The organism is Enterocloster clostridioformis (assembly GCF_020297485.1).
Taxonomy (GTDB): Bacteria; Bacillota; Clostridia; order Lachnospirales; family Lachnospiraceae; genus Enterocloster; species Enterocloster clostridioformis.
This window is the reverse complement of sequence record NZ_JAIWZC010000002.1, coordinates 1-57671: the sequence shown is the minus strand read 5'-3', so window position 1 is coordinate 57671 and position 57671 is coordinate 1. Positions and strand designations below refer to the sequence as shown.

At 48.4% G+C, this 57671-nt stretch carries 57 protein-coding genes and 4 pseudogenes (1 of these 61 running past the window's edge); 45 read left to right on the top strand and 16 right to left on the bottom strand.

All coding sequences use genetic code 11. The annotated features are described in order from the left end of the window. From LA360_RS27375 to LA360_RS27330, 10 genes are all read left to right on the top strand, one after another. Positions 1-408 carry the final stretch of a glycosyltransferase family 4 protein gene (locus tag LA360_RS27375; protein WP_089776263.1) on the top strand. 795 nt of this gene lie to the left of the window's left edge, so the window shows 408 of its 1203 coding nt (coding positions 796-1203); the start codon falls outside the window, past its left edge; it ends in the stop codon at positions 406-408. Then, positions 396-1370, top strand: coding sequence for an NAD-dependent epimerase/dehydratase family protein (locus LA360_RS27370; RefSeq protein ID WP_022202218.1), 975 nt, complete (start codon positions 396-398; stop codon positions 1368-1370). The genes LA360_RS27375 and LA360_RS27370 overlap by 13 nt, the downstream gene beginning before the upstream one ends. 12 nt (positions 1371-1382) lie before the next feature. Continuing rightward, positions 1383-2162: a methyltransferase domain-containing protein gene (locus LA360_RS27365; protein ID WP_022202217.1), complete on the top strand. Its 780-nt coding sequence runs from the start codon at positions 1383-1385 to the stop codon at positions 2160-2162. Next, complete coding sequence (locus tag LA360_RS27360; RefSeq protein ID WP_022202216.1) at positions 2163-3311, top strand: radical SAM/SPASM domain-containing protein; 1149 nt, start codon at positions 2163-2165, stop codon at positions 3309-3311. Beyond that, entirely contained in the window at positions 3308-4273 is a 966-nt protein-coding gene (locus tag LA360_RS27355) for a hypothetical protein (protein WP_225537816.1), read from the top strand. The genes LA360_RS27360 and LA360_RS27355 overlap by 4 nt, the downstream gene beginning before the upstream one ends. A gap of 137 nt (positions 4274-4410) precedes the next feature. Then, positions 4411-6144: a hypothetical protein gene (locus LA360_RS27350; protein WP_225537815.1), complete on the top strand. Its 1734-nt coding sequence runs from the start codon at positions 4411-4413 to the stop codon at positions 6142-6144. Positions 6145-6241: 97 nt separating this feature from the next. Then, a complete protein-coding gene (locus LA360_RS27345) occupies positions 6242-7450 on the top strand; it encodes a nucleotide sugar dehydrogenase (protein ID WP_022202213.1) in 1209 nt (402 codons plus the stop codon). A 301-nt stretch (positions 7451-7751) separates the two neighbouring features. Next, the gene (locus LA360_RS27340; RefSeq protein ID WP_089776264.1) at positions 7752-9746 is read left to right on the top strand and encodes a nuclease-related domain-containing protein; all 1995 of its coding nucleotides are present in this window, start codon (positions 7752-7754) and stop codon (positions 9744-9746) included. Positions 9747-9798: 52 nt separating this feature from the next. Next, entirely contained in the window at positions 9799-10170 is a 372-nt protein-coding gene (tnpA, locus tag LA360_RS27335) for an IS66 family insertion sequence element accessory protein TnpA (protein WP_112481594.1), read from the top strand. Positions 10171-10423: 253 nt separating this feature from the next. Then, complete coding sequence (locus LA360_RS27330) at positions 10424-10699, top strand: hypothetical protein (protein ID WP_002583244.1); 276 nt, start codon at positions 10424-10426, stop codon at positions 10697-10699. Here LA360_RS27330 and LA360_RS27325 read toward each other — a convergent pair. Together LA360_RS27325 and LA360_RS27320 are read right to left on the bottom strand one after the other, a co-directional pair. Continuing rightward, positions 10696-10908, bottom strand: a complete 213-nt coding sequence (locus tag LA360_RS27325; protein ID WP_002583243.1) for a hypothetical protein — start codon at positions 10906-10908, stop codon at positions 10696-10698. The genes LA360_RS27330 and LA360_RS27325 overlap by 4 nt on opposite strands. Before the next feature lie 45 nt (positions 10909-10953). Then, the gene (locus LA360_RS27320; RefSeq protein WP_173876956.1) at positions 10954-12159 is read right to left on the bottom strand and encodes an IS256 family transposase; all 1206 of its coding nucleotides are present in this window, start codon (positions 12157-12159) and stop codon (positions 10954-10956) included. 126 nt (positions 12160-12285) lie between these two features. Here LA360_RS27320 and tnpB point away from each other — a divergent pair. Together tnpB and tnpC are read left to right on the top strand one after the other, a co-directional pair. Then, positions 12286-12564, top strand: a pseudogene (tnpB, locus tag LA360_RS27315) (IS66 family insertion sequence element accessory protein TnpB); the annotation flags it as partial. A 147-nt stretch (positions 12565-12711) separates the two neighbouring features. Next, the gene (tnpC, locus tag LA360_RS27310; RefSeq protein ID WP_112481596.1) at positions 12712-14361 is read left to right on the top strand and encodes an IS66 family transposase; all 1650 of its coding nucleotides are present in this window, start codon (positions 12712-12714) and stop codon (positions 14359-14361) included. A gap of 64 nt (positions 14362-14425) precedes the next feature. Here the strand turns inward: tnpC and LA360_RS27305 are convergent, their stop codons facing one another. From LA360_RS27305 to LA360_RS27290, 4 genes are all read right to left on the bottom strand, one after another. Continuing rightward, positions 14426-14707, bottom strand: coding sequence for a hypothetical protein (locus LA360_RS27305; protein ID WP_089775945.1), 282 nt, complete (start codon positions 14705-14707; stop codon positions 14426-14428). Next, positions 14707-15519, bottom strand: coding sequence for an ExeA family protein (locus tag LA360_RS27300; protein WP_057573143.1), 813 nt, complete (start codon positions 15517-15519; stop codon positions 14707-14709). Before LA360_RS27300 ends, LA360_RS27305 begins: the two co-directional genes overlap by 1 nt. Then, positions 15512-16927, bottom strand: coding sequence for a DDE-type integrase/transposase/recombinase (locus tag LA360_RS27295; protein WP_112481597.1), 1416 nt, complete (start codon positions 16925-16927; stop codon positions 15512-15514). The genes LA360_RS27300 and LA360_RS27295 overlap by 8 nt, the downstream gene beginning before the upstream one ends. 78 nt (positions 16928-17005) lie before the next feature. Beyond that, complete coding sequence (locus LA360_RS27290) at positions 17006-17536, bottom strand: DUF6431 domain-containing protein (RefSeq protein WP_146774921.1); 531 nt, start codon at positions 17534-17536, stop codon at positions 17006-17008. Positions 17537-18090: 554 nt separating this feature from the next. Here LA360_RS27290 and LA360_RS27285 point away from each other — a divergent pair. The 3 genes from LA360_RS27285 (at position 18091) to LA360_RS27275 (ending at position 21242) form a co-directional block, all read left to right on the top strand. Beyond that, the gene (locus LA360_RS27285) at positions 18091-19725 is read left to right on the top strand and encodes a DUF6262 family protein (RefSeq protein ID WP_225537814.1); all 1635 of its coding nucleotides are present in this window, start codon (positions 18091-18093) and stop codon (positions 19723-19725) included. 159 nt (positions 19726-19884) lie between these two features. Further along, positions 19885-20112: a flavodoxin gene (locus tag LA360_RS27280; protein WP_089776635.1), complete on the top strand. Its 228-nt coding sequence runs from the start codon at positions 19885-19887 to the stop codon at positions 20110-20112. Positions 20113-20126: 14 nt separating this feature from the next. Beyond that, positions 20127-21242: an aldo/keto reductase gene (locus tag LA360_RS27275; RefSeq protein ID WP_112481598.1), complete on the top strand. Its 1116-nt coding sequence runs from the start codon at positions 20127-20129 to the stop codon at positions 21240-21242. A gap of 62 nt (positions 21243-21304) precedes the next feature. Here the strand turns inward: LA360_RS27275 and LA360_RS27270 are convergent, their stop codons facing one another. Beyond that, positions 21305-22147 carry a DegV family protein gene (locus LA360_RS27270; RefSeq protein ID WP_057572036.1) on the bottom strand — a complete coding sequence of 281 codons (843 nt, stop codon included), beginning with the start codon at positions 22145-22147 and terminating at the stop codon, positions 21305-21307. A gap of 271 nt (positions 22148-22418) precedes the next feature. On the opposite strand from LA360_RS27270, the gene LA360_RS27265 reads away from it, so the two are divergent. The 4 genes from LA360_RS27265 to LA360_RS27250 are packed head-to-tail and all read left to right on the top strand — an operon-like array spanning position 22419 to position 26970. Beyond that, positions 22419-23564 (top strand): ABC transporter substrate-binding protein, encoded by a 1146-nt coding sequence (locus tag LA360_RS27265; RefSeq protein ID WP_112481616.1) that lies wholly within the window; start codon positions 22419-22421, stop codon positions 23562-23564. A gap of 12 nt (positions 23565-23576) precedes the next feature. Next, complete coding sequence (locus LA360_RS27260) at positions 23577-24590, top strand: FecCD family ABC transporter permease (RefSeq protein WP_112481599.1); 1014 nt, start codon at positions 23577-23579, stop codon at positions 24588-24590. Then, positions 24565-25347: an ABC transporter ATP-binding protein gene (locus LA360_RS27255; RefSeq protein WP_112481600.1), complete on the top strand. Its 783-nt coding sequence runs from the start codon at positions 24565-24567 to the stop codon at positions 25345-25347. Before LA360_RS27260 ends, LA360_RS27255 begins: the two co-directional genes overlap by 26 nt. 12 nt (positions 25348-25359) lie before the next feature. Continuing rightward, positions 25360-26970 (top strand): aldehyde ferredoxin oxidoreductase N-terminal domain-containing protein, encoded by a 1611-nt coding sequence (locus LA360_RS27250; protein ID WP_065547837.1) that lies wholly within the window; start codon positions 25360-25362, stop codon positions 26968-26970. Between the two features lie 28 nt (positions 26971-26998). Here LA360_RS27250 and LA360_RS27245 read toward each other — a convergent pair whose 3' ends face one another. Further along, positions 26999-27457 carry a helix-turn-helix transcriptional regulator gene (locus LA360_RS27245; protein WP_225537813.1) on the bottom strand — a complete coding sequence of 153 codons (459 nt, stop codon included), beginning with the start codon at positions 27455-27457 and terminating at the stop codon, positions 26999-27001. After that, entirely contained in the window at positions 27450-27698 is a 249-nt protein-coding gene (locus LA360_RS27240; protein ID WP_022200644.1) for a hypothetical protein, read from the bottom strand. The genes LA360_RS27245 and LA360_RS27240 overlap by 8 nt, the downstream gene beginning before the upstream one ends. 167 nt (positions 27699-27865) lie before the next feature. Here LA360_RS27240 and LA360_RS31675 point away from each other — a divergent pair. The 19 genes and pseudogenes from LA360_RS31675 to LA360_RS27150 form a co-directional block, all read left to right on the top strand. Then, positions 27866-28864, top strand: a pseudogene (locus tag LA360_RS31675) (TIM barrel protein); the annotation flags it as partial. Next, positions 28847-29404, top strand: a pseudogene (locus LA360_RS31670) (PfkB family carbohydrate kinase); the annotation flags it as partial. The pseudogenes LA360_RS31675 and LA360_RS31670, both read left to right, overlap by 18 nt. Next, positions 29398-29886, top strand: a pseudogene (locus tag LA360_RS27230) (sugar phosphate isomerase/epimerase family protein); the annotation flags it as partial. The pseudogenes LA360_RS31670 and LA360_RS27230, both read left to right, overlap by 7 nt. Positions 29887-29904: 18 nt before the next feature. After that, the gene (locus LA360_RS27225; RefSeq protein WP_022200641.1) at positions 29905-30744 is read left to right on the top strand and encodes a class II fructose-bisphosphate aldolase; all 840 of its coding nucleotides are present in this window, start codon (positions 29905-29907) and stop codon (positions 30742-30744) included. Between the two features lie 179 nt (positions 30745-30923). After that, entirely contained in the window at positions 30924-31136 is a 213-nt protein-coding gene (locus LA360_RS27220) for a hypothetical protein (RefSeq protein WP_022200640.1), read from the top strand. Between the two features lie 188 nt (positions 31137-31324). After that, entirely contained in the window at positions 31325-32710 is a 1386-nt protein-coding gene (locus LA360_RS27215) for an FAD-dependent oxidoreductase (protein ID WP_022200639.1), read from the top strand. Between the two features lie 200 nt (positions 32711-32910). Then, complete coding sequence (locus LA360_RS27210) at positions 32911-34065, top strand: sulfurtransferase (protein WP_022200638.1); 1155 nt, start codon at positions 32911-32913, stop codon at positions 34063-34065. Positions 34066-34135: 70 nt separating this feature from the next. Beyond that, positions 34136-34573, top strand: a complete 438-nt coding sequence (locus LA360_RS27205; RefSeq protein ID WP_022200637.1) for a hypothetical protein — start codon at positions 34136-34138, stop codon at positions 34571-34573. Between the two features lie 22 nt (positions 34574-34595). After that, positions 34596-35345, top strand: a complete 750-nt coding sequence (locus LA360_RS27200) for a TVP38/TMEM64 family protein (RefSeq protein WP_112481617.1) — start codon at positions 34596-34598, stop codon at positions 35343-35345. Further along, positions 35311-36294, top strand: coding sequence for a heterodisulfide reductase-related iron-sulfur binding cluster (locus tag LA360_RS27195; RefSeq protein WP_022200635.1), 984 nt, complete (start codon positions 35311-35313; stop codon positions 36292-36294). The genes LA360_RS27200 and LA360_RS27195 overlap by 35 nt, the downstream gene beginning before the upstream one ends. Before the next feature lie 37 nt (positions 36295-36331). Then, complete coding sequence (locus LA360_RS27190) at positions 36332-37663, top strand: TIGR04283 family arsenosugar biosynthesis glycosyltransferase (protein ID WP_057572034.1); 1332 nt, start codon at positions 36332-36334, stop codon at positions 37661-37663. A 6-nt stretch (positions 37664-37669) separates the two neighbouring features. Next, entirely contained in the window at positions 37670-38671 is a 1002-nt protein-coding gene (locus LA360_RS27185; protein WP_112481601.1) for a phosphotransferase family protein, read from the top strand. Positions 38672-38684: 13 nt separating this feature from the next. Continuing rightward, complete coding sequence (locus tag LA360_RS27180) at positions 38685-39395, top strand: TVP38/TMEM64 family protein (RefSeq protein ID WP_022200632.1); 711 nt, start codon at positions 38685-38687, stop codon at positions 39393-39395. Continuing rightward, positions 39392-40234 carry a rhodanese-like domain-containing protein gene (locus LA360_RS27175; protein WP_022200631.1) on the top strand — a complete coding sequence of 281 codons (843 nt, stop codon included), beginning with the start codon at positions 39392-39394 and terminating at the stop codon, positions 40232-40234. The genes LA360_RS27180 and LA360_RS27175 overlap by 4 nt, the downstream gene beginning before the upstream one ends. Positions 40235-40352: 118 nt before the next feature. Continuing rightward, a complete protein-coding gene (locus tag LA360_RS27170; protein WP_022200630.1) occupies positions 40353-41621 on the top strand; it encodes an ABC transporter substrate-binding protein in 1269 nt (422 codons plus the stop codon). Positions 41622-41645: 24 nt separating this feature from the next. Beyond that, a complete protein-coding gene (locus LA360_RS27165) occupies positions 41646-42512 on the top strand; it encodes an ABC transporter permease (protein WP_112481618.1) in 867 nt (288 codons plus the stop codon). A gap of 3 nt (positions 42513-42515) precedes the next feature. Continuing rightward, entirely contained in the window at positions 42516-43346 is an 831-nt protein-coding gene (locus tag LA360_RS27160) for an ABC transporter permease (protein WP_002595699.1), read from the top strand. Then, positions 43336-44376 carry an ABC transporter ATP-binding protein gene (locus LA360_RS27155; RefSeq protein ID WP_022200628.1) on the top strand — a complete coding sequence of 347 codons (1041 nt, stop codon included), beginning with the start codon at positions 43336-43338 and terminating at the stop codon, positions 44374-44376. Before LA360_RS27160 ends, LA360_RS27155 begins: the two co-directional genes overlap by 11 nt. Positions 44377-44402: 26 nt before the next feature. Continuing rightward, positions 44403-45332, top strand: a complete 930-nt coding sequence (locus LA360_RS27150; RefSeq protein ID WP_022200627.1) for a nucleoside hydrolase — start codon at positions 44403-44405, stop codon at positions 45330-45332. On the opposite strand, the gene LA360_RS27145 is transcribed toward LA360_RS27150, so the two are convergent. Further along, entirely contained in the window at positions 45329-45613 is a 285-nt protein-coding gene (locus LA360_RS27145) for a hypothetical protein (RefSeq protein ID WP_146774925.1), read from the bottom strand. The genes LA360_RS27150 and LA360_RS27145 overlap by 4 nt on opposite strands. 221 nt (positions 45614-45834) lie before the next feature. Here LA360_RS27145 and LA360_RS27140 point away from each other — a divergent pair, with 221 nt between their 5' ends. Continuing rightward, positions 45835-46308, top strand: coding sequence for a reverse transcriptase family protein (locus LA360_RS27140; RefSeq protein WP_225537812.1), 474 nt, complete (start codon positions 45835-45837; stop codon positions 46306-46308). A gap of 7 nt (positions 46309-46315) precedes the next feature. Here LA360_RS27140 and LA360_RS27135 read toward each other — a convergent pair whose 3' ends face one another. Next, entirely contained in the window at positions 46316-47308 is a 993-nt protein-coding gene (locus LA360_RS27135; RefSeq protein ID WP_242997630.1) for a hypothetical protein, read from the bottom strand. Positions 47309-47415: 107 nt separating this feature from the next. Here LA360_RS27135 and LA360_RS27130 point away from each other — a divergent pair, with 107 nt between their 5' ends. Further along, positions 47416-47859, top strand: a complete 444-nt coding sequence (locus tag LA360_RS27130; protein ID WP_465220224.1) for a reverse transcriptase domain-containing protein — start codon at positions 47416-47418, stop codon at positions 47857-47859. A gap of 26 nt (positions 47860-47885) precedes the next feature. Next, positions 47886-48275, top strand: coding sequence for a group II intron maturase-specific domain-containing protein (locus LA360_RS27125; protein WP_225537842.1), 390 nt, complete (start codon positions 47886-47888; stop codon positions 48273-48275). 103 nt (positions 48276-48378) lie between these two features. Here LA360_RS27125 and yedF read toward each other — a convergent pair whose 3' ends face one another. The 5 genes from yedF to LA360_RS27100 all read right to left on the bottom strand — a co-directional run bounded on the left by yedF (position 48379) and on the right by LA360_RS27100 (position 54276). Next, complete coding sequence (gene yedF / locus LA360_RS27120) at positions 48379-49005, bottom strand: sulfurtransferase-like selenium metabolism protein YedF (RefSeq protein WP_022201696.1); 627 nt, start codon at positions 49003-49005, stop codon at positions 48379-48381. A gap of 334 nt (positions 49006-49339) precedes the next feature. After that, positions 49340-50380: a LacI family DNA-binding transcriptional regulator gene (locus LA360_RS27115; RefSeq protein WP_057572820.1), complete on the bottom strand. Its 1041-nt coding sequence runs from the start codon at positions 50378-50380 to the stop codon at positions 49340-49342. Between the two features lie 376 nt (positions 50381-50756). Then, positions 50757-52406, bottom strand: a complete 1650-nt coding sequence (locus LA360_RS27110) for a Na/Pi cotransporter family protein (protein WP_022201694.1) — start codon at positions 52404-52406, stop codon at positions 50757-50759. Between the two features lie 297 nt (positions 52407-52703). After that, on the bottom strand, positions 52704-52862 hold the full coding sequence (locus LA360_RS27105; protein ID WP_225537236.1) for a hypothetical protein: 159 nt from the start codon (positions 52860-52862) through the stop codon (positions 52704-52706). Positions 52863-52998: 136 nt separating this feature from the next. Continuing rightward, positions 52999-54276 carry an MFS transporter gene (locus tag LA360_RS27100; RefSeq protein ID WP_022201693.1) on the bottom strand — a complete coding sequence of 426 codons (1278 nt, stop codon included), beginning with the start codon at positions 54274-54276 and terminating at the stop codon, positions 52999-53001. 248 nt (positions 54277-54524) lie between these two features. Between LA360_RS27100 and LA360_RS27095 the strand changes: the two genes are divergently transcribed. From LA360_RS27095 to LA360_RS32040, 4 genes are all read left to right on the top strand, one after another. After that, complete coding sequence (locus LA360_RS27095; RefSeq protein WP_022201692.1) at positions 54525-55343, top strand: DeoR/GlpR family DNA-binding transcription regulator; 819 nt, start codon at positions 54525-54527, stop codon at positions 55341-55343. Next, the gene (locus tag LA360_RS27090) at positions 55330-56640 is read left to right on the top strand and encodes an alkaline phosphatase family protein (protein ID WP_022201691.1); all 1311 of its coding nucleotides are present in this window, start codon (positions 55330-55332) and stop codon (positions 56638-56640) included. Before LA360_RS27095 ends, LA360_RS27090 begins: the two co-directional genes overlap by 14 nt. Then, complete coding sequence (locus tag LA360_RS27085; RefSeq protein ID WP_263870330.1) at positions 56640-57527, top strand: alanine/glycine:cation symporter family protein; 888 nt, start codon at positions 56640-56642, stop codon at positions 57525-57527. Before LA360_RS27090 ends, LA360_RS27085 begins: the two co-directional genes overlap by 1 nt. Next, positions 57442-57671 (top strand): alanine:cation symporter family protein (locus tag LA360_RS32040; protein ID WP_416824171.1); only part of this gene is annotated, 230 nt, incomplete at its 3' end. The genes LA360_RS27085 and LA360_RS32040, both read left to right, overlap by 86 nt.

Sequence of the window (57671 nt, the reverse complement as noted above, 5' to 3'; positions counted from 1 at the left end):
GATGAAAATTCCATGGCAGATTATATAAGAATATGTGATGGCTACATACCTGACCGGGAGGTCGAACCATATTTTTCAGCCTGCGATTTAGTTATTCTGCCTTATGAAAGCGCCACGCAGAGTGGAATCGTGCAGATTGCCTTTGGATTTGAAAAAACAGTGGTGGTTACCAATGTGGGCGGGCTGCCTGACGTGGTCCAGGATGGAAAAACCGGATACGTGGTGGAGGCTGGGAACCATACAGAATTGGCAGAGGCGATAATCCGCTATTTTAAAGAAGGAAGGGCGGAAGAATTCACGGAAAATGTACGAAAAGATGCGTATCGGTTTTCCTGGGACAGAATGGTTGAGGTGGTGGACAAGCTGGACAAAATGATAGATGGAGGTACGGGAGGATGCGTTTACTAGTTACAGGAGCAACTGGATTCATAGGGAAACATCTTACGGAAGCATTGCTGTTAAATGGAAATGAAGTGGTATGTGTAACCAGAAAGAAAATATCCGATGGAGAGTTTTCAAAACCAGTGGAGAATATCATCTGTGATTTGCGGGAGATTGAAACGATAGATGACCAGATGCAGGGGATAGATGTGGTAATACATGCGGCGGCTCAATTAGGACATTATGGGATACCTTATGAATATTATTACAAGGTGAATTATCTTGCCACATTAAAACTGGCTGAACTGGCCATTAAACATAGAGTAAAGCAGTTCATATTTTGCAGCGCGCCATTTGTGACTGGTTTGGAAGGACGGAATGTATCGGAGGATGCCCCCTATCATCCCACCAACCCTTATAGTGAAACGAAAATGCTTGCGGAACAGGCGGTTATACAACGATGTAAGAATATGATGCCATATACTATTTTAAGGCCTTGCTTTGTTTATGGAGCAGGTGATGTGAGAAGGACTGCCTTATACAGAAGCATTAAAAAGAAGAGGTTTGTTCTGACTACAAATGGAAAGGCTTACCTTCATCCTACGTATGTGTCTGATATTGTTGATGGGTTTTTATTGTCTGTTCTGAATGAAAATGCGTATAATGAAATTTTTAATTTAGGCGCAGAACAAGACTGCACGGTCAAAGAATATTTGGAGTGTATAGCTAAATATACAGGAAGCAGTCTGATTCATATGAATATAGGATATACAATGTCTGTTTGTCTGGCAAATGTGATTGATGGAATATCAAAGGTTATGTTTAAAAAAGCTGGTTTTGTTAATAAAGGTAGAATTGATTTCCTGGCAAAAGATCATTCCTGTGATATAAGTAAGGCACGCAGGGTATTGGGATACGCACCCCAAATAAATCTGGATACCGGAATCAGGCTGTCAGTTGAATGGGCAAAGGAAAATGGGTATTTATAACAGGAGGCGGACGTGGAAAAAGAGGTATTTGGCGTAATATATGAACGGTTTTCCGTGGGGCGGAAACTATCTTCATTTGGAGTGAAACATGATATAAAGACAGTGCTGGAAATGCCGGCTCACGGAGCTAAGGCCATGCCATCTATTTATTCCTTAGGATTTGGAACGTGTGCACAAAAGATTACACTGGTTAACGGCAATCCCAAATATATATCTGAGTGGAAAAAGATTGGTGCGGCGCACAAAATAGAATGGGTTCATGAAGATGACATTTTGCAAAGCTCCTTTCAGGACAAGTCCTATGATTTTGTATGGAATTTCGCATACCTTCCGACTTGTCCGGAGCCAGATAAGCTGATTGAGGAAATGAAACGTATCAGTAAAAAATATGTGGCTGTGTTCTCGGTTAACGCAGGAAATATTGGTTTTCCGGTCCACAGGCTTGTCCATAAAAAAACAGGGATTCCATGGACACATGGAGATATAAGGTACAACAAGCGCGGCTTTATAAGAAAAAGGTTAGAGAAACATGGGCTGACAATCGTGGAAACCGGTTTTGTGGATTGTCCGGTGTGGCCGGATTCTCTGGGATTTCGGGATGTGAGACTGCACAGGATGAATGTGGATTTTAACACAATGGATTGGGAAACTCCCTATACCCAGATGCTGGCTCAAAACAGATTTCCCCTATGGATAAAGCTGGTTTATCTTGTAGAAAAGCTGCCCATGCCAAAGAAGATAAAATCAATCCATTCTCATATTAATTATACCATTGCGAAAGTTGAGAAATAAATGAAAAAACAAGACTTATTTTTTATATTAGGGCCGGAATTGATTTCTTATAGGTTAAACCGTTGGTTTGGATACAAAGATTTCCAGCCCATAACATTGACCTATTCAGTGACAGCAGCATGTCAGTCAAAATGTAAAACATGCCAGATTGGAGCTATGTTCTGTCAGGATCCATCCAGAGCCAAAAAAGATTTGAGACTGGATGAGATTGAAAAGATATTTAAGAATATGAGACCGGTTTATTTTTTCAATATGAGCGGCGGAGAGCCGTTTCTCAGACCAGATTTGCCGGAAATCGTGGAACTGGCATGTAAATATATAAAGCCAAGGGTAGTACATACCCCTACCAACGGAATTATGACAGAAAGAATCGCAGAGCATACGGAAAAAATCATCAGAATCGTCCGTCAGTATGATAAAAACGTGCCTGTGACCGTCAAACCCTCTATTGACGGAGTGGGAAAATTACACGATGAAATCCGTGGTGTAGAGGGGAATTTTAACCAGCTTTTAAAGACAATTGTATCACTTAAAAGACTAGAAGATTGCTATGATAATTTTCATTTGGAATTGGGAACCGTTGTATCCAATTTTAATATTGACTATCTGGATGAAATAGAGGATTTCGTTCATGGACTGGGCGTGGAGAGTTACCGGAATGAAGTGGCGGAATGCCGCACAGAGTTTTTTAACCTGGGAGACAATATAACCCCGCCGGCGGAGGTTTATCAGAAACTGATTAAGGAATTCGCAGGAAAAGTAGAGGACAATATTGGGTCAAAGAAATCATTAGCCAAGACAACAGAAGCACTGCGTGTGGTTTATTATGAAATTGCAGGGAAGATATTAGAAACGGGAAAGCAGGTGATTCCATGTTATGCGGGAGTTTCCAATGTCCATATCAATTATGATGGAGGGGTGTGGCCATGCTGTGTTCTTGGATATGAGAAGGAGATGGGTAACCTGAGAGATTATGAGTATGATTTCCAGAAATTATGGCGTTCTCCCAAGGCTGAAGAGGTGAGAGCCTATATAAAATCTCAAAACTGCGCCTGCCCATTAGCCAATCAGGGATATTCAAATATTCTGATGCATGTACCTTCCCTGGTGAAAGCTGGCAGAAAGATGTTGGAGTTTTCCCGTAAATGAAAGGGGGAGGAATGAGCAAAAGGGTCATAAAAGCAATGGGAACTGGAGTGACTGTCGTTTCTGTATTCTTCCTTATCAGGAAGCTGTGTTCCTTTCATCTGAAGCCGGAGCAGATTCTAGAAACCGGCCGCCTGGGGTATCTAATGCTTTTGAGCTTACTGTTTGCCGTACATATGGTAATAGTGGGAGTTCCCTGGAAATGCATCACGGAATATATATCCGGAATTAAGATACCCTATCCTCTGGTAGCCTTTGTTGTATGTAAGGCAAATCTATATAAATACCTGCCCGGAAATGTGTTTCAATATGTTGGACGGAATGAAATAGCTGTGAGACAGAATATCAGCCATGGAAAGGTGGCCTTGTCAACATTTGGGGATATTCTGATGAATCTGGTATCAGTGGCTCTGTTGTCCATAATGCTCTGCAGAGGAGGAATTAGGGACATATGGTTATATTATAATCTTCAACAGCGCCTTTGGGTATTATGCTTTGGAGGTGGAATCCTAATCCTGCTAGCAGTCATTGCTGGTATCATTGGCATACAAATTCGCAGGAAGAAAGGAGACCGCCGGAAGTTACGGTTCGGAAAGAAAGTAGTGAGAGAGATTGTTCCCAGAGGTATGTTCTGTATGGCCTATTATTTCTTCCTGGGTATTTATACAGGTATTATGTTTTACTTCATCGTATCTGTCGTATTGGGGGAAAATGTATTAGTGTCACAGGTCCCGTTGCTTATGGGAGGATATCTGTTTGGATGGGCAGCGGGGTTTGTGATACCGGGAGCTCCAGGAGGGATAGGTGTAAGGGAAGCTGTCACGGTTGTAATTTTATCAGCCTCGTTTGATCAGAAGATAATACTGGAAGCGATTCTGCTTTATCGGTTTGTGAATGTGTTAGGGGATATAGGCGGATTTTTGATGGCAGATATCATATACACATTTTCAGCAAAAACACAGTAATAGCGAAGGAAGTCCCCATGCATAAGAGAAAAATAAATATAAGAAAATACAAGTATGAGATTTTTTTGTATGCCGCGTTTGTTTTAATAAACAGTATTCCATGCCTTTTTTTGACTGTACCTGTTTTTTGTGATGGATTGAATACAATCGCGGTACCGGCTTATATAAGCGGCTGTGATTGGAATGAATATCTGTATGCAGACGGGTATTATTACAAATATGGAGTAACGATTTTATATTTGCCATTATTTTATCTGTTCCGTTCCCCGATTGTGCTGTATCGGGCCATGCTGCTGTTGAATGTTTTAGCGGCAGGGGTAATTCCTGTCATCGCATATAGAATATCCATGGATTATTTGGATATACAAAAAAAGGAAAATGCATTTCTCATAGCAGGCGTAACCGCCTTTTTGCCGGCGCTAACATTGAATATAAAATACACATGGGCGGAGACCGTTCTTCTGGTCTCGCCTTGGATGATCCTCCTTCTTCTTCTGAGAATCCATGAAGATAAGGATGCCGGGAAACAGGTAAGGGACAGCATCTTAATTGCGTGTTCCTCTGTATTTGCGTATATGGCACATCAAAGAGGCATTGTGGTGGTTCTGGCCACGTTTCTGACCGTTGTATACATACGTTTTGTTCGGAAAAAGGCAAATCTGAGAATCGGAGTTTATCTGATTACAGCTATGGTTTTGCTGATTGCTGACAGGTTGGTGGACGGGCTGGTAAAGCAGTATGTATTCAATGCGGGTGTGAACACGGTAAACAGTACATTTTCCTTTTGGGATGCAAACATGTGGGAGAGATTGCTGTCCTTTACCGGCCTTCAAACCATAATAAAGATTATATACGGCTGGCTATTTAATGTGTTTACCGGCAGTGGCGGTCTTGTTTGTCTGGGGCTGTGTGTCACCTTGGTCTGCTGTTTCAGATACAAATCCAGTGAAGGGGGATACTGCATCCATTTGATTAGTGTATTTTCCCTTTTATGCTTTGTTGGTGCATTTGCCTTGGGAGGTCTTTTTTTCTTCTCCGATATTTATCTGTATTATACCGGAGAAATGGTTAGAAGATGCGACAAGCTTATTTATGGAAGATATCTGGAGTCTTCCATATCGATACCGGTGTTAATGGGCATGTATTTTTTTCTGGAGAAAGGCTCTCTTTTTATAAAACGCAGAAGATATATCTTTTTAATCATGGGCTCGGTATATTTATTTTTTCTTGTTAATATCGCAGGTAAGGTGAATGGGGTGGTTGCATGGCCCCATAATACGATGACTATTAATATATTCTGCAATCTGGCCCAGTGCAGACATGGATACGGTGCTATCCGTAATCTGGCCCAGGGGCTGACCGTCTATGGTGCATTGGCTATCGTAATTCTTATGTCAATATTCGTATTTCATAAAAAGCAGAGAATGGCTTGTATGGGATTGATAGCTGTTTTTATTTCAATCTTTGTTTGGAGTTCCTATAATGTGATTTACCGGATGGACAAATATGAGATAGAGAACATGGAAATGACAAGAAACCTGGTAAAAGGTCTTGAGCAGCTTCCAGAGGATTACAAAGTAATTTTTTTGGACGATGAGATTACCAGAAGCTCCTATCAGTATATGTTCCGTGATTACTATATTGTGACAGGCAGGGATAATAATAGGACACAGATAAAAGATATGATAATCGTCTCTCCCAAAGGAGTGATAAATGAGGAGTTGGACCAGGGAGACTATTTTGAATTAGTGGATATGGAAACAGAAAGTCCGGATTACCATTTGTATATCAAGGGGCGGGGCATGAATCAATGGATGAACCAAAATGGAATCCGGACAAAACAGCTGAAATCAGGGGGAAGGGGACAGTGAATACATACGCAGTGATTATGGCCGGAGGAGGAGGGAGCCGTTTTTTGCCTCTTAGTCTTGGGAATGCAGCCAAAGAGTTATTAAGGAGAATATGCTTATGAATATTGCAGTTGCAGGGTTGGGGTATGTTGGACTAGCCAATGCTGTTCTTTTGGCACAACATCATAAGGTCACAGGCGTGGACATTATGAAGGACAAGGTCGAATTAATAAACAATGGTTGTTCACCGATTGAAGACAGGGAATTAGAGCGGTATCTAAAAAAAGGAAATTTAGATCTTAAGGTCACGACAGATGGAGAATCAGCTTATAAAGAAGCTGAATATGTGATTATCAGCACGCCTACCAATTATGACCCGGTTAAAAACTATTTTGATACTACTACAGTGGAAAGTGCCATAAGCCAGGTCAAGGCTGTAAACCCCAATGCCATAATTGTTATCAAGTCAACCGTTCCTGTGGGCTATACAGAGGAGATTCGTAAAAAGCTGAATTATAGAAATATCATGTTTTCACCCGAGTTTCTGAGAGAAGGAAAAGCCTTATACGACAATTTATATCCTTCCAGAATTATTGTGGGAACAGAGTTAAATGACAGAGTCCTGCTAAATAAAGCGCATCTGTTTGCAAATATGCTGGAGAATGGGGCCCGGAAGAAAGAAATTCCAGTGCTTCTCACCAATAGTACGGAAGCAGAAGCAGTAAAGTTGTTTGCCAATACATATCTGGCGCTGCGGATTTCATTTTTTAATGAACTGGACACTTATGGAGAGGCAAGGAATTTAAATACCAGACAGATTATTGAAGGCGTATGTCTCGACCCAAGAATAGGGAATCATTATAACAATCCCTCCTTTGGATACGGTGGATATTGTCTGCCTAAGGATACAAAGCAGCTTCTGGCGAATTATAAAGATATTCCGGAACAGTTAATAAGGGCGATTGTGGAATCCAACCGTATACGAAAGGACTTTGTAGCCCAGAGGATATTGGAAAGGGTGGGGAACAAAGTGTATGAATCAGAGGGATGCACGGTAGGAATTTTCCGCCTCACCATGAAAGCAGGCTCGGATAACTTCCGTCAATCGTCCATACAAGGTGTTATGCGCCGTCTCAAAAGGCATGGAATAAGGATGATAGTATATGAACCTGCATTAAAAGAAGGTCAGTTCTGTGACTGTCCGGTAGAGAAATCATTGGAGGATTTTAAGGAAAAATCGCATATTATTATAGCCAACCGGTATAGTGACGAATTGGCTGATGTGATGGAAAAGGTTTATACAAGGGATATTTATTATAGGGATTGAAATTAGTTTAAAATCAGAGTGGCAATGGATTATACGAGGAAGCGACAGAAGCAGAGTTTTCTATGGAGTCAGACCATCTCATTGCATATAGCTGTGAAAACTATGATGGATATCGGTGGCGGAATAAGTGGTTTCCACAAAAGGGTAAGGATGGAAACTTATAAAGATGGAAACTTATAAATAGGAAGAAGAGCAGTGTATGTATGAGAGTATATACACTGCTGTATTTTTATTTCGGTATATTGTATAATGGAGTTAGATGATTAGGTGGCTGAAATTGTAATTTAAAAGGTGGTTTAAAATGGACATTAATGAACTATACAACATATATCAAGGAAATCCGGAGAAATTTAAAAAGATTGTATTGTATCGCAACCTTCTTGGCTCGCCAATTTCATATAATTACAAAGATTCAGATTTAGAATCTTTAGTACAGATGATAATGTCAATGGATGAAAAATATGAAACAGACTTTGGATTTATGATGATGGAACTGGGGTTGGCTTATGAGGCTATTTATAGTAACATGAAAAAAAATAATGCTGCCAGAGAAAAGACGGAATTTATGAACTATCCATTGGATTATCAATTGAGGGCATTAATTTCGTTTTTTGAGGATCAGCATAAACTTGGTATTGAGTTGAATGACATAGATGGTAAAAAGCCATTCACAGGGATAAAGCATTTGGTTGCAAATGTAGAATCTGAAATCTATCCTGGTATGAGATATTCAACATCACAGAATAGTGAAAATCTAATAGAACTGATAGATTATTCAATTCCTTATTTATATTATTATGACAGTAATTTTGAAAAACCTTGCGATAATCTAACATATGAGCAATGTTTGCGATGTCCGGATATTATGGAGTTCGTTCATCATTCAAATTTTTGTGAATTAGCAAACGGATTATGGTCCCTTTATATATATAAAGATTACTCTGTTAAACTTGGAAAAACGGATACAGATGATGATATTATAGTTTTCGCGCCCAATTCCAATGAAGCGAGTTTAATTGATTTTGTTGCAGGAATACGCAGAGAGGCCAGAAGATTCCAAAATAGTATTGATTTATTGATATCAAATCAAAATAGAATAATTTATGGAAATAAGTTTATAATACGCCTTGCCAAGAGAATAAAGTTGGATTTGTGGAGAAGCATTTTTGAACTGGAATTGGAGGTCTACCTGCGTTGTAATTTATCTGCTAACTGCACAATGAAAATTATAAAGCAGACGGATATTTTTCCAGCCTATTTAAGGCAAACATTACCATATGGTAAATTGAATGATTTCCTAGAAGTTCATGAATTTTTATTGACAATGAGTGAAATATATTCAAATATCTTAAATCATAATTGGAAAGAAATTGAACGTGATCGATTTAATTATCTATGTCCAGTAGTTGATATTGATTTGTTAATCAAAAGTTTTTCACGATTATATGGCAAGAGTTTAAATACGGCTGCTAAGCTGGTGGAGTGGTTTATATATTATCCGCAACGCGGGAAAGAGGGCGATTTATTCTCAAAACCGTTGGTTCAAATAAGTGGTAAAAGGGTTTTATTTGCCCCTAATTTGATTCAACAAATTAATATAACCCGGATGCTTGAGCAGATTATGCTGGATTATAAAATAAAGCGGGCGGCAATCGGAGATGAGTATGAATCCTATTTAAGAAATCAATTGTCGCAGTCTTCCTTATGGAATGTCTATACAGATAAGATAGAATTTAAATCATCTATAGGAAATACAGATTTTGATGTTATAGCTTTATTTGATAATCATGTTGTGATAATTGAAATAAAGCATCTGGTGACACCTTACGATCCCAAACGTTACTATGAAGACCGCCAAGAGATAAAGAAGGCCATAAAACAGCTTAAACTAAGAAAGCAGGTTTTATTAAGGGATTGGGCATTGATTAGAGATATAACCAAAGGATTTCTTCCTCCTGAACCTTATCCGGAAGAACGAATGATTCAATTGGTCTGCACGAATATAGATAGCTTTACATCGCTGGAAATTGATGGCATAAGAATTGTCGATGAGTCCGTTCTAATCAGGTTTTTTTCTGACAATGGCCAGTATGTAAAGATATGGAGTGGGTCGAAGATTTATAAAAAAGAGAAAATATGGGAAAATAGCCAACCAACCATCGATGATTTCAAGAGATATATTGCTTCTCCGACTGCGGTGAAATGGTATAGGGAGGTTGTAAAAAGAAAAAATTTAACAATACCAAGATATGGAGAAGGAGATTATCTTGGCACGGTAAATTATATTTGTAAGTAGGTAATAATCAGTATCTGCAAATTTCCATCCACATTTGATAAGATAAGTTCAAATGATGGAGGTGATACCAATAAATACGAATGACAATGTAACCTCAAAGGCTGACCTTTGGGCAGACCGGTTCCATGCTTTCCAGGAAAGCGGTTTATCCCGCAAAGAATGGTGTCAGCAGAATGGAATCCCACAGTCTACACTGGGTTACTGGATCCGAAAGCTCCAGTCAGAAGCAGCTGAGACAGAAAGTGCTTCTGATCCGGTGTTTGCAAAGCTCCCTTCGGAACATGAACTCCATTTCAGTACAGCAGGTACAGGAAAACCTCCTGTGATGATCTGTCTCCCGGAAAATATCCGGATTGAAGTTGCTGCGGACTGTCCAGCCAGACTGTTGACTGCCCTGCTTCAGGCCTTAAAGAACTATGCTTGATTTTTCCGGAAGTACTACGGTCTATCTGGCATGTGGCTGCACGGACCTCCGGAAGAACTGCACTGGTTTAGCGGAGAGTATGAAAAAAAGTCTGTAAATTGAGATCTTCTATGATAAGTTAATGAGAAAGGTAGGTGGATGTCGTGACCACCTACCTTTACTATACGGATGCTTTTGGATTCTGTCAAGATGTATTGGAAAATCCCATCAAATTATGGTACACTTCTTACAGGAAAACATCAGGAGGTGTGCCATGAAGCTAAAAACAGACGATCCCTTTGTACCTGAAGATATCAGGGCAAAGATCAATGGACTGCAGTCCCTGCTGGATCATGCAGCCGACTTATACAGTGATATCTATAGCTGGTATGACAGTGAACTGAAATCCTATGACCCGAAAGCCACCGCAGACGATGAACTGTTTGACCCTGGCACAGGGACTGTTGTGGAGGGGATCGATTACCTGTCTATCATGGAATCCCTGTCAGAGCTGCAGACAGCCAACGAATGTAAAATGCAGAGGGATTAACCTTGTGTCCCATCGGCCTGGCCTCTGGCGATGTCTTCCCGTATCAGGGCCTTGATGGCCCCTTGGACGGAAGTGTCCCTGCCATATTTGTGCTGTCTGACCCAGGCCAGGATATCTGCATCTGTCTTCATATTCAGTTTTAACTTCACCTGTACAGTATTATAGCTGTCGTACCTGTCCTGAGCATCGTATTTTGAAAATCCATACATGGAAAGCTCCTTTCCGGATAGGTGTACACCTATGCCTGTGCGCTCTTATTCCGGCAGTCTGCCTTCGTACATAATGGACAGTTCCCCATAGACCTGCCCCCAGTTGCGGATGGGCATGGTCCACTTCTTCGTCGCCTCGAACGTGGCCAGGTACAGAGCCTTTAAGAGCGCCGTGCTGCCCGGGAACACGCTCCGCTGGCGGTTGAGCTTCCGGTAGGTAGAGTTGAGGCTCTCGATCGCGTTGGTAGTATAGATCACCTTCCTGACCTCCATGGAAAACTTGAAGATGGGGGATACCACATCCCAGTTGTCATGCCAGCGTTTCATTGAGTTGGGGTACTTTGGCGTCCACTTTTCCGTCACCTTCTCCAGCGCCTCCAGCGCCTTTTCCTCGTTTGCGGCATGGTAGATGGTTTTCAGGTCCGTGGCAAATGCTTTCCGGTCCTTGTCGGAGACGTATTTCAGCGTGTTCCGTACCATATGTACGATGCAGCGCTGCTGCTCCGTCTTCGGGAATGCCGCCGTTATGGCTTCCTTAATGCCCGTGAGCCCGTCCGAGCAGAGAATGAGGATATCCTTCACACCGCGGTTCTTCAACTCGTTCAGAACGCAGAGCCAGTACTTGGAGCTTTCATTCTCCCCGATCTGTATGCTCAGGACTTCCTTTTTACCTTCCAGCGTAAGGCCGAGGATGACATAGGCGGCAAGCTTGCGGATTACCCCGTCCTCCCGCACGGAATAATGGATTGCGTCGATGTAGACCACGGGATAGACTTCCTCCAGCGGGCGGTTCTGCCAGTCTTCAATCTGCGGCAGTATCTTGTCCGTCACGTCCGAGATGAACCCTTCCGAAGCCTCAAAACCATAAATGTCCATCAAGGTATCCGAGATTTGGCGGGTTGTCATGCCTTTTGCATACATGGATATGATCTTCTGGTCAATGCCGGAAATGTCCTTCTGGCGCTTTCTTACCACCTGGGGTTCAAACGTGGACTTCCTGTCCTGGGGCACCTGGATGTCCATGCTCCCGAAGCTGCTGTTGATCCGCTTGGGCTTGTAGCCATTGCGGTAATCATCCGAATCCGACCGTTCTGACCTCCCATAGCCGAGATGCTCATCCATCTCCGCTTCCATCATCTCCTTCAGGGTGCTCCCCAGCAGGTCTTTGAGGGCTTCCTGGATATCCTCCGCAGTCTGGATGTCATACTCTTCCAGGAGCTGATGGACGATGTTCCTTTTCCCCTCCGTCATGACTACTTTGTGTACGGGCTGTTTTTCTCTTCTTGCCATAATAATAGGCCTCCTTATGATAATAGATTTTATCATAGAAGACCTAATGCTTAATAGCTATTTACAGAAAAACTTTCATACTCTCGTTTAGCGGCCATCATCAAACTGAAATTCCATCTCGATCCGTACTCCCGCTGTATGTTCGCGTTCTGCAATCGCAGGCGCACATTGCTCAAGATCCTTCAGTGGGACGGGTCAGGGTTTTGGATCCTGATGAAACGGCTGGACCGCGATTCCTTCCATTGGCCTGACACACCGGATGAACTGCAGAAAGTTACGCTGAAAGAGATCCATTGGCTGTGCGATGGTTTATCCCTGAACCCCAGCGGCGCATTTGAAGAACGTCACCCGAAGATCGTCATATGAGCCCGGATCCTGTCAATTCGCAAAAAGCCAAAAATCACTTTGTTTTGGGCGGATTTTCCTCCGTCCCGGAATGCAGTTTCCTATAGGAACGGAATGCTTTTTCTGGTATACTTTCTGGCAGAGATTTCAGAAAGTTGAGGCTGTGTTATGGATCCGCTTTTTACAGAGGAACAACTGAACAAGATGAGCAGGGAGGATATCATCTCCCTGATGAAAACCATGCAGGAGCATTATCAGAAACAGGAAACAAAGATCCAGATCCTCGAAGAAAAAACAAAGGAACTGGAATTCCTGAATGCGATGCTTTCTGACCGTCTGACTCTTGCGCAGCGGAAACAGTTTGGCCCATCCAGCGAAAAATATGCGGATGGCTATACGCAGCTGAACCTTTTTAACGAGGCAGAGCAGGAAGCAGAGCCTGATGCGCCGGAGCCGGAAATGGAGGAGATCCATCCGTCTTCCTATAAAAGAAAGAAACGTTCCGGCAAAAAGGAGGAAGATCTTTCCGCCTTTGAGACAACGGAAGTAATTGAGTATAAGCTGACCGGCGCGGACCGAAACTGTCCGGACTGCAATACCAAATATAAAGTCGTGACAAAAGAGACGGTGAAGCGCCTGAAGTTTGTCCCTGCACGGTTTGAAGTGGCGGAGGAGGTCACCTATGTTTACAGCTGCCCAAAATGCGGGGCCATGAAACGTCCGGAAAAGGCGCCTTCCCTTCTCAAAGGCAGTGTGGCAACACCATCCCTGGCGGCAGGCATCATGAACGCAAAGTATGTGGGCGGCATGCCCCTTGCGCGTCAGGAACGGGAATTCGCCCGTTACGACCTGAACCTTTCCACAAAGACCATGGCGAATTGGATCATCCAGTGTGCGGACCGGTATCTGCAGCCGCTTTATGAACTGATGAAGGAAGAATTCCTCCGGAGCCGATACGCTCATGGGGATGAAACCCGTGTTCAGGTGATCGATGAGCCGGAACAGAAAGGTTCCACTCAGAACTGGATGTGGGTCTATCTCACTGATGAATACAGCGGCTCACCCCGGATGGTCCTCTTCCAATACGAAAGAACCCGGGCGGGATATCATCCGGTGGAATTCCTTGGGGATCAGTACCAGGGATATTTCACCTGCGATGGATACCGGGCATACCACAGCCTTCCGGAAAGGATCACCGTGACAGGATGCATGGCCCATGCGAGGCGCAGATTTGATGAATCCCTGACCGTTTTGAAAAAGGACTTTACCAAAGAGCAGCTGAAGGAAACAACCGCATATCAGGCAATGGAACGGATCGGGATGTTCTATAAGATCGAAGAGATGATCCGTGACAAGTCACCGGAAGAAAGGTATGAAGAGCGTCAAAAGCAGGCAAAGCCGCTTTTAGAGGCTTTCTTCGAGTGGCTTCATACCCTGGAGGATGCTGTGGACAGATCTTCTAAGATCGGAGAGGCGGTCCTGTATACGCTGAACCAGGAAACCTATCTGAAAAGGTATCTGGAAGATGGCCATCTGAGTATTGACAATCTAGCTGCAGAGCGGGCACTGAAAAATTTTGCCATAGGGAGACGCAACTGGCTGTTTGCCAAAAGCATCCGCGGGGCACAGGCCAGTGCGACTGTGTACAGCATCACAGAAACTGCGCTTCTGAATGGACTGAAGCCATACAACTATCTCACATATGTGATGGAAAAGATGAAAGAACTCGGTGCGTTTCCGGCAAAGGAAGAAATGCTGGAGCTTCTCCCATGGTCCTCCAATCTGCCTGATGATTGCCGCAGCAAACTTAAAAAGTAAAAAACAGATCTTCCCCCGGTAAGTGCTGGGGGATTTCTTATTTTGTCAAGATACGGATTATTACTTACCCTTGATCTTTGACAACTTCATACTGCTTTGCATGCGGCGATTTGAACCTGCGCAGTTTACTGCTGACGTTATCCATATGCTCCTGAAGATCTTCAAGCTGTCCGCTGATGTCATCCATGGCGATCCTGATATCCCCATGGAGCAGTTCTATGGAATTGAGGGCTTCCTCCAGTTCGTCCCGGATGTCCATGTATTCCTCCAGCAGATCCAATACGCCGGACTGGCGCATGCGGTCAGCAAAGGTCTCTGCCGGGCGATGTTCTTTGTTCTGAACCATCAGGCCTCACCTCCCAGCATCTCATGTTCGAGGACAAACCTTACCTGATGTTCGTCCGTGAGACGCTTTCCCTGCTGGCTGGCGTACATCAGACAGCCGTTACAGATCCGGTTGATGCGCCTTGGGATCCCCGTGGACTCGCGGAAGATCTCGTCCATGGCCTTATCGGTAAAGATATCCTGCCTGCCTCCGGCATACGCAAGGTGGGAACGGATATATCTTTCCGTCTGCGCACGGTCAAGATGGGGCAGGATGCAGCTTAAATCAATCCGCTGCCTGACGGCCGCATACCGCTGGAGCCGGAGTTTATCCCACAGCTCCGTCTGCCCGACGAGCACGAGTGCCATAGGGCTCATAGAATCGAATTTATAATTCAGCAGGAAGCGGAATTCCTCAATGGTCTCTTTTTCCAGAAGGTGTGCTTCATCCAGGATGCAGACGACTTTCCTGCCCTGCACGCCGCGGATGATCTCCACCTCCTTCTGAAGCTGCCTCTTGGCATCGCCGCGGTAGAACTTTGATTCCACGCCCAGCTGGTCGAGCATGCCTTTGTAGAACCATCTTGGGGTCAGTTTGGAGTCCGACAGGTAGAGGAAGATATATTCCTCTTTGGGGAGCGTCTCCACAAAACGGCGCACCAGCGTTGACTTGCCGCACCCGGCATCCGCCGTCACCACGGCGAACAGCTGGCGGTCTGCCACATAAGACAGGCGCCCAAGGGTGTCCGCCATCGCCGGTGACTCATACAGCATCCCCGACGGGATATCGCGCACGAAAGGGAGACGCTGCATTTCGTAAAAAGCTTTATACATTGCTGCCACCATCCTTCCTGTACTGTCCGAAAGAGATGGCATCTGCCATGTGCTTTTTGGATGCTGCGCTCTTCTTTTCCAGCGCCTCCAGCATACGGGAATTATCCGGCTCCGTTTCCTGCATGGAAATCGGCAGGGGGTCTTTTTTATCACAAAACGGCCTCATTTCGAGCGGCTTTGCGGTAAACGGTTCAATCCCTTTATGGCGGATCGTGATGGTTTCCGGCGAAGCAGGGTCATAGGAAATCTCCACCCGGAAACCGATAAGGGACGGTTTTGTCTCATATTTGCGGCCCTGAAAGCTGATACAGCCGCCCTTGTCAACAAGGCGTTCTTCATGATGGAGGAACGCTTCCGCCACTACGGATGTATCCAGGAACTTTAAAGGCCGGCAGTCCCGGTTCCACTCCTGGAGAGGGGTGATCCCTTCTGGTGGGACGGGCATGCCAAGGCTCTCATAATACTCCCGGATGCCCTCGTGCGGCTGCTTATGGTAGTATTCCTCCAGGTAGTTTTTCCAGTGCCGGTTAAGCTCTTCCAGTGTTTTGACCTTATGGATCCGGGCCTCCCTGAGAAAAGCATCGACCACCTGATGGAATTTTTCTATTTTCCCCTTTGATTTTCCGCTGCGGACTTTTGCGTGCCGAACCGTAATCCCAAGTCTGGCAAGGGAGAATTTCAGCTGTTTTGCCACATACTGCGAACCGTTGTCAAAGTATACGGCATCACAAGCCCCGGCCTTCAAGAGGACGTTCCGGAAGGTATCCTCCACGATGCTTTCCTCCTGGTTGTCATAAAACCGGGAATGGACCAGGTATCTGGAGTGGTCATCGATGGCGGAGGACAGATATGTCTGCACCATCGCCCCGTTTTTCCCTATGGGGAGCTTACACCCATACTTGATATCAGCCTGCAGCATCATCATCCTGTTGGGCTTGCAGAAACGTTTGGACGAGCTTTCGCGTGCGCTTGCGTATGTCTGCATCTGTCTCGTGCCGAAACCGGCTTTATAAAGGTGACGCTGCAGGGTAGGGCGCTTGAGTACGCCCGGCTCCGCCCAGCCCTCCTGCTCCAGGATGAAGATGATCTGCTCCACGCTCCGCCTGGGTACTTCCTTCCTCAGTTGGATTGCCTGCTCCACAATCTTCCGGTAATTATCCGGCAGCCTCCCGGAGACAACCGCCTGAGCCGGCACGACGGGTTTGAGACCCTCGAAGCCTTTTTCTTCATAGGCGGCAAGGTACCGGAAGATGGTACGCTCGGATAAGCCTGACTTTGAGGCTGCTTCTTCCCGCAGCTGGCTGCGTTTGGCGGGATCCAGGCTCTCATCAAGCAGTGGCGCGATCAAGGTGTAGCGTGAGAGCGCCTCGTTATCCCTCCCGTTTAAATCTTTTTTGATTGTCTGCATGGTATGCACCTCCTTTTTGGACAGCATACCGCAGAAAGCGCTGACAGCCAAAACAAAGTGGGTGCATATAAGATGTCCTCAGACGGATACCAGGAAACCGCCTGAGTTATAGACCATGCGCAGGACAGCGGGAAGCCACCTGTCACAGGATTTCCTAATTGTTTCCAAAATGGCCGCGCCGGCCAGTCCGGGATTCCTTAAGAGGCTCATAGCCTGCCGACAGTAACCTTCTGTCCGGGAGAAGTTTGCCATAAGCCAGTGGTGCCACCGCCGTATGGTTTCATCACAAGGATAATCCTCGTTCATGGTATCCTCCGGCATGATATCACCATCCAGCACGGCAGCGATAAGGTCGGAGCCATAATGCTTATAAGGGACGAGCTTATCAGGGAGAAGACTGTGAAGCCTCCGGCAGCCCTCATTGTCACACCGTCTCCGCTCAATCATCAGCCACACCACCTGTCCGCCATCCAGCTTCATGATTCGTGGTTTCCAGTCACGGTGGCTGACAGGGGACCGGCATATGGGGCATATACAATTTTCGTTACAATGGATAGTAATTACGCCATCCCCCTTGTCAGATTCCGTGTACTCTGATACAATAATCATGGTTTTATCATGAGTCTCAGAGGACACAACTTAGCGGGAGGGTCTTCTGGGACTTTCTCTTTCTGTAGAATGTTCATTGACATTATACAGAGCAAGTCTCTGACATTCAAGCAGAGCAGTATGGATGACAAATTAGCTTAGCAACAACATCAAGAGGCCAGAGAGGGGATTCTGAATGGAGAAGAAGATTATACGGAAGAAGATTTAAGATTGTGGGAATAGGGAAAGTATTAATGTTAAAAGACGTGATATTTTTGATACAGCCTAAAGTGCTAAATGAATTAATTGGCACATTAGCAGAAAAGCCATCAGCAATAAGAAAAGGTCTTTGTGTAATACATTTATTGATTGTTTCGAAGATGGGGTACTTAGAGGGAAAAGTAAAGAAATAAATTTTGATCCAGTAAAAAGTATGAAGAAAAAGAAACCACTGAATCAGATAATCTATTTGCCAGATTATTTTACAGGAACCATATCTCAGTCATTTCAAAAAAGAAGTAGATTCGGAAATCTTATACTGGGATTTTGGAAAAAAATTAAATAAAAATATAAAATTGCAAATAGAACAGATGCTAAACTATGTTGTAAAAACGGTTAAAGACAAAGAAGGGAGGCGAAACAGGTACTTGCTCCTTTTAAAGTATCTGCTTTGTTATGCAGAGAGTTCGGGACTTCAGGATATTCTAAAAATGGAGACAACTCAAGAAGAGGAATTTGCTTCATTGTTAAGAAAACAGATGGGAGGATATAATGTAAACGCTACAAATTTTATTGCATTTTGTAGAAAAAGATTATTTCTGGAAGCGAAAGAGATTGATTGGGAAGCTAATGTCTGGTATGTGGAGAAATTAAATATCGCTCCTGAAAGATACAGTCTTAGCAGCACAATAGAAAGCTTCTCCTTTTTAGATATTCAACTGGAAGATAATCGAAAGATGCTTCAGGAGTATTTGAAATATCTTTTTACGGTTACGAATCTGAATCTGGGTACAATACGCATAAAACAAACCTATATAAAAGAATTTCTTAAATATTTAGAGGAGCAGGAAAAAGCAATAACAAGGATAAATGTTAATTCAGTAAAAGAATATTTCGAAAAACTGAGCACACAGAGGATCAGTCCTCAAAGCTACAATAATAAGATACGGGAAGTCATAACATTTCTCCAATATCTACAGGTGACGGAGCATATAGATTATTTCAAGGTGCCTGTTTTCTTTTATAAAAAGAAAAGTTATCCTAAAGATCATGAGATCAGGGATTTGGATCAGAAACTGGATTTACTTATGCTCCATCTTTCAGAATTCCCTGAACAGCTGCGTATCATGAGTCTGATTCTATTGTATACAGGCATTGATAAAGGAAAGCTGTTCTTGCTGAAAAATACAGATTTTTATTATGAGAATGAAGATAGCTGGATGAGGGTGCCGGGGACAAACAGAAGTGTTCCTATACCGGATATCTTACACTTGCTTGTTTTGAAGTATTCAGAAAAGAATCATATAGACATAGAGGGACTGCTTTTTCTAAACAGGGATAAGAAATACACAGCAAGGAGTTTTGAAGAGGTAATTACGAAACAATGTATGAGAGCTGGCATATTGGAGGGTGAATATGTCTTTAAAGGAAATGGATATCAAAAAGAATTATGTAAAGCATTTTATCGAAATGGCACTTCGATTCAGGCAATTAGGGAGTACATGGGCTATTCTACGGATGAAACAGTAAAGAAATATATTGGATGGGTTGACGAGGAAGTGGCTAGCAAGTCGGCCGAGTTCTTTCAGCAGGAAGAAAATGGTCTGGGAGGGAAGCTGTTGATGGCAAAGTACAATAAAATGAAAGAAGCGAACCAGCAGGAAAGTGAGAAAAAGATACAACTTGCTATTGCTGAGATTCACAGGACTGTGTCAGAGGGAAATCCATTATCAGTATCCAATCTTTCCAGAAATACAGGATTGTCGAAAGGATTCTTTTATAAGAATGAGCAAGTGAGAAACATATTAAATGAAGAGAAAGAAAAACAGGATCAAGGAACACTTGCCCGGATCAAGAGAGAGGTGCGAGATAAAAGCCTGGAGAAACAGGTAGAGTTATATCAAAGGGAAATGGAAAGGTTGTTGGATGAAAACGAAAATCTGAAGAGGGAGAACCGGAAATTGGTTAGAGCGTTGAATAAGCTGCAATAAGGAAGCTTCAAAATAATCAAGGGATATCATGTAAGAAGAGAAGAATGGGACTTAGGGAAAGAATTATGCCTTTTTCACACAGAATAGAAGGAAGTGTGTACGGTGTTAAAATACTGATAAATAAAGGGAAATTTACTTTGATACAAGTTTTCATACCCCATCTGGTGGTACGTAGCTCCCACCATCATTAACACATTCCTGGAAAGCTATGACTTCTCAGGCAAGACAGTGATTCCCTTTGCGACTTCCGGCGGCAGCGGCATGGGTGACACGGACCGGGTATTAAAAGACTGCTGTTCCCGGGATACCCGCTGGAAACAGGGCAGACGGTTCGGCAGTGTGAAGGCCGCTGATCTTAAGTCATGGGTGGACGGCCTTGGATTATAGGAGGAAGCACAAAGATGGCATATTTAGGTGAGGAAATAAAGAAGCTGGGTTTTGGCCTGATGAGGCTGCCGCAAAAAGACGGCGTAATTGACATAGAACAGACGAAACAAATGACAGATTTGTTTCTGGAGGCAGGCTTTACCTATTTTGATACGGCATGGGCCTATGCAGGCAGCGAGGATGCCATCCGCCAGGCATTGGTAGAACGGTATCCCCGCAGCCGGTTCCAGCTGGCGACCAAGAACGCTGCATGGATTAACTGCAGGAGCAGGGAGGAAGCAGCTGCACAGTTTGACACTTCCTTAAAGCAGACAGGAGCCGGATATTTTGATTTTTACCTGCTGCATAACCTGGGAGAGAGCCGAACCCATTTTTTCGATGACTATGATATGTGGGGATTTGTTCAGGAGAAAAAGGCGCAGGGTCTGATTAAGCATGTGGGATTTTCCTTCCACTCAACGCCTGAGGAGCTGGATGAACTGTTGACCAGGCATCCGGAAATGGAATTTGTCCAGCTTCAAATCAATTATGCTGACTGGGATTACCCGGCCGTGCAGTCCGGACGATGCTATGAGGTGGCCAGAAAGCACGGAAAACCAGTGGTAATCATGGAGCCTGTAAAAGGCGGTATGCTGGCCAATCCGCCGGAGTCTGTCCTGAACATTCTGAAGAAGGCAGAACCGGACAGGTCGGCTGCGTCCTGGGCCATCCGTTTTGCGGCCGGTCTGGAAGGCGTTATTACTGTGCTCTCCGGTATGAGCAGCCTGGAGCAGATGGAGGATAATCTTTCCAGCATGAAGGATTTTAACGGCCTGACCCCGGAGGAGCAGAGGACACTGGATGCTGCACACAGGGAGATTAACCGGATTCCCCTGATTCCATGCACTACCTGCAATTACTGCGCCAAGGTATGTCCCAATAACATTGGCATATCCGGTTCATTTACAGCCATGAATTATCTGACCCTTTATAGGGATAAGGCGGCTGCCGCTCATCAGGAGGACTGGCTGGTTGGAGGGCATGGAAAAAAGAAAGCCGCAGAATGTATCAAATGCGGCAAGTGTGAACAGGTCTGTCCCCAGCATATTGCCATTCGGGAAGAACTGGCAAGGGCGGCGGAGGCACTGTAACTTTTATAGGTCCAACTGTTTCCGGCCAACTGTTTCCGGGCCGGCCTGCAGGTACATACCTGCTACAGACGGAGCACGCCGATTCCCACCAGACCGGGGCCGGTGTGTACGGCCAGGGAAGCAGTGATGGCTTTTTCCATAATCAGGCGTCCTTCCGGGATGCGGGCAATCAGCCGGGGCCTCAGTTCATCGGACGCCTCCTGTCCCTGGCCGTTCAACAGGGCGGTCAGGCAGGGGCGGCCGCCGGCAAAGGAACTGGCTTCCGCCAGCAGTCTGGAGAGTCCCCGCTTTGCGCCACGTATTTTCGCAGCAGTGTAATATACCCCGTCATCATTGCAGGAGATGATGGGCTTAATGTTTAGGATGCTGCCTGCCGCAGAGGTGACCAGACCGATTCGGCCTCCCCTGCGCAGATAGGTCAGCGTATCCATGTAATAGAATACCTTGGAATCCTTAACTTTTCCGGGAAGCATTTCTTTCAGTTCATCAAAGCTTTTCCCTTCTTCTAACTGCATCCCGGCCCATACAGCCAGGATACCGGCCCCAAAGGATATGTTTCTGGTGTCCAGCACAAAGGAAGTCAGGTCCTTTTCATCTCCCAGAACACTGGCAACCGTATTATATGTACCGCTTAAGCCGCTGGAAATACAGAATGCCAGCACATGAGTATAACCCTCTGCCTTGATTTCTTCAACCATATCTTTCACATCCTGGGGACTGGGTGTTGAAGTGGCGGGAATTTCGCCCGGAAAACGCTGATAAATGGCCTCAGGAAGGATGTCCACGCCGTCAATATAATCCCGTTCCGGATAAATGATATGAAGGGGCATCACCTTCATGTGAAATCTCTGGACTATCTCATGGGATACGTCGCAGCCAGAGTCAATTAGAATAACAGTTTTCATACAACACCTCCATACGTAGTATTAAATACTATATATAAAAGTATCTCATAACACAATGCCTGTGTCAACATGAAATTTGCCTCGCATTGTTCCCGATGCCAATAAAAATAAAGGGGATATGCGGGAGGAATACCACGGCTATTTCAGTCATGTGCATAGATAAAAACAATTTCAGATAAAAGAGTATAAATATAAGCTATTTGTGGTAATTTTCTCAAATGATATAATGTATAGGGTAAATATACATATGATACAGACAGGGGAGAAGAAGATGAAAAAAATATTGGCAATTTTATTGAGCGCATCGCTTGTCATGGCTTCCGTGACCGGCTGTTCTTCACAGACAGGAGAAAACCAGGTCCAGTCAGAGACAGAAGGACAGAAGGCCGAATCACAGGCAGCTGTGCCGGATACCCAAACCCAGACAGAAGCAGCGGAGGTAGAAGCGGTAAAAGAGGAGCCCTCTTCGGCTGCGGATGCCGGAACATCAGGGGCAATAAAAATCACGGATGCGGTTGGAAGGGAAGTGGTATTAGATAAGCCGGCGGACAAAATCGTAAGCGGGTATTATATCACCACCTCCATGATGATTGCATTGGGGATTGAGGATAAACTGGTTGGTATCGAGTCAAAGGCAGCATCCAGGCCCATTTATGGATTGGCGGCGCCTGAACTTTTGAATCTGCCGGATGTGGGGACTGCGAAGGAATTTAATTTAGAGGGGTGCATATCTCTTGAGCCGGACCTGGTAGTACTTCCAAAGCGTTTGTCTGAGCAGGCCGAGACTTTATCCGGCATGGGGATTGCAGTATTAGTGGTGAATCCGGAGGATACGGATTTGCTTTTGGAAACCATTTCCATGATTGGACAGGCAGCTGTGGCCAAAGAACAGGCAGAGAAACTGATTTCATATTATGATACAAAGCTGGAGGAATTAGATAAAATTTCAGGGGAAAAGACGGAAAAACCATCGGTCTACATTGCAGGAACCAGCAGCGTACTGACAGCGGCTGCTCCGGCCATGTACCAGAACAGTGTGATTGAAACGGCAGGCGGTGTAAATGCTGCCAGTGATTTGACCGATAAAGGCTGGGCCAATATATCGTATGAACAGTTGATTGCGTACAATCCTGACATTCTTGTAATCATCCCGGAAGCGGATTTTACAAAAGAAGATGTGATGAAGGATGGGCAGCTGGCTGAAATCAATGCAGTCAAGAACGCGCAGGTGTATGAAATGCCGGAAGACTTCGAGGCATGGGATTCACCGGTTCCTTCCGGTATCCTGGGATGCATGTGGCTTTCCAGTATTATCAATGAGGATAAGTATCCCTTTGATACATTTGCAGAAGAAGCAGCTGATTTTTATAAAGAATTTTATCATACAGACATTGATACGGCATTGATTACAAAGTAAAGGTATACACGATTGAAACAGAAAGAATCACACATTTACCTGGGAGCGGCTGCCGTTACCATAGCTGCATTCCTGATTTCTCTTTATGTTGGAAAATACAATCTGACTTTAAGGGAAATATTTCAAATCTGTACCGGAACTGTCCATGAGGGAATGGCGCGCAATGTGTTTTTCACACTGCGTCTGCCCAGAACAATCATGGCATTGATGGCAGGATTCGGCCTGAGTATGGCAGGGGCCGTATATCAAAATATTTTTAAAAATCCATTGGCTGCACCTGACTTGATTGGTGTAGCCAATGGCGCTGCTGCGGGTGCTGCATTTTCAATTGTATGCCTTCATGGGGGGATGATTCTGGCAGCTGGGAGTTCGTTTGTGGGAGGCATAACAGCGGTGGCTGCCGTGGTTGTCCTGGCTGGATTTGTGAGACAGAGAACATCGGCAACTTATGTGCTGGCAGGCATTGCTGTAAAGGCTGCGGCAGAAGCATTTGTCATGGCCATGAAATATTTTGCTGACCCGGACAAACAGCTGTCTGCCATTGATTATTGGGCAATGGGAAGCTTTGCGAATATCACAATGGATAAGCTGAGAGTGATTTTTCCTGTTTTCCTGGCGGGCTTCATTGGAATCATTTTGTTAAGATGGCAGATTACGCTGCTGTCCCTGGGAGATGATGAGGCGCGGATGCTTGGGATGAGGGTAAATCTGGTACGGTGTATTGTATTGGGATTTTCTACGCTTCTGGTGGCTTCCACGGTCTGTGTAACAGGAATCATCAGTTTTATTGGGTTGGTGGCCCCGCATATTGCCAGAATGCTGCTTAAGAAAAGCGATTTTGGGACATGCATACTAAGCGGGCTGACAGGCGCGTCAATCATGATGGCTGCGGACTGCTTCGCAAGGAGTATGGCTGGAAGCGAGGTTCCTATCAGCATACTGACATCCGTATGCGGGGTTCCCTTATTGGTATACCTTCTCTGTAAAAGGGGGGACTGGAATGGAAACGGTTCTGTTAGAGATTAAGGATATGTCGGTTTCCTATGGAAAAAGGGAAGTAATCAAGCATTGTGACATAAGCTTGAGAGAAGGAAAACTGACTGCGCTTTTAGGGCTGAACGGGTCCGGTAAGACAACCATGCTAAAGGCATCCTGCGGACTCCTTAGGGGAAGGTCTGCGGTTTGGAGGGTCTGCGGCGAGGATGCTTATAAGATGAATGAAAAGCGAAAAGCTCAGTTAATCAGTTATGTCCCTCAGAAAAACACAATCATCTACAGTATTTCCACAACCGATGTGGTTGCCATGGGTTTCAATCCATATCTGAACTTTTTTTCCACGCCGTCCAAAGGGCAAAAGGAAGAGGCCCGGGGCGTCATCCGGGAATTGGGGCTGGAGGAAAAGGCGGATGCGGACTTTATGTCGCTGAGCGAGGGACAGAAACAGCTGATTATCCTGGCCAGGGCAATGGTACAAAATGCCCCGGTCATGCTTTTTGATGAGCCGGACAGCGCATTGGATTTTTTGAACCACCATCTGATTCTGTCAAAAATAAGGGAACTTATTCACAGGGAAGGAAAATGCGGTTTGATTACACTGCACGACCCTAATTTTGCATTGGAATATTGTGACGAGATTCTGATTCTGAAAAATGGGAGAGTCAGGGATTCCTTCATGCCGGGACTTCTGAGCGCCGGGGAGGTGCAGAGGAAGATGTCCCTATTATACGATAAGATAGAAATATTAGAGCATAATGAGAAATTCGTTCTGGTAAAGTCCATATAGAAAGGGATTGAAATGGAGAAGATTTTAAAAGCGGATTTGACCACTGAAAGAATAGAAGTCCTGGACTATGAGCCAAAATCGTGGGGCTGTTATGGGCGGGGGCTTGCCCTGAAACTGGTGGCTTCCAGCGTACCCCATTATGCAGGGCGCTATTCGCCGGAAAATGCAATTGCCCTTGTTCCGGGCATACTGACCGGATGTAAGGTTGCCAGCTGCTGCAGGGTTACCATTGCTTCCAAAAGAGGAAAGGGAGAAGGCCTGCAGGTCTGTAATGTTTCAGGGAACCTTCCGCAGAAGATGGCATCCCTGTCAATTGCAGGTCTGTTGATTTGCGGGAAATCCACTGAGAAAAATGCTGTCTTGCATATAGGGGAAGATTCGGCTGAAATAATCCACATGCCGGAATTAGAGAGGAAAGATACAGGAACCATAGTGGAACGCTTAAAGAAACGGTTCGGGGCGGATGCAGCCATACTGGGAGTCGGGAAGGCAGCGGACATGCAGCTTTCCCTGAGTACTTTTTTCTGTACCTACCCGGATGGGGATCCGCAATACCACTGTCCCCGAAACGGGTTTGGGGATATTCCGGGAAGCAAGGGGCTCAGGGCAGTGGTGGTTACAGGAAACGGATATTTTGGGCGTGAGTGCCGGGATAGGGATAACTTTTTTAAAACCGGAAAAAGGCTGGCCCGTATCATCCTGGAAAGCGAGGTGTGCGGTCAGGCCCTTCCGGCCTATGGCTCCATCACTTTGCTGGAACTCCTAAAGGATAGAGAAAAGAGGACAGATTTCCTGGAAAGGGACAGTCAGAAGCTTTACAACAGGACGCGGGAGCCTTCCGTAAGGATATCAGCGGCAGAGAAGCAGAAAGAGGGGCGGAGGGAAGCCAGAAAGACTAACTACTGCTGCGCGCCTATGTGCGTGGTGGGGTGTTTAAACCGGCATATGTCCAATGATGGAGAGGCATATATTTCTCCTGACCAGAGCGAGGTCATGGCGGCTTTAAAAAGAGGCTTTAATATTGATGATATGGCATTTACAAAACAGGTACAGAAAAGAGCCATGGACCTTGGCATAACAGGGACAGAGTTTGTCACTGCCGCTAAGATGTACCTCAGCGCAGAGGGGAAAAGGCAGGACAGAGAGAGTATTCTTGGCTTGTTGGAGGAGATTGACCAGGGAACACTGACCGGAAGGCTTGTAGCATCCAGAACAGAAGGCATCTTAAGATTGTACCCGGACAGAGAGGACCTGGTTCCCCTGTTGGACCGGAAGGCAATTGATGATGAAATGCGGTTTGACATCCGCCTGGAAAGGATAGATGAACGCTACCGGTCGGTACCGGATATAGAGTACCTGTACGACCAGATATTTGTTCTGGAAAATCTGGGATTCTGTATTTTTACTTCGTTTGCATTGTTAAACAACAGGGAGGCAATGGAGTTGATGGCGGAATTATTCACATACAGAACAGGCGTTAAAACGGACTTTATTCAGCTTATGGAGTATGCCAAAAGCTGCCGGGAAAAAGAAATGAAATATGAGGAGGATAACTCTATCCGAAATATGAGTGCAAATATACCTCCCTTTACAAAAGTACTCTATCGCTACTTTGAAAAATAGAGCGTGTTTGAATTGCTGCTCAGATTTATTACTGAAATGGAAGAAGGCAGCGCTCTAAAATCACGATGCTGGAGGCGGCGGACAAAAATTCCTGGGTGGTGAGCATGGACTTTTGCTGCTGCTTCAGCTGGTCATGGCGGAAATTTAGGCGGTACTCCTTGGGGGAACAGCCATACTGCCGCCTGAAGCCGCTGTTAAAATATTTGGAATCAGAAAAACCGCAGGACATGCAGATGTCCAGCAATGGGAAGTCCGTCAGCAGTAAAAGCTGGCGGGCTTTTTCGCATCGGATTTTGGCCAGGTATTCCTGAAAGGGGATTCCCAGGTAATCTTTAAAAAAATGGGAAAGGTAGGTAAGACTTAAATCCTCCTTCAGGGCAATGTCGGACAGGAGAAGCTTTTCCGAATAATGTTCGTCAATATAGTGGATGATTTTGCGCATGCGGGAAGCCTTGCTCTGGGAGGCGTTTTTTTCCTTATCAGACAAAAGCCTGCTGGGCAGGGTGTCCAGAAGGCCGGCAAAGAGCAGGTTTAAAAGCCCTGCGCATTTTAATCAAATTTGGCTTCAGGCTGTGATTCTCATTTTGGGCCTGAAGGCTCAGACTGCCCTCCAGCAGAAGGCAGAGCTCAAAATCCTTGTGGATATGGGGCGTGCGGTAAAGCATGTTGACGAGAAACAGTTTAAAGTTCATTTGGCTGTGCGATATAATTTCAAATTCCTGGTTCATCGAATTCCCCTCCTTTCTGACAGTATACGTCCTCCTGGCCGTACTTGTAAAGCAAAAAGCAAACTTGTCATGGTTTGAACCGTAAATTTGTTTGGGATTCCAGGCCGTAAACCTGCTATAGTATGAGTATGAGATACAGACAACCAATGAAGCAGGAGGGGAAGGATATGACAAAATTCAAGTTTTCCGTGGGGCCATGGAATGTGCATTCAGGAGTGGATTCCTATGGGCCGGCTACCAGAAATGAAATTGATTTTGAGGAGAAAATCAGGAAATTCGCGGAGCTGGGTTTTTCCGCCATCCAGTTCCATGATGACGACGCAGTGCCGAATATCAATGATTACACAGAGGAAGAGATAAAGGAAAAGGCCAGGGAACTTAAAAGGATGCTGGACAAATACGGGCTGGCGGCTGAGTTTGTGGCGCCCAGGCTCTGGATGGACGGACGCACCGCGGACGGCGGATTCATGAGCACCTCACAGGAGGACAGGGAATACGCCATGTGGAGGGCTTACCGCTCCATTGACATTGCAAAGGAGCTGGGCTGCAATATGGTGGTGCTGTGGCTGGCAAGGGAGGGAACCCTCTGTGCGGAGTCCAAATCCCCGGTGTGGGCCACAAAGATGCTGATTCATGCCATCAACAAAATGCTGGAATATGATTCGGATATCAGGATATGCATTGAGCCAAAGCCAAACGAGCCCATTGACAGAAGCATCTGCGGGACCATGGGCCATGTGCTGGCTGTGTCGGCAGCCACCATTGACCCCAAGCGGGTGGGCGGAAACCTGGAGAGCGCCCACGCCATCCTGGCCGGTCTTGACCCTGCCCATGAAATCGGATTTGCCATGGCAATGGGGAAACTGATGACCGTGCACCTCAACGACCAGAACGGAATCAAGTATGACCAGGACAAGGCCTTTGGCGTGGAAAACCTGCGGTCTGCCTTTAACCAGGTCAAGGTGCTGAAGGAAAACGGATACGGTGAGAACGGAGAATACGTGGGCCTGGATGTAAAGGCCATGAGGACCACCAGGGATGAGGACAGCTATAAGCATCTGGAGAACAGCCTGAATATATTCAAGGCATTGGAGGAAAAGGCGGACCGGTTTGACTATGAGTTCCAGAAGAAATGTGTGAAGAACAGGGACTTTGAGGCAATCAAAGGGGCGCACCTGTTCCATTTCGGATATCCAACCCTGATGCGCCGCATGTACCAGAATCAGGGAGAAGAGCTGGCACGGATGTTCAGGCGGATAAAAGAGGGGGGAACCGCCATATCCCTGGATATGGCAGCCATTGACCCGTCCTCGGAAGCAGCCAGGGAGGACTGGAAAGGGATTTTGGAAAAGGTGCTGCCCTATGTGGATTTCTTTGTGCCAAGCGCAGAGGAGCTGTGCTTTATGCTGGACCGGGAACGTTACCAGGAATGGAGCAAACGGGCGGAGGGCAGGGATATCACAGAGGTAATCCGGGTCCGGGATGTGAAGCCCCTGGGGCAGACGGTCCTGGATATGGGGGCCGGGGGTGTATTGATTAAATGCGGCGCTCCGGGCATCTATTACCGCACGGCCTCCGGAAAACGGATAGAGGACCTGTGCAGGAAACTGAATCTTTCCATGGAATCCTGGAAGGATAAGGAGGGCTTTGAGCCAAGCTTTGAACCGGATGCAGTGGTGTCCGGTACAGGTGCAGGGGATGCGGCGTAAAGTTTGCCCTGGAAGTCCATCCAACGGAAATCGCATTTGACTATTACAGCACCCGGAAACTGCTGGAGGTGTTTGAATACCGTGAGACTCTGGGCATTAATTTTGACCCCAGCCACCTGATTTGGCAGGGAATGGACCCGGCCATGTTCCTGTATGATTTTGCCGACAGGGTGTATCACGTACATATCAAGGACGCGGCCGTAAACCTGAACGGAAGAAATGGAATCCTGGGCTCTCACATCACCTTCGGTGACCCAAGACGGGGCTGGAACTTTGTATCGCCGGGCCATGGTGACGTGGATTTTGACAAAATCATCCGGATACTGAATGTAAAGGGATATGACGGGCCTCTTTCCGTTGAATGGGAGGACAGCGGCATGGACCGTATTTTCGGGGGAACAGAGGCATGTGCATTTACGAAGAAGATTAACTTTTTACCGTCAGATATTGCCTTTGACGATGCATTAAAGACAAAGTAAGAAGGACAGGTAAGAAAAATGCTGGTAAACTTAAATGACGTATTGATTCCCGCCAGGAGGGGAAAGTACGCGGTGGGACTGTTTAACACGGTCAACCTGGAACTGGCCAGAGGCGTGATGGAGGCTGCCGAGGAACTGGACTCCCCTGTTATCATCGGAACAGCCGAGGTACTGCTGCCCTATGGGCCGATTGAGGACCTGGCAAATCTTCTGATTCCCATGGCGGAGAGAGCGTCGGTCCCTGTGGTGGTGCATCTGGACCACGGCCTGAAGGAGGAGACATGCAGACAAGCCCTGGACCTGGGATTCAGCTCCATTATGTATGACTGTTCCACCATGGAATACGAGGCTAATATCGAGCATGTAAAAAGGATGGCGGAAACAGCCCATTCCTGCGGGGCGTCCATTGAGGCGGAACTGGGTCATGTGGGAGATAACGGAGGAGAGGCCCCATCCTTGTTTTATACGGATTCGGCCCAGGCGCGGGATTTCATTGAGAGGACCGGAGCAGATGCGCTGGCCATTGCCGTGGGTACGGCTCATGGCGCCTACAAGCTTCCGCCCAAGCTGGATTTTAACCGGATTGCTGAGATTGCGGAAAACATTCCAACGCCCCTGGTCCTTCACGGGGGCTCCGGTCTGTCGGATTCTGATTTCAGGACAGCGGTGGAGCGGGGAATCAGCAAGGTCAATATTTTCACGGATATCAACCAGGCCGGTGCCAGGGCAGCGGCCCTTGGCCGCAGGGAAGGAATGGGGCTTACGGATATCATCCTGCCAGAGATAGAGGCTGTGAAACAGTCTGTGATGGAGAAGATGAGACTGTTTGGGTCTGTGGGCCGGGGGAGTGAGCGGTAAGGATATGAAACCGGAGTGGGATGCACCTGATTGACGTTGCTCTTGTGCTCACATTACTCAATCTGGAAGCTTTCACCACGGCTGGCAGAGACAAAAAGGAAAAGCCATTGAGAAGAGTCACACATTGTCCATCTGTCCCATACAATATACCATAATCATATTTGAAAGGAGGATTTGATATGTGTTGTAATAGATGCTGCTGCAGATGCTGCAGGTGCTGTAGATGCTGCAGAGGGTGTGGCTCCAATCAGAATGACTGGGACAACGACTGGTGGCCGGTATGGGACCCGTGTGCAGGTGAGAGACGGTGGGCTTACCGCGCCGGCTTTAACGACGGATACAGAGTGGGATTTGAAGACGGGAGACGGAACTGGCGTCCCTGCAACAGATAAAACAGGAGGGCGGGTACCGGCGCATTGGCCGGGTCCGCCTTTTTGCGTGGGTCGATGAGAGCCGGGTTGAGAGAGCCGGGCCAAGCGCGTGTTTCATTATAAACAGAATGTTTCAAAATAATACCTTTCATATTTTGTCTTTTCCGGGGAACAATAACCATTAGTACGCATTGCTGGGAGGTCATGAAATGGAATCTATATGGTTAAAAGATATACGTGAGAATACGGAACATCCGGCACAGTCAGGTCCCTCGGACACGGGCCGCAAAAGCAGGACAGACCTTCCACCCAGGGCAGAGGTGGCTGTGATAGGCGCGGGAATGGCGGGAATGCTATGCGCCCGCATGCTTGCGGACCAGGGCGCAGATGTGGCGGTTCTGGAGGCCAGGGTGGCGGGCCACGGTCAGACAAAGAATACCACGGCAAAAATCACATCCCAGCACGGACTTATCTATGACAAATTGGTCAGGACAATGGGACATGACAGGGCTTTTCTGTATGCAAGGGCTAACCAAAGCGCCGTTGAGGAATATGAGAGGATGATTCGGGCCCGGAACATTGACTGCGGCTTTGTCCGCCTTCCCGCCTGTCTCTATTCAAAGGAGGAAAGCGGAAGGATACATCTGGAAAAGGAGTACAGGGCAGCTGTAAGCCTTGGACTTCCGGCTGTCCTGACATCTGACACCAGTCTGCCCTTTCCGGTAACAGAGGCGCTTTTATTTGAAAATCAGGCGCAGTTTCATCCGCTTAAATTTCTTGAGGCTGTCAGGGAGGGAATCCCTGTCTTTGAACACACTGCGGTGCAAAAGGTGGAGGGGCATCGTCTGATTACGGACCGGGGAATCATGGAGGCAGAGAAAATTATTTTTGCCTGCCATTATCCGTTTCAGAATGTGCCTGGATTTTATTTTGCCAGGATGCATCAGGAACGCAGCTATGTGCTGGCGCTGGAGGCCGGAGGCGGGAAGCAGGTTAATCTGGACGGCATGTATTATGGCGTTGATGAGGATGGACTGTCCTTTCGAAAGGCAGGTCCCTATATTCTGATGGGAGGCGGAGGACACCGCACAGGAGAAGGGTGTGACGGCTTTTCCTTTGAATACCTGAGAGGTCAGGCCAGAACCCTGTGGCCGGATTTGAGGATTGTTTCAGAGTGGGCGGCACAGGACTGTATGACGCTGGATGCTGTTCCCTATATCGGAAAATATTCCCGTCTGCGGCCGTACTGGTATATAGCATCCGGTTTCCAGAAATGGGGAATGACCGGTTCCATGGTCTCGGCACTGATTTTAAGGAATCTGGTCATGGGCATAGAGAGCCCGTGGGAACAGGTTTTTTCTCCTCAGAGATGGACATGGAAGGCATCTGCGGGCTCCTTTTTAAAGGAAGGATACCATGCTTTACGCGGTCTTACCGCCTTCGGGACACCCAGATGTCCGCATATGGGCTGCAGGCTGTCCTGGAACCAGGAGGAACACAGCTGGGACTGTCCATGCCATGGCTCTCGGTTTTCTGAAGATGGCAGTTTGATTGACAATCCTGCCCAGACTGATTTAAAGGCGGATAAGAGATAGATGTCAAAACCGGGAGGATTTTTCGTGGTCCGGGAAGTCAGGGACTTTTTAGAGATTTATATTATAAAAAAAAACTATATATAACACAAAACATATATATTACGTCGATTGGACAAAACAAGCAGGTGTTTTTATAATAATCAAAGTAACATTATATTATTTATACTGAGACAATACGAAACCGGGAGTGGAAAATAATTATGAAGAGAAGATTTTTAGGCATTGTTTTATGCACTGCTGCATTACTGGCAGCAGGGTGTTCTTCCAATACAGATGCTTCAATGACGGCAGCCGGGTCAAACAGCAGCGCGTCAGCTGGGATGGCAGCGGATACAAGCGCGGATACGACAAAGGACACAGCCGCGGCAAAGTTAGAAACAGGTGAAGAGACAGGGAATTCATCTGCTGTAAAGGCGGACCCGGTTGAGAAGAAAAAGGTCTATGTGTCACCGGACTGGGTTCAGAGCGTTCTGGACGGGAATCAGGAGGAGTCAAAGGATTATATGGTTCTGGAATGTGCATGGGGTACTGTCCAGGATGCGGCGTCTTATAAGGACGGCCATATCGTAGGAGCCTATCATATGAATACAGATGATATTGAATCAGAGGAATACTGGAATATCCGGACTCCGGAAGAGATAAAGGCTCTGATGGCTGAATACGGAATCACAAAAGATACAACGGTTATCTGCTACAGTGATAAGGGCACGAATTCTGCGGACGACCGCGTGGCATTCACCCTTTTATGGGCCGGTGTGGAGAATGTAAAATGTCTGGACGGCGGTTTTGAAGCCTGGCTTGAGAGCGGCTACGAGACTGAGAAAACTATCAATACCCCGCAGGCCGCTGACAAGGAGTTCGGCGTGGAAATCCCGGCCCATCCTGAATACATCCTGTCCATTGACCAGGTAAAGGAAAAGCTGGCAGATGACGATAACTTTAAGCTGGTCAGCATCCGCAGCAGGGACGAATTCCTGGGCAAGACAAGCGGATATGGATACATTGACAGGGCAGGCGAACCTGAGGGCGCTGTCTGGGGACATGATACGGATGACGGTTCCTATCTTAATGAGAACGGAACCACAGCCGGCCTGGATGTATTAAAGGGCTATCTGGAGGAATCCGGTGCTTCTCTTGACAATGAGCTTTCCTTTTACTGCGGCACAGGCTGGAGAGCTACGATCCCGTTCCTGATTTGCTATGAAAACGGAATGACCAATATGACCTTGTATGACGGAGGCTGGTACCAGTGGCAGATGGATGATTCACTTCCGGTGCAGGTGGGAGACCCGGCAAATAGCGACTGCCGGTTTACCACGGTGGGTGAGTTGTCCACGGACAAAGCAAAAAAATAAAGATTGGTGAAGATAAGCGTTGCGTCTTGATTAAGTCCAACGCTTATTAAATGTAAAAGGGAAAATGGTTATGAAGAAAGCTGCATATATATCTGTGACAATACTGGAAATCCTGTGCCTGGCAGGGGCATGGGCCATTCAGTATTTTACCCGCAGGAAAATGGGGATGGCACGGTACGTGGTGTATAAAAACCGGAGCTGGGAAGCCAGATATCCCATGGAATTGCTGGCAAATGGGGCTGTGCTTCTGATGGCGGTCCTGACCGTGATGCTTCTTCTCTATTTCCTGAGACAGAGAAGGAACCTGACAAAAACAGTGTGGCTTATGAATGCAGGTATGATAGCGCTGACATCTGCTTATGGGGGATATACATGGATGAATTCAGCGGATGAGGTTCGGGCTTACTATTTCATCAGTGCGATACTGGGGGGCGTGTCCCTGATTCAGGTTGTGAAGACGTGGATTGGAATGTTGGTGTGCAGGCATGGCCGGCAGGGAATGGGATGAAACGCAGGGTAAGGAACAGAGGATGAAGGAAAGCGGAAAGCATAATAAAAAGAATATTAAAAAGCCGGTATTATTCACCGTAATCATCCTGGCGGTATTGGTCTGCAACCATGTATTCGGCTGGTCAGCCCGGGTAGGGGGCAGAGACACGCTGGAGTTTCTGGGAAGAATGGCACAGGAGCATATGGCGGCTGCGGTTTTCGCATACACGGCAGTCACGGTGATTGGCTGTGTGGTGCTCACGCTGCCGGGAGTTACATTTGCCATCCTGGCAGGCCTGCTGTTCGGTCCGGTACTGGGGACCTTATGCTGTACGGTGGCAGCTACTCTGGGAGCCATGGCAGCCTTTCTGGCAGGCCGTTTTTTCCTGAAGGACAGTATCAAGCCTGTGGTTATGAAGAATAAATACCTGAAAAAATGGCTGTTTGACGAGTCGGGGAAAAATGAACTGTTTGTGCTGATGATTACAAGGATGGTTCCCCTGTTTCCCTATAATTTGCAGAATTTTGCTTATGGAGTTACGGACATCCCCTTTGGGACTTATTCCATATATTCCTTCGTATTCATGCTGCCCGGAACAGCCATGTATACAGTGGGAACCGCGGGCCTGGCTGACAGGGAGAACCGGGTTCTCTATTTCTCCATCACGGCTGTGCTGGCGGCAGTTGTCATTGGCCTGGGTATGTTTTTTAAAAAAAGGTATGTACTGCGGGAGACAGAGGAAAGGTTGGAAGAGGATGAACGGGAAATTCAGGATAAAAGACAGCGATAAATGCGTACATTGCCGCATATGCCGGGAAAACTGCTCTTTTTTAAGTAAGTACGGCCTTGATATCGGTGACACGGCAGAGCTCAAGGAGTTAGCTTATCACTGTTTCCTGTGCGGAACCTGTACCCAGGTCTGCCCGCTGGGAATTGACGGCAGGGCGGTCATCCTGGATATGCGCCGGGAAAGGGTGGAGGAAAATCAGGGAAAATGTCCGGAAAAAGGGTACGCCTTGGTTCTGGCGGAAAAGCGGAATTATATTTACCGCAATAAACGGCGGCTGGCAGGCAGGAGCATTCTGTTTCCGGGGTGCAATTTTCCTTCCTTTTATCCAAAGACCACCAGGAAACTAATCAGTCTGCTGGAGGAAAAGGAAGATATGGGAGTCCTGTTTGACTGCTGCGGCAAACCGGTGGCAGAGCTTGGACTTAAAAGGGATGAGGAGGAAATCGCAGGGAGGATAAATGAAAATCTTCGCAGGGCAGGGGCTGAGGAGGCCGTGATGCTCTGTCCCAACTGTTATGAGTTCCTGAAGGATAAGCTGGAGGTAAAGGTTATCAGCATTTATGAGAAATTAGCCCGGCTGGGAATGGGCCTCCAGCTGGAAGGGAACGGGGCGCTGTTCCTTCCATGCCCTGACAGGGAGAGAAAACAGTGGGTGCAGTGGCTGGCTCCATTTCTAAAGAACATGCCTGAGACTGTGCAGGGCGTCCAGTGCTGCGGTCTGGGAGGGTGCGCGGGAGGAAAGGAGCCGGAACTGGCCCGTGAGATGGCGCACCAGACCAGGGACCAGGGGAATGGGACTGTATTTACCTACTGTGCGTCCTGCGCCGGAAACCTTACCCGGGGCGGCTGCCAGGGAGTCACACACCTGCTGCCTGAGATTCTGGGATGTGATGAGAAGCCGGATATCGGGAAATCAATGGTTAACAGGATGCTTACAAAATTTTGGTGATGGTTTGGCAAGACGGAAGATGGAGAGAATCTGAAAGATGAAACGCGCGATTATTATTTTCACAAGGGTTCCTGAACCCGGACAGACAAAAACCAGGATGATGCCCGCGCTCAGTGCTAAGGGCTGCGCCCGTCTCCACACCTGTTTTCTGGAAGATATAAAGAGGGAATGCGGGAAGGTGGAGGGGCAGCTTTTTGTATGCTTTACACCGGACGAGGGCAGAGAACTTTTACATCCGGTTTTTGGCAGAGGGGAATATTACATTTCCCAGAGAGGCAGCGGCCTGGGGGAACGGATGTATCAGGCCATCCGGGAGGTATTGGGCCGGGGTTATGACGCATGTATACTCATGGGAACTGATGTACCCGAAGTGCGGGCGGAGTATCTGGAACGGGCATTTGGTCTGCTTGAACAAAAGGATGTGGTACTGGGGCCTACCAGGGACGGGGGATATTATCTGGTGGGCATGAAGAAACCGCGGCGGGCCGTGTTTGAGGTGGAAGGATATGGACAGGGCTCCGTGCTTTGGGACACTGTGCGCCGGATTAAGACGGAAGGGTGCACGGTGGGATTTACCGAAGCAATGTGGGACATGGACGTTTACCAGGATCTTCAGGGATACCGCCGGAGAATGCGGGAGGATAAGAGGCTGCAAAATACGTCCACAGGACGGTATCTGGCAAAAACCAGCCGTATTTCCATCATTGTACCTGTCTACAATGAGGAGAAGACCATCTGTCAGATGCAGGACCAGCTGGAACCGTTGAGAGGAACATGTGAAATACTGTTTGTAGACGGCGGCAGCACGGACAGGACCATGGAACGGATTCGCCCCTGGGTTAAAGTCATACACTCAGAAAAGGGACGGGCGAAGCAGATGAATACGGGCGCCAGGAAGAGCCATGGGGATATTCTGTTTTTTCTCCACTGCGACAGTGAACTGCCGCCCCGTCCCCTGGCTGAAATACGCAGAGTGATGAAGGACCACAGCGCGGGATGTTTCGGGATTGCCTTTCATTCGCGCAACTTCTTCATGTTTACCTGCCGCGTGATATCAAACCACCGGATTAAGGACCGCAAGGTCATGTTTGGGGATCAGGGCATCTTTGTGGACCGCAGCCTGTTTTTCGACGCGGGCATGTTTCCGGAGATTCCTGTGATGGAGGATTACCAGTTTTCTCTGACGCTTAAGGAGCGGGGAGTAAAGCTGGGCATGACCGGACGCCGCATCTATACTTCGGACAGGCGTTTCCCCAAAGGAACCCTGCCCAAGCTTAAGCTGATGTGGAAAATGAACCGGCTGCGTAAGATGTACCGGGATCGGGTGCCCATTGGACTGATTGACCGGATGTACCGGGATGTGAGGTGACATAAAATGGAACGGATAGCCGGATTAAGGGAATATGTGGCCTGGAAGCAGTACCGCAGCGCGCTGGGACTGCCTGACCAGGTGACGGAGGAATACCGTATGCTGGCCCAGGGGGAGTACAACAGGAATTACCTGTTTACCCATCCTGTCACCGGCAGAAAGCTGGTGCTCCGCGTAAACTGCGGCAGCCAGATGCATTTGGAACATCAGATACAGTACGAATACGATACGTTAAAGCTGCTCCTGCATTCGGGCAGGACACCGCGGCCTTTTTATGTGGACGGGAGTTTGGTGAAAATTCCTCATGGCATCATGGTGATGGAATTCCTGCCGGGACACCCCATGGATTACAGGACTGAGCTGTCCTTTGGAGCGGAGTGCCTGGCGGACATCCACAGTGTCAGGGTGGGAAGCGGCAGCCATCTGGTTAGGCCGGAGAACCCCCTGGAGGCAATCCTGACAGAATGCGAGGAAATGGTCAGGACATACATGGATTCAGACCTGGGGGACCGGAAGCTCAAAATGAAAATAAGACAGATGCTGGACCGGGGCTGGAGACGCTGCAGGGAGGCAGCAGTCTGCAAAGGCTATGAATGCTGCGTCAATACGGAGCTCAATTCCACTAATTTCCTCATCAACGGAGAGGGAAAGGGAAACTACCTGGTGGACTGGGAGAAGCCTGTCCGGGGGGAACCGGCCCAGGATTTGGGACATTTCCTTGCGCCAACCACCACATTTTGGAAAACAGATGTGATTCTGAGCCCGGAGGAGATGGAGAACTTCATAAATCTGTATATACAAAAGGTGGACGGCAGATTTGACACAAGGGGGCTGATGGAGAGGACTCTTGCCTATATACCCATCACCTGCCTGCGGGGAATTACATGGTGCGCCATGGCCTGGGTGCAGTACCAGCAGCCGGACAAGCTGCTGTTTAATCAGTCCACGTTTCAAAAGCTGGGGCAGTATCTGGACATGGAATTTTTAGAAAAGATGGACAGGCTGTAGGAAAGGAGTCTGAATGGAGAAAAAACAGAGTAAATGGATATGGAAAACCGTGGTGGCTGCATGCATAGCCGCGTCCATACTGAGCTATATGTGCATACCGTCTGTAAAGGATATGATGAATAAAATCGTTACCATGTTTGCCACCGGAGACTTTGGGGTGGTCAGGGAATTTGTGGCTTCCTACGGAAACTATGCTGCTGCGGTATCCTTCGGACTGATGGTGCTGCAGTCTGTCATGGCGCCTCTTCCGGCCTTCCTCATCACCTTTGCCAACGCGAATCTCTTTGGATGGTGGCAGGGAGCAATCCTGTCCTGGTCCAGTGCCATGGCAGGCGCCGCCCTTTGTTTTTACATAGCAAGGATACTGGGAAGGGATGCGGCGGAAAAGCTGACCAGCAAGGCGGGGCTTAAACAGATAGACACTTTTTTTGATAAATACGGCAAAAATACAATATTGATTTGCAGGCTTCTGCCTTTTGTGTCCTTTGACATTGTGAGCTATGGGGCGGGGCTTACATCCATGCCCTTTCTGTCATTTTTCATAGCCACGGGAATCGGACAGCTTCCGGCGACCATTGTATACTCCTATGTGGGAGGAATGCTGACCGGCGGCGCCAGGTTCTTTGTCACCGGCTTACTGATATTATTTGCCTTATCTGCCTTTGTTGCCATGGTAAGGAAAATATATATAGAAAAACAAGATAAAACAAGGAGGAAGAAATGAAAAAGAAAATCGTTACATTAGGGATCATGATGGCGCTGTCCATGACAGCAGTGGCCGGATGCGGCCAGAAAGCAGGAGTTGAAACAACAGCTCAGGCAGCGGCAGCGCAGTCTGATGACAGCTATCAGTATGTATCTCCGGGAGACGCTGTGGCGGCGGCAAAAGATAAGAGCGCCCATGTGCTGGATGTAAGGGAATGGGATAATTATGTGAAGGGAAGGGTGGCTGATTCCGATTGGTGCCCTATTTTCCCGTTGGAGGATGATTCCCTGGCAGATGCCATGAATACATATGCAAAGGAAAACTTAAGCGACGGACAGAAAATCTATATCATCTGCAACAGCGGCAAGAGAGGCGCTGAGAAGGCAACCGGTGTTCTTAAGGAGGCCGGCATCGACGGTTCCCTGATTTATACCGTGGAGGGCGGAGCCAAAGCCCTGGAGTCTGAGAAAGGCGCCCTTACCACCAACCGCGCTGACGAGGATATCGACTGGAAAACAGTCACGGCGGCAGATGCCTTAAAGGCAGTGGGAGGAAGCGATGTCCAAATCCTGGATGTCCGCGACAATGATACATATGCAGAGGGCCATTTAAAGGGATCCCTCCAGAGCCCCTTAAAGGAAATCGAAGACCCGGCAGCGCAGACTGCCATGTACAAGATGGCAAAAGAGGAAATGGACCCGTCCAAACCCGTATACCTGCTTTGCTACAGCGGAAACAAGTGCGCAAAAACAGGTATTTCCGTCATGAAGGATGCCGGATTCGATGTTGACAATCTGTTTATCATTGAAAACGGCGCGAAGGATAAGGATATCCAGGCTGCATTTGTAACAGAATAGGATAACCCTTCCGGTGATGTGATTTCCCCTGACCGCACTGCATAAGATTACGGCAGGGGAAATCATAAAATTATCAGGCAGGGTTATTATTTTTAGAGAAACAGCAGGAGGAGAAAGCATGAGGAGAAGAATCACAGCAGCGGTATTGGCCGCCGCAATGATGCTGTCTCTGGGAGCGTGTTCGGGAAGCGGACGGACACAGGACACAGGCGGCAGCCAGGCCGGGGATACGGGAAGCAGCCAGCCCGGCATGGAGAACATGACCTTTGAACAGATGAAGGAGGCAGCAAAGGGAACAACGGTTACCTTCTACGGCTGGGGCGGGGATGAAAAACTGAACCGGTGGCTGGACGATGAATTTGCGCGGGTCATGAAGGAAAAATACGATATCACAATGGAGCGTGTGCCCATGGATATCGACCAGGTTTTAAGCCAGCTCACCGGGGAGATACAGGCGGGCGGGAAGGACGGAAGCATTGATATGATTTGGATTAACGGGGAGAACTTCCGGTCAGCAAAGGAAAACAACATGCTGTACGGCCCCTTTACAGATAAGCTTCCCAATTTTAATGACTATGTGGATGGGGACAGCGAGGATGTGACCATGGACTTTGCTTATCCGATTGAAGGGTATGAGGCGCCTTACGGAAAGGCCCAGCTGGTCATGGTGGCGGACCTGGCAGTGACGCCGGATGTGCCGGAGAGCGCCGGAGCGCTGAGGGAATTCGTGGAGAAATATCCGGGTAAGGTGACGTATCCCGCGCTTCCTGATTTCACAGGCAGCGCGTTTGTGAGAAATATTATCTATGAAATCTGCGGCTACGAGCAGTTTATGGATATGGAGGAGGACAAGGAAACCGTCAGGGCGGCAGTGGCGCCGGCCATGGAGTACCTGAGAGAGCTGAATCCATATCTTTGGAACCAGGGAGCTGCCTTCCCGGATTCCTCCACTACCGTGGACAACATGTTTGCGGACGGGGAACTAGTGATGAACATGACATACGGAGCTTATGACGTGGCTCTGAGCATTGAGGACGGCAAATACACAGATACCACGGCAGCCTTCCAGTTTGACAAGGGAACCATCGGCAATACCAACTTTATGGCAATTGCGGCTAACTCAGGCAATAAGGCCGGGGCCATGGTGGCAATCAACGAGATGATGTCGCCGGAAATCCAGGCAGACCGCTATGAGAAGTTGAGGGTCATTCCGGTTCTGGACAACGAGAAGCTGTCCGGTGAGCAGAAAGCCGCCTTTGACCGGGTGGACCTGGGCAAGGGGACAATACCCCAGGATGAACTTCTCTCCAAACGCCTTCCTGAGATGCCCGCGCAGCTGGTTCCCATCATTGAGGAAATCTGGACAGAGGAGGTAGTGGGTAAATAACGGGAAGGAATGAGAGGAAAAGGAATGAGAAGAAAGCTGACTCCGTATTTGCTTCTGGCTCCCCAAATCATATTATCCCTGTTGTTTATCATAGGATTGGCAACTGGAATTACCCAGAGTCTTGGGGTAATTCCAGCTTTTGGGTTAAGGGAGCCAACGTTTAAATATTACAGGGAAGTGCTGACCAGGCCGGAGATGCTTAAATCTGTGCTGTACAGCCTGAAGGTGGCATTCCTGTCCGCGGGGATTGCCACTGTGGCGGGCGTGGGTTTAAGCGCTGTGTGTGTGGCGCACAAAAAGACAAAGGGACCCATGATGCGGGTGATACAGCTTCCCATCATTGTCCCCCATGTAGTGGTGGCCATTTTTGTGGTCAACATCTTTTCTCAGAATGGTGTGCTGGCCAGAATTGGTTATGCCCTTGGAATGTTACAGGAACAACAGCAGTTTCCCATGCTCATTTACGATACAAAGGGGGTGGGAGTCATCCTGGCATATTTGTGGAAGGAGATTCCCTTCATCCTTTATTTTGTCATTGCGCTGATGGCAAATATCAATGAGAACCTGGGGGAGGCAGCCATAAACCTGGGGGCGGGCCGGTGGACTGCCTTTTGTAAAATCACCCTGCCTCTTTGTAAAGGCGCGGTAATCAGCGGGTTCCTGATTATATTTGTATTTGCCCTGGGCGCCTATGAGCTGCCCTTTCTCCTGGGCGCCACCTCGCCAAAGGCCCTTCCGGTGCTGGCATACCAGCAGTATATCCATCCGGATTTGAGAAACCGGCCCTATTCCATGGCGTTAAATGGAATCATTATCATTCTCTCCGTACTCAGCGCCTGGATTTATTATTTTATTGTGCAAAAAAATATGAAGGCGCTGACGGAGCAGTAGAAGATGGAGCGGCAGGAGATGAAGAAGAGAAAATCGTTTATCACAAATATAATTCTGGCCGTACTTTGTGCATCCATTCTGATCCCCGCGGCCAGTCTGGTTGTATGGGTATTTACGGAACGATGGGCCTGGCCCGGCCTGTTTCCCCAGGTGCTCTCGGACCGGGCAGTCATGGAAATAGTCAGAAGAAAGGGAGAACTGTTCTCCCTCATGGCATCCAGCATTATGATTTCTTCCGTGGTAGCCGTCTTGTCGGCCGCAATCGGGGTACTGACATCCAGGGCCCTTATCCTGTACCGGTTCCGGGGAAAGGATTTGATGTCCTTTCTTACGGTCCTTCCCCTCATGGTACCTGCGACTGTGTTTGCCATGGGGATACAGATTACATTTATCCGCATGGGACTTAACAATACAGTGGCAGGGGTCATCCTGGCACACCTGATTTATTCCCTGCCCTACGCGGTGCGCCTTATCATGGACGGCACCCGGGCAGTGGGTATTGCGCTGGAGGAGCAGGCCCGGGTGCTGGGGGCCGGTCCCTTTCAGGCATTCAGAAGGACCACACTGCCAATGCTGGTCCCGGTGATACTGTCGGCAGTCAGCATGTCATACATTGTATCCTTTAGCCAGTATTTTCTGACGCTGCTTCTTGGAGGCGGCAGGATAAAGACATTTGCGGTTGTGATGGTACCCTATTTACAGAGCGGCAGCCGGAATATTGCTTGCGTATACAGCATTCTGTTCATGGGCATCACCCTGCTGGTATTTGCTGTGTTTGAACGGATCGCGGGGTATTGGACCGGACAGATGGCGGGAGGATATTATGAGTCTTAACATAGAAGATCTGAAGGTATCGCTTCAGAAAAAGGAGATACTGCACGGAATCAGCCTGGAAATACAGGAGGGAGAGTTTGTATCCCTCTTAGGAAAATCCGGCTGCGGAAAGACCACTCTGTTAAAATGTATAGCAGGTCTTTTGGAGCAGGAGAGCGGGGATATACGGATACAGGGAGCATCAGTGATGGACCGGCAGCCAAAGAATAGGGGAACGGTAATCGTGTTCCAGGATTTGCGGCTGTTTCCCCATATGACGGCGGAGAAAAATATCGCCTTTCCAATGGAACTTAAAAAGGTGCCGAAAAAGGAGCGGAAGGAGCGGGTGGAGGAACTGCTGCGGGCAGTGCAGCTTCCCGGATTCGGGAAGAGAAGAATGAGGGAGATGTCAGGGGGCCAGATGCAGAGAGTGGCCCTGGCCAGGGCTTTGGCGGCAGAACCCAGGGTACTGCTTCTGGACGAACCGTTTTCCGGCCTGGATGAGGGGCTGCGGACGGAGATGGCGCGGCTGGTAAGAAAACTCCATGAGGCGTGGAAAATTACAACCATTCTTGTCACCCACGACAAGGCGGAGGCTCTTCGCATGTCCGACCGAATTGCGCTGATGGAGGATGGGCAGATTCTTCAGTACGGTACTCCGGAGCAGATGTTCTGCCATCCAAAAACAAAAAAGGTGGCAGAGTACTTTGGAAAGGTAAATTATATTTCCGGGGAGGTGACAGGAGGCAGATTTGTCAGTCCTCTGTTTGAGAAAAGGACGGAATTGCCGGATGGAGCCTATGACGCCATGATACGTCCATACTCAGTGCGTCTTCAGGAGAAAGGAGATTATGCGGTGGAGGAGGTCACATTCATGGGGGAGATGACAGAGATAAGGGTAAGAGTGCCGGAGAAAATCTCTCCCGGCGGAAGCATTCTGTGCCAGAGGATGGAAGGTCCCGGCCGTCCCGGACGATTCCGGGCAGGCATGAAGGCCGGACTGGCCGTGGAAACAGAAGGAGCCGTGCTGTTTGGGCATGGTATGGCATGAGAGGAATGTGCCAGGAGGAAATATAGATGAAGAAAATTGTATTTGACTGTGACAATACCTTTGGAATAAAGAATTGCGATGTGGATGACGGGCTGGCCCTGATGTATTTGCTGGGAAGCAGGGAAGCCGAATTTCTGGGGGTCACTTCCACCTATGGCAACAGCAGCCTGGATGTGGTGCAGGAAGTGAATCTGCGGATGCTGGAAGAATTGGGACGCAGGGACATTCCCGTAAAAAGAGGCGGGGAGAAGAGAGGCTGTTACCAGAGCGAGGCTGCCGGTTTTCTGGCGGAAATGGCGGACCGCCATCCGGGGGAGCTGTCGATTCTTGCCACGGGTTCCCTGACAAACCTGAGAGGCGCCTATGAGAGGGACAGGTATTTCTTTGAAAAGGTAAAAGAGATTGTCCTGATGGGCGGAATCACAAGTCCCCTTGTATTTGATAAGAAGGTAATGAATGAGCTGAATTTTTCCTGTGACCCGCCGGCAACCAGGACCGTTCTCACAAAGGGACGGAATGTTTCCATAATGACAGGCAACAACTGCCTTAAGGTTTTATTTACAAAGCAGGAATACAGGGAACGGTTCTCAGGAAAAGAAAACAGGGCGGCAGCATATATCATGGAAAAAACAGATTATTGGTTCGGGTATAATGATGAGGATTACGGCATTCCCGGATTTTATAACTGGGATGTGACGGCCGCGGCTTATCTCATGCATCCGGAACTGTTTGAGGATGATGTAAAATGCCTGCGGGTGTCGGAGCAGGACCTGGAGACAGGGTATCTGGGAATGGATGGTGATGGGATGCGGGATGGAGCGGCAGCCGGAAAGAAAGGGGAAAGGTGTACCTGCAATCTGCCGGTCATCAGAGAGCCGGAGGCGTTTAAGGACAATATTTATGAGACATGGCTGAGCGTGCCCGGAATCAGGACCGGTGTCTGCAGACAAAATTAATTTAATCGAGCCGTCTTTGAAGGCTTCGCCTGCTCTTTCAGCCAACTTATACTTGTCTGCAAGTTAAAAGGACCCTTAAAATGAAAGGGTCCTTTGTGGGTGCGCCCGGCGGGCGCACGTTCTAACGGGTGAAAGTCCCTGACCCGCCCGGCAGTGGGAAGGGTGCAGCCAATGGCAAGGGCGTCATCGTGAGGTGGGGTCTGAAGGAAGCCGGAGGCAAACCACTGGCCTGTAAAAGTTGTCCGGATAGGCTGTGAAGCGTGGATGAGGTTGCCTAACAAACTAAAGTCCAATAACTGCACGGAACGCCAGCAGTAAACGGGGCAGGTATAAGTGGGAAAGAACGTGTGAGTACCCGGGGAGGTCTCACGGACGTGAAAGTGGCGATAAAACATTCGCTGTCACGGAGTAAAGCCTGCCGTGAGAAGTCAGCAGAGGTCATAGTACCGGGCGGTCGCAAACGCACCGGGAAGGACTGAACAGTAGGAGGTGTCGTTACCAAATGGAAACCGGACATGGAATTAAGTACAGACAACTTCATATTGAGGACTACCTGCGAGAGATACCTGCGGAACAGGGAAGGGAAACAGGAGAGTACGCCCATGAAAGGATTACCGGGAACCCCGACACCAACACGGACTTTCGGACGGACAACCTGCTAGATACGATTCTTAGAAGCGACAATCTAAATGCCGCCTATAAGAAGGTCAAAACGAACAAAGGCGTTGGTGGGATTGACGGAATGCAGGTGGATGAACTTCTACCCTACCTGAGAGAACACCAGTCCGAATTGGTCGAGCAGGTGAGGGAAGGCAAATACAAGCCAAACCCAGTCCGAAGGGTAGAAATACCCAAAGAGGAGAAAGGAAAAACAAGGAAACTGGGGATACCCACGGTGACTTCATACTGCACACCTCCCAACGATGTTTTGGAATGCTGCCTCCAGCTATACGGAAGGCAGCTGGTTTCAGGGTAAAGAAAACCTATGTATAAAGAGCTTTTATTGATTCCAGATTGGTATCATCGATCAATACCTCCCAAGGCCACCCGGGATGCTGCTTTTTGGCGGGGATCTTTCCCGCAGAGATGCCATAATAGATCTTTCCGGTGGATATGCCCAGCAGGCTGGCGGCTTCAGCAACAGAGATGCCTTGACGGTTTCTCTGGTAAGGGCCGGAAATAGCATGCTTGTAACGGATCCGTCTGACACCGGCATAAGTGAAGTTTTTTCCTTCCGGGGTGGTCAGGCCGTCCTGGTTCAGACAGTCGGCGATCTCGTAATCATCCATGGATGAAGCGAGATCACGGATGATGGTGATGGTATCATCCGTGTGCCGCCTGCGGTCCGCGCAGGGGAGGGGCTTTTTTAAGGATAAGTGTTCGACTCTGCAGCTGCGGAAACGGATGCCTATTGAAAAATCAGGACATCTTTTTTCTGACAGGACGGTGATATCTTCAATCAGGACACGTATAATGCGCTTCTTCTCCACTGGTGTTGAAGAGGGTGCGTTCCAGATCTCAGGGATCCTGCGGGCAAGGTCCAGGATGTCCTTTTCCTCTTCTTCGGAAGGGACCCAGGTTTTTTTTGAACGGTATGCAGCGTAATCCTGCTTTGCTTTTTCCAGATCCTTGAGCTTCTGGTCCCAATTCGCTTCCAGGGAACGGACAACGAGCCGGTTTTCCGGATCTGCAAGCATGAACTGCCTTTCTGCACGGTCTGCTTCGTAATGTGCCCGTTCGACTGCAAGGAGCCATTGCTTATCCGACATCCTGTCCGTGTCATTGATACTGTGCATCACCTTCAGGGAGATTTCCAGTTCCGAAGGCTTCATAATGGAGAGGATCTTATCGGATACAGCCTGGTCGAGGGGAACGGCAGGGACGGAGGAACAGGTGGCCTTGTTGCCGTGTTTCCAGCGGCCGACGCATTCGTACAGGGGGCGTATGCCGCCATTCCCGGTATAACGGACAGTCATGCGGCGGCCGCACTTGCCGCAGATCAGGAGTCCCGGGAGGAGGGGCGCATGACGCACTGGAAAGATGCAGGAAATATATCAACGAAGGATATGTCTGCGTGGTCAGCATGGATTTACAATCCTACTTTGACACGGTGAACCACAGCAAGCTGATAGAGGTGCTGTCGAGGACGGTGAAGGACGGGAGGGTAATCTCGCTGATACACAAGTACCTGAAAGCCGGAGTAATGGAGGACGGAGGATTTCACGCAGCGACCGAGGGCGTGCCGCAGGGAGGCCCGCTAAGTCCCTCGTGTGGAAATGTCATGCTGAATGAGTTGGACAAGGAACTGGAGAGCAGGGGACACAAGTATGTGAGGTATGCGGATGACTGCCTGATTCTGTGCAAAAGCAGGAAAAGCGCAGAGAGGACGATGGAAAACATTGTGCCATTCATCACAGGAAAACTGTTTCTGAAAGTCAATCTCCAGAAAACGACAGAGAGCCACGTCAGCAAGATAAAATACCTGGGCTACGGCTTTTACCGGCATAAAGGGAAATGCCGCGCATGAGGATACACCCGAAGTCGGTGGCAAAAATGAAGAACCGGATACGGGAGCTGACAACCAGAGGGAACAAATGGAGCAATCAGGAGAGGGAAGAAAAACGCCGAAGCTATGCAAGGGGATGGATTAACTATTATCGATATGCAGACATGAAAAGCCTGATGGAACAGACGGATGAGTGGCTGCGCCACAGAATCCGAGCGGTGTACTGGAAACAATGGAAGAAGGTACGCACAAGATATAAAATGTTGCGGGCGTTACATTTACCGGAGTGGAAGGTGCATGAGATGGCGAACTGCCGAAAGGGAGTGTGGAGAGCGGCGGGAATGCTCAACTCGGCACTCACCAAAAGAATCATAGTGGACAGACTTGGTTATCCCGATATGACTGCCCACTATCTGAAAGTCCGAGTAAACTATTGAACCGCGTAGTACCGAACGGTACGCTACGTGGTGTGGAAGGGGAGGTTAAAATCTCCCCTATCCGATTATTATAATCATTTTGCCAGTCTGGACGTCAGGAAGCTTAAGGACGCACCAAAAGTTTGGCGGCCGTCATGCGTTCCACAATCTCATACATGTTGGTGACGCTGCCAACCTGAAGCTTTTCGCTTAATCCATAGAAATTCAGGCAGGTTCCGCAGGTGAGAATCTCCACTCCCTGGGATTCCAGGGATTTCAAATCCTCCAGGTTGTCGGAACCTTCGCAGGAAAGATAGGCGCCGCTGTTATACAGAAGAATCGTTTCCGGCAGAGCGTCCTGCTGGGTAAGCGCGTAGACAAACCCCTTCATCAGAGCCTTTCCAAGTTCAGGGTCGCCGTGACCCATAAGGTTGGAGGACAGAACCACTGTCATGCCCTTTTTGCGGCTGTCCGGCTGGCAGGCCACTGGTTCCTCACCTGAATCATCCGCCGCACCGGAGACAGGGGTTACTCCCTGGCCAACTGCGATTTTTACGGAAAATTCATTATCGCTTATTTTCTCGGAAACAGCCGAAAGGCCTTTGCTGGCAGCCATCTTGCTCAGGTTCTGGACTGCAATCTCGTTGTCTACCAATACCTCAACCGTCTCTCCCGGATTGCAGGATTCCAATGCCTTCTTAGTGTCAATGACAGGTCTTGGGCACTGCTTTCCGCGTTCATCTAATTTCATGATTCGTATCCTCCTTAAATATGTATCTGATTCTTCCTATTCCCGGAAGTGTGCTTTGAAATTATCATCACATGTCTCTAATTATAGCAGGTTTGGAAGTGTATGCAAACGCTTTTGCCCCTTTACAGGGCCTGCATTTATTTTTTCTATAGTGAAAAGATAACTATATTTTTTATCTATACGGATGCGGTTCTGTTTCCTGTTTTCCGTACAGTTTATTCCGGTAAGTCTGCACGGGAGCCGCCCCGTCCGGAACCGTGTAAAAATAATTCAGGGCAGCCGGTTGTTGACTCCCACTTAACGGGAAAATCCGCTAAAAATCCGCAAACGGTTATTAATCGGGGGCATCGGAGCTGAGGCAGCTCTCGCGTTCCACCATATGGTATGGAAGTACGATTTTCATAGGAAGATGATGTCCTCCTTCAATCCTGTCGATCAGGATTTTTGCGGTCATCCGTCCCATTTCAGCCAGGGGAAGATGAATGGTAGTCAGCGTCGGGTCTAAGTATTGCCCCACATTGATATCGTCCATGCTGATAATGGATATATCTCCGGGGACAGTCAGCCCGAATTCCCTGATTGCGCGCATGGCTCCGATTGCGATAACATCATTGGAGCATAAACATGCCGTGGGGCTTAATCCGGATTTCAGAAGTTCGCCTGCCCCCAGATACCCGCCTTCCATGGAAATGGGGACAAGCTTTACACAGGATTCACGGCAGGGAATGCCATGCTCCTTCAGGGACGCGCAGTACCCCAGGAAAGGGACGCTATATCCGCGGCCGCCTATATAGGCAATTTGCCTGTGGCCTGACAGGATCAGGCGGTCTGCTGCATCGGAGGCAGCCCGTTGTCCGTCACAGACAATCTGGTCCAGGCCGGCGTCCAGATATTCAAAGCCCGTGTAGATGATATGCCGGGGAGTCCGTTGGGAAAGGTATTGCCCGGTGGAATCCGTGTCCGCAAGGCTGCTGCCGATTATGGCGATTCCGTCCACGCTGGAATTTGCCATCATGTCAAAAGCCGGGGGAAGGAAGCCGTCAAGGGAAGACAGGCTGTATTTCAAGCTGTAATCATGTATGCGTGCTTCCTCCTCCATGCCTTTCACCAGGACGGCGCGCGCCAGCTCGCTGCCAATGTCGGCAGCCTGGGCGAACAGGCATGCGATGGAGCGGCATGCATTACCGTTCTCGCGGACGGAATGCATTTTTAAATTCCGCGCATGAGCATTGGGGGTATAGCCGGTCCTCTGCGCGATTTCCAGTATTCTTTTCCGGACTTCCTTGCCTGCGGGGGACTTTCCGCTTTTATTGATTACGCGGGAGACCGTGGATACGGAAACTCCGGCTTCGGCAGCGATTTCTTTCAGTGTCATGGAATCTGCCTCCAGATGCCCTTATCTGCCAACAGCGGCGTACGTTTAATCATAATAACCTCCAGGAACATAAAAAACGCCGGAAGAAGCAGACTGTTTCAACAGTCCGGTGCGTCTTCGTGGCGTTTTATCCATTTTATTTTAATGTTGCTGCGTTCATTTCAAATCGTAAACAGACTTCTCTTGGAGAAGGACATGGTCTTCGTGACAATGATTGATTTAAGTATATAGAGCCTTATATGATTTGTCAATGGAAAGACCGGGAGTGTTTACCCGGTTTTCTTTTACGGTTGAAATAAAGGCGATAAGGTTCCGGGAAGAAGCAGGTATTGATGCCTGAAGCTGGGGGACTGCCGTGAGGAGGAGAATCCACATGTTAATTTTCATCCAGCTTGTCAAGCGCCTGGGCAATGTTGAACGCATGGTCGCCGATGCGCTCATAATCGGTCAGGATTTCCGAATACAGGATGGAAGTTTCCACATGACATTTCCCCTTTCTCATGCGCTCAATCTGGTTGGAACGGTACCGGGCTGTCCGCCTGTCAATGTCCTGTTCCAGAAGCAGAGCCTGTTCCGGAAGGGAGTCCTGCTCTGGCCGGGGTTTGGACTCAGCGATGCAGGCGCTGCAAATCAGGCGTACGGCGCCCATGCATGAGGTCCTCATATCGGCCAGCTCAGCAGATGCCTGGGAAGAAAGCTCCAGCCTGCGCTCCATCATGGTCCGGGCATAGCCCGCGATATTTGTTGCGTGGTCGCCAATGCGTTCCACATTTCCGATGATGGAGAACATGCGGTTAAGCGCATTTACCTCGGACGGGGAATTTTCCACGGCAAGTACCCTGGAAATCCTCCTGGACAGCCGGGCATTGTAAAGGTCAATCTCTTCCTCGCGTTTTTGAATCTGCTCCAATTCGTCCTCATCCCTATGCACGAACGCCAGAAAACTGGTTTCAACATTGGCGGCAGCCAGAGCAAGCATCTGACCGATGTCCTCATTCAGCTGCTTCCTTGCTATGACAGATACGCCAAGTACATGTTCAGAGGCCAGCAAATCCTCAAACCAGCGCTCATCATCCGTTGTATTCTGTGGCTTGTCCGGCAGAAGCTTTTCGGAAATCCGTGCAAGCTGCGTGCCGAAGGGCAGCAGAAGCAGGGTTGTAACAATGTTGAACAGGGTATGCACATTGGCAATCTGTGCCGCGGGATTATCCGGCGTGAACGAGGCCATCCACTGGGTAAAGGGTGACACCAGACAGACCAAAGTAAACACAGCTGTGCCAATGACATTGAATATCAGGTGAATCAGGGTGGTCCGTTTGGCGTCGCGGTTTGCCCCGATAGAGGCCAGGACAGCCGTGATGCAGGTGCCGATATTCTGACCGAACAGCACAAAGACCGCGCTGTCCAGTCCGATTAATCCGCTTACGGCCAGGGCCTGAAGAATACCAACGGATGCAGAAGAAGACTGGATGACAGCAGTAAAAGCAGCTCCTGCCAGAATCCCCAGAAAGGGATTGGAAAACTTTGTCATCAAATTGACAAAATGCCGGGAATCACGCAGCGGTATCATTGCGGCGCTCATCATTTCCATGCCAAGAAAGAGGATACCCAGACCCGCAATAATCCCTCCGGCAAACTGGACCTTTTTTTGCTTGACAAAAAGAATCAGAGCAACACCTGCAAATGCAATCAACGGCGCGACGGCCCCGATGTCCAGGGCTATGAGCTGCCCGGTCACGGTGGTTCCGATATTGGCACCCATGATGATCCAGACAGCCTGCTTAAGCGTCATGAGCTGGGAGTTGACGAAGCCCACCACCATGACGGTTGTGGCGGATGAGGACTGGATGATTGCCGTGATTCCGGCCCCCACGAACACGCCTAAAAACCGATTGGCAGTCAGGCGCTCCAGTATCTGCTTCATGCGGCTGCCGGCTGCGGCCTCCAGATTGGTGCTCATCATCTGCATCCCGTACAGAAATAACGCCAGCCCTCCCAGCAGACTGAAAAACGATTGAATACTCACAATGACTCCTCCTTTTACATGTTTGACAGTGTTGTGCGGAAAGAAAAAGGCATGACCCGCATCCATGTGAATGAATGCGGGTCATGCCTTTTTTTGAACATATGAAGTGTGGTTATGGTGAAAATTTGGTCATCGTCGTTGACGGTGGCGTCCATATGTATGTCATTTTCCTTCCGGTGTTTTATATATGGAAATATCCTGTCCTGCTGGAATTATATGAGGATAAAGGGACAATGTCAACGGGATGGGAGGAATATTAACGATACTTTAATGCAATATAATTACGCCTGGTGCTTTTCACTGCAGAGAAACAGAGGACGAGTTCACCAGCTCATCAATCGGAATCTGCTCAACCTCATGGAAATATTTCAGTATTAATTCCTGAAAATACTGTGTATAGGTGGAGAGGTAACGGTCCTTGTGATGAATCACGGATATCTGCTGAAGAAGGGGCATCGAATTCTGGTCCCGGTCCCAGGGCGGATTTGCAGGAATCACGGATGAAACCAAGTTTTATATGAATGAAAATGGAAATCCGAAACCCCTAACATTATATTCGGGGTATCCGACGGAGTGCTGGCTGTAAAAGGCATTAATTATTGATGGCTTTATTCGTTCCAATCACACCCAGGATGTAACTGCTCAGCAGGAAACCGGCGCCGGCGCACACAGCCATGATGAGAAATACAATGCGGTAGCCGCTGATACCCGGATTGCGGTCCAGAATGTTTCCGTAGACGGAGTACAGAAATGCGCCCGGCAGATAACCGATGAAGGAACCCAGCGACATGGCGGAGCCGGTTATCTCCCTGGGAACATTGATTTCGTCCATGGGTGCGAAGAATATGGCGCGCATGCTGAATACACAGGCGCCGATGCTGAGGGTCATGAGCATGCCGAAGTATACGTTCATGCTGCTGTGAGGCAGGAAAGCGAAGACAGTCAGGGCCGCCCCTGTAATTACGAATACGACCCGAAGATATCTGGTTGCTGAATGGAAGACCTTGTCGGTGAGATAGCCGCCGACAGGGCCTCCCAGCATTTTAAGGGCATATTGGTTGATGATTCCGTAGGCGCCTGCCAGGACAGCGGGCATGGCATAAAGGTCCTTGAGGAAGGGAATGAAATATGTAAGTCCGCAGTAAACACAGTAGACGGCAAATACATTAAATGATACCAGCCAGATGTTCCTGTTCTTAAGGGCGAGCATGACATTATCCATGGCAGCCTTGTTTTTGCTTACCTTTTCACCGGCAGCATTGACAGCCTTAATCTCATCCGGTTCAAGAAGGAAATAGGCGATGATGCCGATTACCATGGGAACGGCTGAGTAAAAGAGAATGGCTGCCTTCAGGCTGGCGGCATTGCTCCCTATTAATGCGAAGACACCCAGTGCGCCAAAGGCAATGATGGTATCCACAAGCCCGCGTCCGGCTTCCATGATTCCGAACATGCGCCCCTGCTCTTCCTCTGTTCCCAGAAGCCGGACCGCCTTCAACATGGTGGGCCAGTAGAGCATGTCCGCGCAGACGGCAAGACCGCAGTTGATTAACAGAAAGAGCCAGTACGGCGGGAAGGCGGAAAGACCGATGCCCAGTAATCCGATACCCAGCAGGGACATGGGAATCATGATTTTTTTAGATACCCGGTCCGTAAGATAGATGGAAATCAGGAATCCGAAGGTGGAAATCAGCCCTGCCACGCTCATGGCCGTACCAATCTGTGTGTGGGACAGCCCCATGAATTCCTGCATGGGAACATAGAACGCGTCCTTTAAGCATCCCAGCTTATAAATGGTCCCGGCGCCCAATACCAATGTACCAAATGAAATCCATTTCTTTGATTGACTGTTGTCTGCATTTGTTTTCATTTTTTCATCTCCTCATTATATTTACCATTTGTTTCCGTACTCTTAGTATATGTGACGAAATGAGCTGAGTCAAGCTAAGATGAGTTAAAACGAGCTGTTTTGTGGAATATATACGAAAATAAATAAGTTAATTTGTGGCGTTTTGCGGAGAAAAATAGTTGAATGATGTGCTTACATGTGCTAAAATAAGTTAAACTAAGCAAAACCAGAGGTGAGCAGGGAAACAAAACAGAAAGGAGCGTTTGCGGATGCTGGCAGAACAACGGTATCAAAAGATAATAAGCCTGATGCAGACAGACGGAAGCGTCAGGGTCGCGGATTTAAAAAAGAAGATGGGAGTCTCTCCTGAAACAGTCCGCAGGGACCTGGAGAACATGGAAGCCCTTGGACTGATACGCCGTACAAGGGGAGGGGCTTTTCTGGCGGATAGGGAAAATATGCCTGGGGAGCAGAACATCCAATACCAGAATTTTTCAGCCAGGGAAAGGGAAAACCTGGAGAGCAAGGTGGAGATTGCAGAATTTGCGGTCCGTTTTATTAAGGAGGGTCAGTCCATAGCCCTGGACTCCGGAACCACTTCCTATGAGCTGGCCCGCGCCATAAAGAGGACATTCCGTTCACTGACCGTGGTCACCAATTCCATTGCTATTTTAAATGAACTGGCTGATGCAAAGGGAATCACACTCATTGCAACGGGCGGCGTATACCGCCCTGAGGAGCTGGCCTTTGTGTCTGATATTGCAGGCATGATATTTTCCAAATTAAGCATCAACTTATTTTTTCTGACCACCTGCGGCATTTCGGTTGACCGGGGAATCACCTACCAGCGTATGGATGAAATCATTGTGCAGGAAAAGATGATGGAGGCCTCAGACCAGACCATTGTCATTGCGGACAGTACCAAGCTGGGCGTGAATTCACTGGTAAAGATGTGCGACATCGACCGGGTGGGGATGATTATTACGGATTCCGAGGCAGCAAAGGAGCAGATACAGCCCTTTGAACAGGCAGGCATCAGGGTCGAGAAACCGGAAAAACAGGGGGATAAAGGTCATGGAGCAAAATAAGGTAAGTGTATTGCTGGTATCGGTGGACGCATTGAAGCCGGAGTTTGTTTTTGAACAGGAACGTCTGGGAATCAGCCTTCCTAATATAAGTAAATATTTTGTGGAGAATGGTACCTTTGCAGGCCAGGGCGTGCAGAGTGTGTTTCCTACCTTTACCTATCCCTGCCACCAGAGCATCATCACAGGTACCAATCCCGCTGTCCACGGCATATATAACAATGGAATATTTGACCCCATGGAGGAGCATATGGGAGCATGGCATTGGTTTACCAGCAGAAAAGTGGAAAATCTGTGGGAGGCTGCCGGAAAACACGGATATCTGTCTGCCAGCGTGGCATTTCCCACATCAGTGGCTGCCGGGGGAGATTTTATGGCGCCGGAATTCTGGTGGGATGGAACAGAGCTGGACAGCCGGTTTATCGACGCCATGTCCGTGCCGCAGGGCATGGTTCTGGAGATGGAGGAGGAAATTGGAAGGTATGCAGGAGGCCTGGACCTGACGGAAGCCGGGGACAGGCAGCGGTACAAGGCAGCCATGTGGGTATTGGACCATAAGCTGGCGCCCAGGGTAAAGGAACAGCCTTTTTTCATGTCAGCCTACTTTGCGTCCTTTGACGAGATGGCCCATGAGTATGGGGTATACAGCAAAGAGGCTGCCCATGCGGTTGAGGCCATTGACAGAATGCTGGGAGACTTGGTTGAGAAGGTACATGGAATAACGGATGACCAGGCGGTTGTCTGCGTTGTTTCCGACCATGGGACACTGGACAATCGGTATAATATCCGGCCTAATGTGAAGCTGAGGGAAGCAGGGCTTATCACTACAGATGAAAATGGCAGGGTAACGGACTGGAAAGCCTGGTCCCAGCGTGCAGGGGGCATGTCTGAAATCCGGCTGAAGGACGGGCAGGATGAAGATGCCGGAAAAAAGCTGGAGCAGGTAATGAAGGAGCTGTCATCCAATCCGTATTTGGGCATTCTGGAGGTACTGGACCGGAAACAGGCCATAGAACGAGGCGGTTTCCCTCTGGCTGACTATGTGCTGGTCTCTCAAAAGGGATATGAAATACGGGACGATGTGCAGGGGGATTACTGTACGGAAAAACTGCACCAGAAAGCCCAGCATGGCTACTGTGAAAACTTCGAGGAAATGAGGGCGTCTTTCATGATAGAAGGATGCGGGATAGAACGGAAACACGATATAGGCTCCATGAAGCTGATTGACATAGCGCCTACTCTGGCAGCTGTCATGGGATTTCATATGCCGCAGGCAGAGGGAAGGAACCGGTTGGAGTGATGAAAACAGCAGAGGCAGTTCTGGGGAATCTGGCCGGCCTGCTGTGGGGAAACTGGATGCTGTTTGTATTGCTGGGGCTGGGCGTGTTTTATACCATTGCCACGGGCTGCATCCAGTTCAGGTCCATCCCCTGGATTATAAAGGAATTCTGCAAAAAAGAAGATAGAACAGAACCATCCCGGAACCATAAGGGAACCGTGTCCTCCGTCCAGGCTCTTTATATGGCAATCGCAAGCTGTGTGGGAAGCGGGAATATCGTGGGGGTTGCCACTGCATTGATTGGTGGAGGTCCGGGCGCCCTGTTCTGGATGTGGGCGGCTGCATTTTTAGGAATGGCCACCAAATATGCGGAAATCGTACTGGGTCTGGTGTTCCGTCAAAAAGGCGTGGACGGAAGCTATTACGGCGGTCCCATGTATTATATTGAAAAGGGACTCCATACACGGTGTCTGGGCGTGGCCGCGGCTGTCCTTCTGTTTTTCCAGAATGCAGGCGGAACCCTGATTCAGTCCAATACCATATCAGGCGCAGCCTATCAGGTGTTCGGGGTCCCGAAGCTGTGTACCGGTGTTGTATTGGCGGCTGCCATGATTTTTATCATTGGCGGAGGGTTGAAACGTCTGGCGGATACAGCCCAGAAAGTCGTGCCAATCATGGCGTCGCTGTATATTGTGGGAGGCGCTGTGGTGGTGTTTGCCAATCTGGAATCCATTCTGCCCATGCTGAACCGCATTTTCCGGGAAGCATGTTCCATGAAGGCGGGGATGGGGGCCGCGGCAGGGCTGACAATGAAGGAGGGCCATGCGGTTCGGCGTGGCCAGGGGACTGTATTCCAACGAGGCAGGCGAAGGTTCTGCGGCCGTCATCCATTTCCGCGGCCCAGGTAGACCATCCGGCCAGACAGGGCTTTACGGTGTGGCGGAGGTGCTGGTGGATACCATGGTTATATGCAGTACCACTGGCTTTTCCATCCTGGCAAGCGGTGTGCCCCTGGAAGGGGCAAATGCGGCATCCCTGGCAGCGGAGGCATT

Coding starts and splice junctions, on each gene's coding strand:
- LA360_RS27370 (WP_022202218.1), top strand. CDS start 396: ATGCGTTTACTAGTTACAGGAGCAACTGGATTCATAGGGAAACATCTT.
- LA360_RS27360 (WP_022202216.1), top strand. CDS start 2,163: ATGAAAAAACAAGACTTATTTTTTATATTAGGGCCGGAATTGATTTCT.
- LA360_RS27355 (WP_225537816.1), top strand. CDS start 3,308: ATGAAAGGGGGAGGAATGAGCAAAAGGGTCATAAAAGCAATGGGAACT.
- LA360_RS27345 (WP_022202213.1), top strand. CDS start 6,242: ATGAATATTGCAGTTGCAGGGTTGGGGTATGTTGGACTAGCCAATGCT.
- LA360_RS27340 (WP_089776264.1), top strand. CDS start 7,752: ATGGACATTAATGAACTATACAACATATATCAAGGAAATCCGGAGAAA.
- tnpA (WP_112481594.1), top strand. CDS start 9,799: ATGATGGAGGTGATACCAATAAATACGAATGACAATGTAACCTCAAAG.
- LA360_RS27330 (WP_002583244.1), top strand. CDS start 10,424: ATGAAGCTAAAAACAGACGATCCCTTTGTACCTGAAGATATCAGGGCA.
- LA360_RS27325 (WP_002583243.1), bottom strand. CDS start 10,908: ATGTATGGATTTTCAAAATACGATGCTCAGGACAGGTACGACAGCTAT.
- LA360_RS27320 (WP_173876956.1), bottom strand. CDS start 12,159: ATGACGGAGGGGAAAAGGAACATCGTCCATCAGCTCCTGGAAGAGTAT.
- tnpC (WP_112481596.1), top strand. CDS start 12,712: ATGGATCCGCTTTTTACAGAGGAACAACTGAACAAGATGAGCAGGGAG.
- LA360_RS27305 (WP_089775945.1), bottom strand. CDS start 14,707: ATGGTTCAGAACAAAGAACATCGCCCGGCAGAGACCTTTGCTGACCGC.
- LA360_RS27300 (WP_057573143.1), bottom strand. CDS start 15,519: ATGTATAAAGCTTTTTACGAAATGCAGCGTCTCCCTTTCGTGCGCGAT.
- LA360_RS27295 (WP_112481597.1), bottom strand. CDS start 16,927: ATGCAGACAATCAAAAAAGATTTAAACGGGAGGGATAACGAGGCGCTC.
- LA360_RS27290 (WP_146774921.1), bottom strand. CDS start 17,536: ATGATTATTGTATCAGAGTACACGGAATCTGACAAGGGGGATGGCGTA.
- LA360_RS27275 (WP_112481598.1), top strand. CDS start 20,127: ATGGCATATTTAGGTGAGGAAATAAAGAAGCTGGGTTTTGGCCTGATG.
- LA360_RS27270 (WP_057572036.1), bottom strand. CDS start 22,147: ATGAAAACTGTTATTCTAATTGACTCTGGCTGCGACGTATCCCATGAG.
- LA360_RS27265 (WP_112481616.1), top strand. CDS start 22,419: ATGAAAAAAATATTGGCAATTTTATTGAGCGCATCGCTTGTCATGGCT.
- LA360_RS27255 (WP_112481600.1), top strand. CDS start 24,565: ATGGAAACGGTTCTGTTAGAGATTAAGGATATGTCGGTTTCCTATGGA.
- LA360_RS27250 (WP_065547837.1), top strand. CDS start 25,360: ATGGAGAAGATTTTAAAAGCGGATTTGACCACTGAAAGAATAGAAGTC.
- LA360_RS27240 (WP_022200644.1), bottom strand. CDS start 27,698: ATGAACCAGGAATTTGAAATTATATCGCACAGCCAAATGAACTTTAAA.
- LA360_RS27225 (WP_022200641.1), top strand. CDS start 29,905: ATGCTGGTAAACTTAAATGACGTATTGATTCCCGCCAGGAGGGGAAAG.
- LA360_RS27220 (WP_022200640.1), top strand. CDS start 30,924: ATGTGTTGTAATAGATGCTGCTGCAGATGCTGCAGGTGCTGTAGATGC.
- LA360_RS27215 (WP_022200639.1), top strand. CDS start 31,325: ATGGAATCTATATGGTTAAAAGATATACGTGAGAATACGGAACATCCG.
- LA360_RS27210 (WP_022200638.1), top strand. CDS start 32,911: ATGAAGAGAAGATTTTTAGGCATTGTTTTATGCACTGCTGCATTACTG.
- LA360_RS27205 (WP_022200637.1), top strand. CDS start 34,136: ATGAAGAAAGCTGCATATATATCTGTGACAATACTGGAAATCCTGTGC.
- LA360_RS27200 (WP_112481617.1), top strand. CDS start 34,596: ATGAAGGAAAGCGGAAAGCATAATAAAAAGAATATTAAAAAGCCGGTA.
- LA360_RS27195 (WP_022200635.1), top strand. CDS start 35,311: ATGAACGGGAAATTCAGGATAAAAGACAGCGATAAATGCGTACATTGC.
- LA360_RS27190 (WP_057572034.1), top strand. CDS start 36,332: ATGAAACGCGCGATTATTATTTTCACAAGGGTTCCTGAACCCGGACAG.
- LA360_RS27185 (WP_112481601.1), top strand. CDS start 37,670: ATGGAACGGATAGCCGGATTAAGGGAATATGTGGCCTGGAAGCAGTAC.
- LA360_RS27180 (WP_022200632.1), top strand. CDS start 38,685: ATGGAGAAAAAACAGAGTAAATGGATATGGAAAACCGTGGTGGCTGCA.
- LA360_RS27175 (WP_022200631.1), top strand. CDS start 39,392: ATGAAAAAGAAAATCGTTACATTAGGGATCATGATGGCGCTGTCCATG.
- LA360_RS27170 (WP_022200630.1), top strand. CDS start 40,353: ATGAGGAGAAGAATCACAGCAGCGGTATTGGCCGCCGCAATGATGCTG.
- LA360_RS27165 (WP_112481618.1), top strand. CDS start 41,646: ATGAGAAGAAAGCTGACTCCGTATTTGCTTCTGGCTCCCCAAATCATA.
- LA360_RS27160 (WP_002595699.1), top strand. CDS start 42,516: ATGGAGCGGCAGGAGATGAAGAAGAGAAAATCGTTTATCACAAATATA.
- LA360_RS27155 (WP_022200628.1), top strand. CDS start 43,336: ATGAGTCTTAACATAGAAGATCTGAAGGTATCGCTTCAGAAAAAGGAG.
- LA360_RS27150 (WP_022200627.1), top strand. CDS start 44,403: ATGAAGAAAATTGTATTTGACTGTGACAATACCTTTGGAATAAAGAAT.
- LA360_RS27140 (WP_225537812.1), top strand. CDS start 45,835: ATGGAAACCGGACATGGAATTAAGTACAGACAACTTCATATTGAGGAC.
- LA360_RS27135 (WP_242997630.1), bottom strand. CDS start 47,308: ATGACTGTCCGTTATACCGGGAATGGCGGCATACGCCCCCTGTACGAA.
- LA360_RS27130 (WP_465220224.1), top strand. CDS start 47,416: ATGGATTTACAATCCTACTTTGACACGGTGAACCACAGCAAGCTGATA.
- LA360_RS27125 (WP_225537842.1), top strand. CDS start 47,886: ATGAAGAACCGGATACGGGAGCTGACAACCAGAGGGAACAAATGGAGC.
- yedF (WP_022201696.1), bottom strand. CDS start 49,005: ATGAAATTAGATGAACGCGGAAAGCAGTGCCCAAGACCTGTCATTGAC.
- LA360_RS27115 (WP_057572820.1), bottom strand. CDS start 50,380: ATGACACTGAAAGAAATCGCTGCCGAAGCCGGAGTTTCCGTATCCACG.
- LA360_RS27105 (WP_225537236.1), bottom strand. CDS start 52,862: ATGCCCCTTCTTCAGCAGATATCCGTGATTCATCACAAGGACCGTTAC.
- LA360_RS27100 (WP_022201693.1), bottom strand. CDS start 54,276: ATGAAAACAAATGCAGACAACAGTCAATCAAAGAAATGGATTTCATTT.
- LA360_RS27095 (WP_022201692.1), top strand. CDS start 54,525: ATGCTGGCAGAACAACGGTATCAAAAGATAATAAGCCTGATGCAGACA.
- LA360_RS27090 (WP_022201691.1), top strand. CDS start 55,330: ATGGAGCAAAATAAGGTAAGTGTATTGCTGGTATCGGTGGACGCATTG.
- LA360_RS27085 (WP_263870330.1), top strand. CDS start 56,640: ATGAAAACAGCAGAGGCAGTTCTGGGGAATCTGGCCGGCCTGCTGTGG.